At 36.0% G+C, this 57,671-nt stretch carries 59 protein-coding genes and 1 tRNA gene (1 of these 60 running past the window's edge); 37 read left to right on the top strand and 23 right to left on the bottom strand.

Annotated features, from left to right (window positions below; translation table 11 throughout):
- Both ACODR7_RS13375 and secG read left to right on the top strand, forming a co-directional pair.
- Positions 1-208, top strand: partial view of a M16 family metallopeptidase gene (locus ACODR7_RS13375; RefSeq protein WP_488839723.1) — the 3' portion only. Its footprint begins 1,838 nt before the window's first position; the window shows 208 of its 2,046 coding nt (coding positions 1,839-2,046); its start codon lies off the left edge, out of view; the stop codon is at positions 206-208.
- Positions 209-341: 133 nt separating this feature from the next.
- Positions 342-692: a preprotein translocase subunit SecG gene (secG, locus tag ACODR7_RS13370; protein WP_076596216.1), complete on the top strand. Its 351-nt coding sequence runs from the start codon at positions 342-344 to the stop codon at positions 690-692.
- A gap of 51 nt (positions 693-743) precedes the next feature.
- Here the strand turns inward: secG and ACODR7_RS13365 are convergent, their stop codons facing one another.
- Entirely contained in the window at positions 744-1,583 is an 840-nt protein-coding gene (locus ACODR7_RS13365) for a glycosyltransferase family 2 protein (protein WP_488839804.1), read from the bottom strand.
- Positions 1,579-2,190 carry a recombination mediator RecR gene (recR, locus tag ACODR7_RS13360; RefSeq protein ID WP_488839721.1) on the bottom strand — a complete coding sequence of 204 codons (612 nt, stop codon included), beginning with the start codon at positions 2,188-2,190 and terminating at the stop codon, positions 1,579-1,581. The genes ACODR7_RS13365 and recR overlap by 5 nt, the downstream gene beginning before the upstream one ends.
- A 378-nt stretch (positions 2,191-2,568) precedes the next feature.
- Here recR and ACODR7_RS13355 point away from each other — a divergent pair, with 378 nt between their 5' ends.
- The 4 genes from ACODR7_RS13355 to ACODR7_RS13340 all read left to right on the top strand — a co-directional run bounded on the left by ACODR7_RS13355 (position 2,569) and on the right by ACODR7_RS13340 (position 6,004).
- Complete coding sequence (locus ACODR7_RS13355) at positions 2,569-3,174, top strand: LURP-one-related/scramblase family protein (protein ID WP_076596213.1); 606 nt, start codon at positions 2,569-2,571, stop codon at positions 3,172-3,174.
- A gap of 22 nt (positions 3,175-3,196) precedes the next feature.
- Positions 3,197-3,685, top strand: coding sequence for a hypothetical protein (locus tag ACODR7_RS13350; RefSeq protein WP_488839719.1), 489 nt, complete (start codon positions 3,197-3,199; stop codon positions 3,683-3,685).
- 81 nt (positions 3,686-3,766) lie between these two features.
- Positions 3,767-5,209: an aminoacyl-histidine dipeptidase gene (locus tag ACODR7_RS13345; RefSeq protein ID WP_488839717.1), complete on the top strand. Its 1,443-nt coding sequence runs from the start codon at positions 3,767-3,769 to the stop codon at positions 5,207-5,209.
- A 213-nt stretch (positions 5,210-5,422) separates the two neighbouring features.
- A complete protein-coding gene (locus ACODR7_RS13340) occupies positions 5,423-6,004 on the top strand; it encodes an LOG family protein (RefSeq protein ID WP_488839715.1) in 582 nt (193 codons plus the stop codon).
- A 76-nt stretch (positions 6,005-6,080) separates the two neighbouring features.
- Here the strand turns inward: ACODR7_RS13340 and ACODR7_RS13335 are convergent, their stop codons facing one another.
- Together ACODR7_RS13335 and ACODR7_RS13330 are read right to left on the bottom strand one after the other, a co-directional pair.
- Positions 6,081-6,410, bottom strand: coding sequence for a 2Fe-2S iron-sulfur cluster-binding family protein (locus ACODR7_RS13335; RefSeq protein ID WP_136521702.1), 330 nt, complete (start codon positions 6,408-6,410; stop codon positions 6,081-6,083).
- Positions 6,411-6,422: 12 nt separating this feature from the next.
- Positions 6,423-7,478: an NAD(P)/FAD-dependent oxidoreductase gene (locus ACODR7_RS13330; protein WP_488839713.1), complete on the bottom strand. Its 1,056-nt coding sequence runs from the start codon at positions 7,476-7,478 to the stop codon at positions 6,423-6,425.
- A gap of 153 nt (positions 7,479-7,631) precedes the next feature.
- On the opposite strand from ACODR7_RS13330, the gene ACODR7_RS13325 reads away from it, so the two are divergent.
- Positions 7,632-8,402, top strand: coding sequence for a DUF3108 domain-containing protein (locus ACODR7_RS13325; protein ID WP_488839711.1), 771 nt, complete (start codon positions 7,632-7,634; stop codon positions 8,400-8,402).
- A gap of 299 nt (positions 8,403-8,701) precedes the next feature.
- Here the strand turns inward: ACODR7_RS13325 and pheS are convergent, their stop codons facing one another.
- Positions 8,702-9,712 (bottom strand): phenylalanine--tRNA ligase subunit alpha, encoded by a 1,011-nt coding sequence (gene pheS / locus ACODR7_RS13320; protein ID WP_129041812.1) that lies wholly within the window; start codon positions 9,710-9,712, stop codon positions 8,702-8,704.
- A gap of 126 nt (positions 9,713-9,838) precedes the next feature.
- Positions 9,839-10,498 carry a YceI family protein gene (locus tag ACODR7_RS13315; protein ID WP_488839709.1) on the bottom strand — a complete coding sequence of 220 codons (660 nt, stop codon included), beginning with the start codon at positions 10,496-10,498 and terminating at the stop codon, positions 9,839-9,841.
- 75 nt (positions 10,499-10,573) lie between these two features.
- Here ACODR7_RS13315 and ACODR7_RS13310 point away from each other — a divergent pair, with 75 nt between their 5' ends.
- Complete coding sequence (locus tag ACODR7_RS13310; RefSeq protein ID WP_488839707.1) at positions 10,574-11,521, top strand: ABC transporter ATP-binding protein; 948 nt, start codon at positions 10,574-10,576, stop codon at positions 11,519-11,521.
- A gap of 234 nt (positions 11,522-11,755) precedes the next feature.
- On the opposite strand, the gene ACODR7_RS13305 is transcribed toward ACODR7_RS13310, so the two are convergent.
- Entirely contained in the window at positions 11,756-12,100 is a 345-nt protein-coding gene (locus ACODR7_RS13305; RefSeq protein WP_488839705.1) for a zinc ribbon domain-containing protein YjdM, read from the bottom strand.
- A gap of 588 nt (positions 12,101-12,688) precedes the next feature.
- Here ACODR7_RS13305 and ACODR7_RS13300 point away from each other — a divergent pair.
- The 14 genes from ACODR7_RS13300 (at position 12,689) to ACODR7_RS13235 (ending at position 26,728) form a co-directional block, all read left to right on the top strand.
- Positions 12,689-13,894 carry an RsmB/NOP family class I SAM-dependent RNA methyltransferase gene (locus ACODR7_RS13300; RefSeq protein WP_488839703.1) on the top strand — a complete coding sequence of 402 codons (1,206 nt, stop codon included), beginning with the start codon at positions 12,689-12,691 and terminating at the stop codon, positions 13,892-13,894.
- A 189-nt stretch (positions 13,895-14,083) separates the two neighbouring features.
- Positions 14,084-15,751, top strand: a complete 1,668-nt coding sequence (locus ACODR7_RS13295; RefSeq protein ID WP_488839701.1) for a GLPGLI family protein — start codon at positions 14,084-14,086, stop codon at positions 15,749-15,751.
- 319 nt (positions 15,752-16,070) lie between these two features.
- Positions 16,071-17,738, top strand: coding sequence for an asparagine synthase B (asnB, locus tag ACODR7_RS13290; protein WP_488839699.1), 1,668 nt, complete (start codon positions 16,071-16,073; stop codon positions 17,736-17,738).
- A 411-nt stretch (positions 17,739-18,149) separates the two neighbouring features.
- The gene (locus ACODR7_RS13285) at positions 18,150-18,992 is read left to right on the top strand and encodes a hypothetical protein (RefSeq protein ID WP_488839697.1); all 843 of its coding nucleotides are present in this window, start codon (positions 18,150-18,152) and stop codon (positions 18,990-18,992) included.
- A gap of 139 nt (positions 18,993-19,131) precedes the next feature.
- Positions 19,132-20,535 (top strand): MFS transporter, encoded by a 1,404-nt coding sequence (locus tag ACODR7_RS13280; protein ID WP_488839695.1) that lies wholly within the window; start codon positions 19,132-19,134, stop codon positions 20,533-20,535.
- Between the two features lie 110 nt (positions 20,536-20,645).
- Positions 20,646-21,521 carry a pirin family protein gene (locus tag ACODR7_RS13275; RefSeq protein WP_488839693.1) on the top strand — a complete coding sequence of 292 codons (876 nt, stop codon included), beginning with the start codon at positions 20,646-20,648 and terminating at the stop codon, positions 21,519-21,521.
- A 155-nt stretch (positions 21,522-21,676) separates the two neighbouring features.
- Positions 21,677-21,988 carry a GNAT family N-acetyltransferase gene (locus ACODR7_RS13270; protein WP_488839691.1) on the top strand — a complete coding sequence of 104 codons (312 nt, stop codon included), beginning with the start codon at positions 21,677-21,679 and terminating at the stop codon, positions 21,986-21,988.
- Between the two features lie 63 nt (positions 21,989-22,051).
- Complete coding sequence (locus ACODR7_RS13265; RefSeq protein ID WP_488839689.1) at positions 22,052-22,951, top strand: pirin family protein; 900 nt, start codon at positions 22,052-22,054, stop codon at positions 22,949-22,951.
- Positions 22,952-22,968: 17 nt separating this feature from the next.
- Positions 22,969-23,508, top strand: a complete 540-nt coding sequence (locus tag ACODR7_RS13260; protein ID WP_488839687.1) for an NADPH-dependent FMN reductase — start codon at positions 22,969-22,971, stop codon at positions 23,506-23,508.
- Complete coding sequence (locus ACODR7_RS13255; protein WP_488839686.1) at positions 23,501-24,079, top strand: TMEM175 family protein; 579 nt, start codon at positions 23,501-23,503, stop codon at positions 24,077-24,079. The genes ACODR7_RS13260 and ACODR7_RS13255 overlap by 8 nt, the downstream gene beginning before the upstream one ends.
- 1 nt (position 24,080) lies before the next feature.
- On the top strand, positions 24,081-24,299 hold the full coding sequence (locus ACODR7_RS13250) for a (4Fe-4S)-binding protein (protein WP_488839684.1): 219 nt from the start codon (positions 24,081-24,083) through the stop codon (positions 24,297-24,299).
- Positions 24,299-24,694 carry an OsmC family protein gene (locus ACODR7_RS13245; protein WP_488839682.1) on the top strand — a complete coding sequence of 132 codons (396 nt, stop codon included), beginning with the start codon at positions 24,299-24,301 and terminating at the stop codon, positions 24,692-24,694. The genes ACODR7_RS13250 and ACODR7_RS13245 overlap by 1 nt, the downstream gene beginning before the upstream one ends.
- A gap of 1 nt (position 24,695) precedes the next feature.
- Positions 24,696-24,983, top strand: coding sequence for a GNAT family N-acetyltransferase (locus tag ACODR7_RS13240; RefSeq protein ID WP_488839680.1), 288 nt, complete (start codon positions 24,696-24,698; stop codon positions 24,981-24,983).
- A gap of 185 nt (positions 24,984-25,168) precedes the next feature.
- Positions 25,169-26,728 carry a sodium:solute symporter gene (locus ACODR7_RS13235; protein ID WP_488839678.1) on the top strand — a complete coding sequence of 520 codons (1,560 nt, stop codon included), beginning with the start codon at positions 25,169-25,171 and terminating at the stop codon, positions 26,726-26,728.
- Positions 26,729-26,803: 75 nt separating this feature from the next.
- On the opposite strand, the gene ACODR7_RS13230 is transcribed toward ACODR7_RS13235, so the two are convergent.
- A complete protein-coding gene (locus tag ACODR7_RS13230) occupies positions 26,804-29,032 on the bottom strand; it encodes a reprolysin-like metallopeptidase (RefSeq protein ID WP_488839676.1) in 2,229 nt (742 codons plus the stop codon).
- A gap of 276 nt (positions 29,033-29,308) precedes the next feature.
- Positions 29,309-31,543, bottom strand: coding sequence for a reprolysin-like metallopeptidase (locus ACODR7_RS13225; RefSeq protein ID WP_488839674.1), 2,235 nt, complete (start codon positions 31,541-31,543; stop codon positions 29,309-29,311).
- Between the two features lie 578 nt (positions 31,544-32,121).
- Here ACODR7_RS13225 and ACODR7_RS13220 point away from each other — a divergent pair.
- Both ACODR7_RS13220 and ACODR7_RS13215 read left to right on the top strand, forming a co-directional pair.
- Positions 32,122-33,006 carry a transketolase gene (locus tag ACODR7_RS13220; RefSeq protein WP_488839802.1) on the top strand — a complete coding sequence of 295 codons (885 nt, stop codon included), beginning with the start codon at positions 32,122-32,124 and terminating at the stop codon, positions 33,004-33,006.
- A 30-nt stretch (positions 33,007-33,036) separates the two neighbouring features.
- Positions 33,037-33,981, top strand: coding sequence for a transketolase family protein (locus ACODR7_RS13215; RefSeq protein WP_488839673.1), 945 nt, complete (start codon positions 33,037-33,039; stop codon positions 33,979-33,981).
- A gap of 195 nt (positions 33,982-34,176) precedes the next feature.
- Here ACODR7_RS13215 and ACODR7_RS13210 read toward each other — a convergent pair whose 3' ends face one another.
- The 7 genes from ACODR7_RS13210 to ACODR7_RS13180 form a co-directional block, all read right to left on the bottom strand.
- Positions 34,177-34,695, bottom strand: coding sequence for a hypothetical protein (locus ACODR7_RS13210; protein WP_488839671.1), 519 nt, complete (start codon positions 34,693-34,695; stop codon positions 34,177-34,179).
- Complete coding sequence (locus ACODR7_RS13205) at positions 34,673-35,152, bottom strand: hypothetical protein (RefSeq protein WP_488839669.1); 480 nt, start codon at positions 35,150-35,152, stop codon at positions 34,673-34,675. Before ACODR7_RS13205 ends, ACODR7_RS13210 begins: the two co-directional genes overlap by 23 nt.
- A 122-nt stretch (positions 35,153-35,274) precedes the next feature.
- Positions 35,275-35,808: a DUF4303 domain-containing protein gene (locus ACODR7_RS13200; RefSeq protein ID WP_488839667.1), complete on the bottom strand. Its 534-nt coding sequence runs from the start codon at positions 35,806-35,808 to the stop codon at positions 35,275-35,277.
- Positions 35,809-35,906: 98 nt separating this feature from the next.
- Complete coding sequence (locus ACODR7_RS13195; RefSeq protein ID WP_488839665.1) at positions 35,907-36,083, bottom strand: hypothetical protein; 177 nt, start codon at positions 36,081-36,083, stop codon at positions 35,907-35,909.
- A gap of 25 nt (positions 36,084-36,108) precedes the next feature.
- On the bottom strand, positions 36,109-37,062 hold the full coding sequence (locus ACODR7_RS13190; RefSeq protein ID WP_488839663.1) for a YiiG family protein: 954 nt from the start codon (positions 37,060-37,062) through the stop codon (positions 36,109-36,111).
- Positions 37,063-37,092: 30 nt separating this feature from the next.
- Positions 37,093-37,554, bottom strand: a complete 462-nt coding sequence (locus ACODR7_RS13185; RefSeq protein ID WP_488839662.1) for a hypothetical protein — start codon at positions 37,552-37,554, stop codon at positions 37,093-37,095.
- Between the two features lie 17 nt (positions 37,555-37,571).
- Positions 37,572-37,892: a magnetosome magnetite crystal formation protein family gene (locus ACODR7_RS13180; RefSeq protein WP_488839660.1), complete on the bottom strand. Its 321-nt coding sequence runs from the start codon at positions 37,890-37,892 to the stop codon at positions 37,572-37,574.
- 239 nt (positions 37,893-38,131) lie between these two features.
- Here ACODR7_RS13180 and ACODR7_RS13175 point away from each other — a divergent pair, with 239 nt between their 5' ends.
- The 6 genes from ACODR7_RS13175 (at position 38,132) to gwsS (ending at position 43,913) form a co-directional block, all read left to right on the top strand.
- Entirely contained in the window at positions 38,132-39,982 is a 1,851-nt protein-coding gene (locus tag ACODR7_RS13175) for a helix-turn-helix transcriptional regulator (RefSeq protein WP_488839658.1), read from the top strand.
- A 631-nt stretch (positions 39,983-40,613) separates the two neighbouring features.
- Entirely contained in the window at positions 40,614-40,805 is a 192-nt protein-coding gene (locus tag ACODR7_RS13170; RefSeq protein ID WP_488839657.1) for a TIGR04139 family peptide modification target, read from the top strand.
- Positions 40,806-40,901: 96 nt separating this feature from the next.
- Entirely contained in the window at positions 40,902-41,768 is an 867-nt protein-coding gene (locus ACODR7_RS13165) for a hypothetical protein (RefSeq protein ID WP_488839655.1), read from the top strand.
- Positions 41,765-42,670, top strand: a complete 906-nt coding sequence (gwsG, locus tag ACODR7_RS13160) for a grasp-with-spasm system ATP-grasp peptide maturase (RefSeq protein ID WP_488839653.1) — start codon at positions 41,765-41,767, stop codon at positions 42,668-42,670. The genes ACODR7_RS13165 and gwsG overlap by 4 nt, the downstream gene beginning before the upstream one ends.
- Complete coding sequence (locus ACODR7_RS13155) at positions 42,667-42,846, top strand: hypothetical protein (RefSeq protein ID WP_076596176.1); 180 nt, start codon at positions 42,667-42,669, stop codon at positions 42,844-42,846. Before gwsG ends, ACODR7_RS13155 begins: the two co-directional genes overlap by 4 nt.
- Positions 42,843-43,913 (top strand): grasp-with-spasm system SPASM domain peptide maturase, encoded by a 1,071-nt coding sequence (gene gwsS, locus ACODR7_RS13150; RefSeq protein ID WP_488839651.1) that lies wholly within the window; start codon positions 42,843-42,845, stop codon positions 43,911-43,913. Before ACODR7_RS13155 ends, gwsS begins: the two co-directional genes overlap by 4 nt.
- 83 nt (positions 43,914-43,996) lie before the next feature.
- Here gwsS and ACODR7_RS13145 read toward each other — a convergent pair whose 3' ends face one another.
- From ACODR7_RS13145 to ACODR7_RS13135, 3 genes are all read right to left on the bottom strand, one after another.
- The gene (locus tag ACODR7_RS13145; RefSeq protein WP_076596174.1) at positions 43,997-44,374 is read right to left on the bottom strand and encodes a hypothetical protein; all 378 of its coding nucleotides are present in this window, start codon (positions 44,372-44,374) and stop codon (positions 43,997-43,999) included.
- A 69-nt stretch (positions 44,375-44,443) separates the two neighbouring features.
- Positions 44,444-44,914: an Lrp/AsnC family transcriptional regulator gene (locus ACODR7_RS13140; protein ID WP_002984446.1), complete on the bottom strand. Its 471-nt coding sequence runs from the start codon at positions 44,912-44,914 to the stop codon at positions 44,444-44,446.
- Between the two features lie 134 nt (positions 44,915-45,048).
- Positions 45,049-49,839 carry a translocation/assembly module TamB domain-containing protein gene (locus ACODR7_RS13135; RefSeq protein WP_488839648.1) on the bottom strand — a complete coding sequence of 1,597 codons (4,791 nt, stop codon included), beginning with the start codon at positions 49,837-49,839 and terminating at the stop codon, positions 45,049-45,051.
- Positions 49,840-49,843: 4 nt separating this feature from the next.
- Between ACODR7_RS13135 and tsaD the strand changes: the two genes are divergently transcribed.
- Genes tsaD through ACODR7_RS13120 form a run of 3 tightly spaced genes read left to right on the top strand, consistent with a single transcriptional unit; the run spans position 49,844 to position 51,944 of the window.
- Positions 49,844-50,860: a tRNA (adenosine(37)-N6)-threonylcarbamoyltransferase complex transferase subunit TsaD gene (gene tsaD / locus ACODR7_RS13130; RefSeq protein WP_454511989.1), complete on the top strand. Its 1,017-nt coding sequence runs from the start codon at positions 49,844-49,846 to the stop codon at positions 50,858-50,860.
- Positions 50,857-51,252 (top strand): hypothetical protein, encoded by a 396-nt coding sequence (locus ACODR7_RS13125; RefSeq protein WP_488839646.1) that lies wholly within the window; start codon positions 50,857-50,859, stop codon positions 51,250-51,252. Before tsaD ends, ACODR7_RS13125 begins: the two co-directional genes overlap by 4 nt.
- Complete coding sequence (locus ACODR7_RS13120; protein WP_488839644.1) at positions 51,249-51,944, top strand: RsmE family RNA methyltransferase; 696 nt, start codon at positions 51,249-51,251, stop codon at positions 51,942-51,944. The genes ACODR7_RS13125 and ACODR7_RS13120 overlap by 4 nt, the downstream gene beginning before the upstream one ends.
- A 47-nt stretch (positions 51,945-51,991) precedes the next feature.
- Here the strand turns inward: ACODR7_RS13120 and ACODR7_RS13115 are convergent, their stop codons facing one another.
- On the bottom strand, positions 51,992-52,672 hold the full coding sequence (locus ACODR7_RS13115) for a TrmH family RNA methyltransferase (protein WP_488839642.1): 681 nt from the start codon (positions 52,670-52,672) through the stop codon (positions 51,992-51,994).
- Between the two features lie 161 nt (positions 52,673-52,833).
- Between ACODR7_RS13115 and ACODR7_RS13110 the strand changes: the two genes are divergently transcribed.
- From ACODR7_RS13110 to ACODR7_RS13100, 3 genes are all read left to right on the top strand, one after another.
- On the top strand, positions 52,834-53,850 hold the full coding sequence (locus tag ACODR7_RS13110) for an asparaginase (protein WP_488839640.1): 1,017 nt from the start codon (positions 52,834-52,836) through the stop codon (positions 53,848-53,850).
- 55 nt (positions 53,851-53,905) lie between these two features.
- Positions 53,906-53,992: transfer RNA gene (locus ACODR7_RS13105), tRNA-Ser, on the top strand.
- Positions 53,993-54,137: 145 nt separating this feature from the next.
- Positions 54,138-55,322, top strand: a complete 1,185-nt coding sequence (locus ACODR7_RS13100; RefSeq protein WP_488839638.1) for a phage integrase SAM-like domain-containing protein — start codon at positions 54,138-54,140, stop codon at positions 55,320-55,322.
- Here ACODR7_RS13100 and ACODR7_RS13095 read toward each other — a convergent pair.
- Entirely contained in the window at positions 55,300-55,650 is a 351-nt protein-coding gene (locus ACODR7_RS13095; protein WP_488839636.1) for a hypothetical protein, read from the bottom strand. The genes ACODR7_RS13100 and ACODR7_RS13095 overlap by 23 nt on opposite strands.
- Before the next feature lie 139 nt (positions 55,651-55,789).
- Here ACODR7_RS13095 and ACODR7_RS13090 point away from each other — a divergent pair, with 139 nt between their 5' ends.
- Positions 55,790-56,128 (top strand): helix-turn-helix domain-containing protein, encoded by a 339-nt coding sequence (locus ACODR7_RS13090; protein ID WP_488839634.1) that lies wholly within the window; start codon positions 55,790-55,792, stop codon positions 56,126-56,128.
- A gap of 284 nt (positions 56,129-56,412) precedes the next feature.
- On the opposite strand, the gene ACODR7_RS13085 is transcribed toward ACODR7_RS13090, so the two are convergent.
- Positions 56,413-56,598 carry a hypothetical protein gene (locus ACODR7_RS13085; RefSeq protein ID WP_488839632.1) on the bottom strand — a complete coding sequence of 62 codons (186 nt, stop codon included), beginning with the start codon at positions 56,596-56,598 and terminating at the stop codon, positions 56,413-56,415.
- A 3-nt stretch (positions 56,599-56,601) separates the two neighbouring features.
- Positions 56,602-57,135: a hypothetical protein gene (locus ACODR7_RS13080; protein ID WP_488839630.1), complete on the bottom strand. Its 534-nt coding sequence runs from the start codon at positions 57,133-57,135 to the stop codon at positions 56,602-56,604.
- Positions 57,136-57,671: the final 536 nt, after the last annotated feature.

The following is a 57,671-nucleotide window of genomic DNA, read 5'->3' as shown; positions in this document are numbered from 1 at the left end:
CGTTGCAACAGGATTAAAAACCGGAGAAACTAAAAAGGTAAAAGCTAAAGGTCAGGAAATGACAATTCCGACAACCTACTCTAATTATAAAGATGTTGAAGGTGTAAAAATGCCTTTTACCATCTCTGTAAGCCAGATGGGAATGGACATGACCATGACTGTAAAGTCTTATGAGATCAATAAGGCTACAGATGCTGATTTTAAATAACAACATCCTATTTTTATAGAAAAAACGGCAACAATTGTTGCCGTTTTTATTTTTATCAACATTTGGCGACATCTTTTTTTGTCATTCAGTAAAAAAAGATTAAATTTGCCCATTCAAAAAGATATCAGAATTAATGGATACTATATTTACACTATTGATGGTTCTTGTTATGGTTGCCAGTGTTTTATTGGTAATTATCGTTATGGCACAAAATCCAAAAGGAGGAGGCCTTTCCAGTACATTCGGAGGTGCATCATCTGCACAGTTCGGGGTACAAAGAACCAATGATTTCATGGAAAAAGCAACATGGACTCTAGGCGGAACTATCATTGTTCTTATCCTTTTAAGCGTTGTTATTACAGGTAAGCCGTCTCAGGCACTTCCTGCACAACAGCAGCCAGCTAAGAAAGAAGCTCCTGCAAAACAGTCAGCTCCTGCTTCTTCTACAACAACTCCGGCACAGACTCCTGCTCCGGTAAAATAAGAAGAATATCATCTTACATATAACAAAAGCAACTCCAATTGAGTTGCTTTTTTATTTTAGCTTGATCTTTTCAATCTGATGCCGGAGCTTTAATCCTGCTTTCAAAAAAGAATACTGTAAAGGCTTCGATTCCTTATAATACTTATCAATAAAGATCTGCATCGCTCCGTAAAATCTGTTGAGATATAATTCATCTTTGATTGTACTTTCTCCTTTATGATGGAGGATAGAAACTTTTCCATAATAGAAGTTCTTATATCCGTTTCTTAGAAAGGTATAGCAGAGATCGATATCTTCTCCGTACATAAAATAAGCCTCATCCAATCCTCCTATTTTCTCATAAACGTCTTTTTTAGCCAATAAAAATGCTCCGGTGAGAACTTCCACTTCTGCAACCGCATTTTCTTCTATATCATTTCTGTAATAAGATTTCGAGTTGTTCTTTTTAAAGTTGGTAAAGAGCTTTTCAAAAGAATTAAACATATCCGGAACTGAGCGCTTGCTTTCAGGAAGAAAATTCCCTTCTGCATCATGCATTCTTACGCCCAGACATCCGAATGAAGCCTGCGCATCTGCAAAATCCAGCAATTCTTTCATATAAAAGCCCTCCAATTCCGTATCAGGATTCAAAAGCAATATATATTCTCCTTTCGCCGTCTGAACAGCCTGGTTATTCGCTTTTGCAAAACCATCATTTGTTGCAGATGATATAAAATGTACTTCGGGAAACTCAGGAATAAGATCTCCCCAGGAACTATCTGTTGAAGCATTATCAATCATCATTACTTCATACTCTATATCCTGTATATACTTCCGTAGGGACAGGAGGCAGCTTCTTAGCAATTGGGTGACGTTGTAATTAACTATAATAACGGACAGCTTCATATTAATCCTTTTCGTTGTAAGGCAGCCTGTTGATAATAGATCTTCCTAAAGAAATCTCATCAGCATATTCCAGTTCATCTCCTACAGAAATTCCTCTTGCAATGCTGGAGAAATTCACATTGAAGTTTTTAAACTTCTTGTAAATATAATAAGCGGTGGTATCTCCTTCCATTGTAGCACTCAAAGCAAAAATAAATTCCTTTACCTTTCCGTTATTCAGTTTCTTTTCAATACTTGGGATATTCAGCTGGCCAGGCCCTACTCCTTCCATCGGAGAAATTTTACCGCCAAGAATCAGATATTTCCCTGTATACTTTCCTGTATTTTCTATGGCAATTACATCACGTACATCTTCAACGATACAGATCAGTTCACCATTTCTCTTTTCATTGCTGCATATTTCACAAATGTCAAAATCCGAGAAATTGTGACATTCTCTGCAGTATTTTATTTCATTAACAAGATTGATCAGGGAGTTTCCAAGGCTTACGGCTCTGGAATTGGGCTGCTTTAACAAATGTAATGCTAATCTCAAAGCCGTTTTCCTGCCAATTCCTGGCAGCCCGGAAATCTCGTCCACTGCCTTTGCCAATACTTTACTAGGGTAATCCATAGGTACAAAAATAAGGATTAAAGTTGATAATTGATAGTGAATCGTGAATCGTCAATTCGTTTCGCTTGTGAATTTTTATATAAAAAAAATAAATTTTAGCGCAGTGTTCGCTAAGGAATTTTTATAATTCTTAAAAACGATCGCAAGGGCGTTCCACTCAGCAATAGACAAATCTGATATCCTGGCTGAACGAAGTGCCTTTGCGATCGAAATAGCTAAAAATAAATATCAACCTTGCGAACATAGCGTTTATTTTTAATCAAAAGCATGTTCAATATAATGTCCCATGATGATATTTTGTATTTCTCCCATACCTGAGAACACTAAAAAAACCTTTATATTTGCGGCTTAAATTAAATATGAAAAAAATTAACTAACATGGTACTTAACAATCTAAATTATCCTCTGGATTTCAAATTCAAAATCACTACTTTAGCAAGTGACTTTAACATTACTGACAAAAATGGAAATTATGTGGCATATGTTCGTCAGAAAATGTTCAAGTTGAAAGAAGACGTTATTGTTTTTAATGATGAAAGCAAGTCTAAGGAACTTTTCAGAATCAGAGCCAATCAATGGATTGATTTCAACGCTTCATATTCTTTAAATGATCTTATTGACAATAAAAACTTTGGCAGATTAGCCAGAAAAGGAATGCGCTCTATCTGGAAAGCAAGTTATGATATTCTGGATGCACATGATCAGCCTAAGTTTAAAATTCAGGAAGACAGTGCGTGGGTAAGATTCTGGGACAGCTTTGTAGGAGAACTTCCTATCATCGGGATGTTTACAGGATATTTCCTTAATCCATCATATACGGTAACAGGGATAGACGGAAAGGCTTATTTTAAACTGAAAAAAATGCCTTCATTCTTCGGAAGAAGATTCCAGCTGGACAGACTGATTGATATTGATGACGAGGAAGAAAGCCTGGTAATCCTTTCTTTATTAATGATGACACTTCTTGAAAGAGCAAGAGGATAAACAAATAAAAAACCACAAACACATGAAATATGTAATCATTGTATTTTCCGCATTTCTGTTGGTAGCCTGTAAAAAGGAAAAAGAAACTGTTTCAGACTCCCCTACTGCTGATTCTTTGCATGTTGCCAAAGATTCAACTACAAGAGCTTCTTCAGGAAATATTCTGGTGGGGACGATTCCGTTTCCAAAAGAAATCAAAGAATGTTCCTGCTATTTTGCAGCCAGTAAATCTGATTTTGAAAATGAAAGATATATCTACGCAGATGATGCGGGAAAAACAGCGTATATGATGCTGGATGGCAAAAGGCTTGCTATGAATCTTATCTCATCCAGTGATATGGAAGTAGATGAATTGCTTACCAAAGAAATAGAAAATGATGATTACAAAATTTCTGTAAAAGGTAAAAAAATAAAGGGCGAAGAAGCTTTACTGTTTGAAGGAACTCTTACTATAGAGAAACCAGACGGAACTACATTTACTACTCCGATCTATGGAGAGTGTGGGTGTTAATAAAAGCGAAATCATACAAAAATGCTTCTGTATCTCATGGAAGCATTTTTTATTTTGTAAATTTGAGAAAAATAAATTTCAATGGAATTATCTAATATAGAACCGCAGATTATATGGAAAAATTTCTCCAAATTAAATGCTGTTCCAAGACCTTCAAAAAAGGAGGAAAAAGTAATAGCTTTTATCAAAGGATTTGGTGAAAATTTAGGACTGGAAACTACGGTAGATGAAGTAGGAAACGTTATCATTAAGAAACCTGCCACAGCAGGAATGGAAAATCGCAAATCTATCGTGCTTCAATCACACCTTGATATGGTTTGCCAGAAAAACAATGATGTTAATTTCGATTTTGAAACGGAAGGAATTAAAATGGAAATCGATGGTGACTGGGTAAAGGCTAAAGGAACTACCTTAGGAGCTGATAACGGCTTAGGAGTAGCAACCATTATGTCTATCCTTGAAAGCTCGGATATTCCACACCCTGCATTGGAAGCTCTTTTCACGATTGATGAGGAGACAGGAATGACCGGTGCTTTAGGATTAAAACCGGGACAATTGACAGGACAAATTCTATTGAATCTTGATACGGAAGAGGATGATGAAATTGATATCGGCTGTGCAGGAGGTGTAGACGTGACAATCACTCAAACCTATGCTGCAGAAGCTTCAAAAGGACAAATTGTAAGACTTGAAGTAAAAGGTCTTCAGGGTGGACACTCCGGAATGGATATCCATAAAGGTTTCGGAAATGCCAATATCATTTTGGGAAGACTTCTTTATACAGGATTGGAAAACCAGAATATTGAACTGGTATCTATCGACAGCGGAGGGTTGAGAAATGCTATCCCAAGAGAAGGAGTTGCTGTAATTTCAGTGAGAAATGCCCAGGAATTTATTGAAAATGTAACGGTTCTTAAAAAAGAGATCTTAGAAGAATTTGCTACTGTAGAACCGGGAATCCAGATCAATATTGAAAACTCTACGTCTTCCGACAAAGCTATTTCAGAAGCCGATTCTAAAAAGGTGATCCTTACTTTAAAGGCTCTTCACAACGGAGTATATAGAATGAGCCCTGATGTGGCTGATCTTGTAGAAGCGTCCAACAACGTAGCAAGAGTAGAACTGAAAGGCGGAGAACTTAAGATTTTAAACCTTACAAGATCTTCTGTAGATTCTTCCAAATATTCAGTGGCAGAACAATTGAAATCGGTAGCTGAACTGGCAGGAATGAATGTTGAATTCAGCGGATCATATCCGGGATGGAAGCCAAAACCTGGTTCAGAGATTGTACAGCTGATGGAGAAACTTTATATTGAAAAGTTCACTGAAAAACCTCATGTAGTAGCTTGTCACGCAGGTCTTGAATGTGGAATCATCGGTGCCAACTATCCTGAAATGGAAATGGTAAGCTTCGGACCTACTATCAGAGGTGCACACTCTCCTGATGAGAAGGCAAACATTCCTTCAACTCAGAAATTCTGGAGCTTCCTGAAAGATATTTTAGCGAATATTCCTCAGAAATAAAACATTAAAATAACTATATTAATATCCAAAGTCTTATGATTTTGGATATTTTTAGTTTTAATCTGAATATATTTAATTAATTGAAATAAAAGTGCTTCGACAGGCTCAGCATGACGCTGCTAAAAATTTATCTCTAAAAAGCAGTTAGTATTAGAGATGTCATGCTGAGCTTGTCGAAGCATCTCAACAATAGAAAAAAACAAATCATATACAATGAAAAGTATCACCGTATTCTGTGGCTCAAGCTTTGGTTCGCAAGATATTTACAAAGAACAGGCATTTTTATTGGGGCAAACTTTAGCCCAACAAGGCATAGAGCTTATATATGGCGGTGCTGATGTTGGTTTGATGGGAACTATAGCAGACGGAGCATTGACCGAAGGAGGCAAGGTCATTGGAGTTCTTCCCCATTTTTTACAAACTAAAGAAATAGCCCATAAAAATCTGACAGAGCTTATTATCGTGGAGACCATGCACGAAAGAAAAACCAAAATGAATGAACTTTGTGATGGTGTTATCGTTCTTCCCGGCGGCTATGGTACATTGGAAGAATTCTTCGAGATGATCACCTGGGCACAGCTCGGACTTCATAAAAAACCCATCGGAGTATTGAATATTGACGGCTTTTATGATGACCTGATTAAACTGGTTCAGACCATGGTAGATAAAGGATTTTTAAAGCAAATCAACAGAGATATGCTGCTGATCAGCGATACCATTGATGATCTGCTGGAAAAAATGAGAAATTATCAGGCTCCTACGGTTGGGAAATGGATTTCTAAGGAGGAAATTTAAACTCTAAAAATTTATAAAAAACAAAACCCGTCCGGAAAATCCGGACGGGTTTCTTATTAAGATTAAAAAATATTTTCTAAGGATAAGGAGCAATTTCCACTTCGAGCCCTTCCATGGCATCGGCAATATGCAGCTGGCAGCCCAATCTGCTGTTGTCTTTCACATGGAAAGCTTCAGCCAGCATGGCATCTTCTTCATCTCCCATTGGTTCCAGACCGGGATCATTAATTACATATACCTGGCATGAAGCACACATCGCCATTCCTCCGCATACCCCAATAGTACCTTCTTCTGCCAATTCATAGGAACGGATAATTTCCATTAGATTCATGGACATATCCGTAGGCGCTACAACTTCGTGGGTTACCCCTTCTCTGTCGGTGATTTTAATATTAACGTCTGACATAATTCTGCAAAATTAGTCAATTTTTTTCACAACTGCCTTCTCTGCTTCTTTACGGCTTCCGTCAAATCCGTCTACTCCACTTACTGTTGTATATTTTAACACGAATTTTTTACCCGGATTGAGTCTGTTATACACACTCTGACACATTAAAGTAGCTTCGTGGAAACCACAAAGGATCAGCTTCAGTTTTCCTGGATACGTGTTGATATCCCCAATAGCATAAATACCATCGATGTTGGTCTGATAATCCAAAGCGTTATTTACAACGATTGCATTTTTCTCGATATTTAATCCCCAGTTTCCGATCTCTCCCAATTTTGGTGTCAATCCGAATAAAGGAATGAAATAATCAGTTTCAATATCATAAGCATCCTGTCCTTCTACTTCTACAGTGATCGCTTCTACTTTTCCGTCCCCTTTAATACCGGTAACTTCCGCAGGCGTAATTAATTTGATTTTCCCCTGATTTTTCAGATCCTGAACTTTCTCTACAGAATCCAAAGCTCCTCTGAACTCATTTCTTCTGTGGATCAAGGTCACTTCACTGGCAACATTAGAAAGGAAAATACTCCAGTCCAGTGCCGAGTCTCCACCACCAGCAATCACCACTTTTTTATTTCTGAAGTGTTCAGGTTCTTTAACGAAATACTCAAGACCTTTTTCTTCGTAATCTGCAATATTTTCAAAAGTAGGTTTTCTCGGTTCAAAAGTACCTAAACCACCTGCAATCGCAATCGCTTTACATCTGTGAACAGTTCCTTTATTCGTGATCACTTCAAACCACTCATCATCTACTTTAGTGTAAGAAACAGCTGTCTCCCCTAAAGTAAATCCAGGCTGAAACTGCTTGATCTGCTCCATCAGATTATCCACCAATTCTCCGGCATTTACTGAAGGATAACCAGGGATATCGAAAATAGGTTTCTTAGGATAAAGTTCAGCCAACTGCCCTCCCGGCTGTGGAAGTGCATCAATAATATGACACTTCATTTTTAATAAACCAGCTTCAAAAACTGCAAAAAGTCCTGTAGGTCCCGCACCTATGATCAATATATCAGTGGTTATCATAATCTTTAAGATAATTTAATTATACATGTAACTGCAAATTTACTAATTTTAATGCGAAGCATATTTAATTGATTCTAAATAAAAACCTGAGATTTGTCAAATATCTATCAATTAAGATTTTAAATTTGGCAATGTTTTTGTAAATGTCTTGTTATGAATAAAATTTTGAACCTTTTTGCTGTATTTATATTCTTTTTAGGCTCGGCTCAGATTGATAATATCGCAGACAGCGAATCTATTACTCTTAGAATTCACTATGGTTTCCTTAACGCAGGAACTGCCAACCTTACTACAAAGCAAACTACCTACAAAGGGGTTCCTCATCTCTATGTAAAAGGAACAGGACAGACAACAGGTGCTGTAAAAGCATTCTTCAAAGTAGAAGATTTATATGAAAGTTTTATCAATACACAAACGGGATTACCAAGCTTTTATGTCAGAAATGTACGTGAAGGAAGTTATCGCCAGCATTTTGAAACCGTTTTTAATCACGATAACAATACTTTAATTTTAACAGATAAAAAGACACCGGCCAATGGTTCTAAAGTTCTAAAATCTGTGAAAGGTGTTCAGGATATGCTTTCCTGTTTTTATTATTTAAGAAGTAAAAGTCCGGATGAACTGAAAGTGGGAACGGTTATCAATATGAATGTCTGGATTGATGATGAGATGTTTCCTTTTCAGCTGAAAGTAACAGGAACAGAAAATTTAAAGACAAAATTCGGAACCATCAACTGTTTGAAGATTATTCCATCGGTAAAAAGCGGAAGAGTATTTAAAGATAAAGAAGGGGTTACCATGTGGGTTACCAATGATGCCAACCATCTTCCTATGCTATTGAAAGCAGAGCTTGCAGTAGGAGCACTAAAAGCAAGTATTGATGATTATAAGAATGTAAAATATCCTTTAAAATTCAGCAAATAATAATTACTTATTTCAATACAAAGAGGCTGTCTTAAAAGTCAAATAATTTGATTTTTGAGACAGGCTTTTTTATGTTCAATGTAATAAAAAGTTAACACAGATTGTCTTTATAATAGAGGCAGGCAAAGAACTGCAGCATGTCAATACTTCTTTGAGGTAACAAGCAGATCCGAAACTAAGTATGGGCATAAGAAACAGACACGTGTAAATTTTTCAATAAGATCAGTTTTTAATTACGTTTTGTTTCTTAGGTCAGTAATTAAAAACAAAAACCTCCGGAGCTCCGGAGGTTTGATTTTTTATAGCGTTTTGAACTGTTCAAGTGTTCTGATGTCGTTTTCAAAGAACATTCTGATGTCACTCATCTGGTAAAGAAGCATCGTGATTCTTTCAATTCCCATTCCGAATGCATATCCTGAATATTTCTCAGAATCGATATTCACATTTTTCAATACGGCAGGGTCTACCATTCCGCATCCCATAATCTCCAGCCATCCTGTCCCTTTTGTAATTCTGTAATCTGTTTCAGAGTTTAATCCCCAATACACATCAATTTCAGCACTAGGTTCTGTGAACGGAAAGAAAGAAGGTCTCATTCTGATTTTGGATTTTCCGAAAAGCTCAGTGGTAAAGAACTGAATCGTTTGCTTTAGATCAGCAAAGCTTACATTTTCGTCAATATATAATCCTTCAATCTGATGGAAAATACAGTGAGAACGTGAAGAAATTGCTTCATTTCTGAACACTCTTCCCGGAGATAAAATTCTGATCGGCGGCTGGTTTTCTTCCATATAACGCGTTTGTACGGAAGAAGTATGCGTTCTTAAAAGAATATCAGGATTCTGCTCAATAAAGAATGTATCCTGCATATCTCTTGCCGGGTGATACTCCGGAAGGTTAAGCGCCGTAAAGTTATGCCAGTCATCTTCAATCTCAGGTCCGTCTGCTACAGCAAAGCCAATCGATTTGAAGATTTCAATAATTCTGTTTTTTACCAGATTGATCGGATGTCTGGAACCCAATTCCAATGGAAAAGCGGGTCTTGTAAGATCTTCCTTTTCAACCACAACAGAAGATGCTGAAGCATTTTTCAAATCCTCCAGTTTTACAGCAACTGCCTGCTTCAAAGTATTGATCTTCTGTCCGAATTCTTTCTTTTGGTCGTTAGGAACTTCTTTAAATTTTTCAAAAAAATCATTCAGAACTCCTTTTTTACCATTGTACTTGATTCGGAAGTTTTCGATATCTTCCTTAGAGGTAGCATTGAAGCCATTTACTTCGACCAGTAATTCTTCTATCTTTTCTATCATTATTTTACCCTTTCAAAATGTTTTGCAAAAATACGATTTTAAGTTGAATAATAAGTCCGTCAAAAAAAAATCTGCCTCTTTTTCGGGAGGCAGACTTCAATCACTTATTTCACTTAAATAAAAAAATTATTTCTTTTCTAAAGCTTTAACGCTGATCTGAAGAGTTACCTCGTCTTTGATCACACCGTTTGCAGCAGGAGCCTGGAACTTCACCCCAAACTCTTCTCTCTTGATATCTTTCGGTTCAGTAGCTACACTCACCTCTCCATTTTTCACAGAAACATTAGCCTTAAACTGAACAGGTTTTGTAATTCCTTTAATGGTTAAATTACCATCCAAAATAGTATTATAATCACCTTCTGTAGCTGGGGTAACCTTTGTAATCTCATAAGAAGCTGTCGGGAATTTTTCAACTTCGAAGAAATCACCGCTCTTCAGGTGGCCATTTAATTTTCCTAAATCCTCCGGGCTGTCTTTCAAATCCACAGAAGTTAAAGAATTCATATCAGCAACGAATTTTCCGCTTTCCAGTTTTCCGTCTTTCACCGTTACATCTCCACTTTCAAACTTTATGGTTCCAAAATGGCTCGTATTTTCAGATTTAAATACTTTATATCCCTTCCATTCAACCTTACTGTTTAGCGTATCCAAAGTGAACTGGCTACCTTCTTTGGTAGTTGTCACTTCATTACTCTCACTGGTAAGTGGTTTGTCTTTTTTACAAGAAACCATTACAGCAGCAATAAATAATGCAGGAATAGCTAACGAAAACAGTTTTTTTCTCATTTTTGATTTATTTTTATTAGTTCCGCTAATATAATAAAAAAAATTATGTTTTCATAAAAACCTTACATTTGTAATATGCTATTAGAAATAAACAATTTATTTTTCTCTCACAACAAAGAAAATCCCCTGTTTCAGAACCTTAATCTAAGGTTTGAAGAAAACAGAATTATAGCTCTTGCCGGTGAAAGCGGATGTGGAAAATCTACTCTTCTCAACCTTATTTATGGTCTTTTGGATTGGAAAGGCGGAGAGATTATTTTTAACGGAACAAAGCTTTTGGGACCGAAAGGAAATCTTGTTCCCGGAGAGCCTGAAATGAAGTTCGTAGCACAGAATTTTGACCTGATGCCTTATGCTACAGTGGCTGAAAACGCAGGAAAATTTATTTCAAATATCAATTTAAAACAAAAAAAAGAAACCGTAGCAGAACTTCTTGAGGTAGTGGGTCTTCAGGACTTTGCCAATGTACTTCCAAAATATTTAAGCGGCGGACAGCAGCAGAGAGTGGCTATTGCCAGAGCATTATCCGTACTTCCCAAGCTTCTTATTTTAGACGAACCATTCAGTAATCTGGATTTCCCAAGAAAAATTGAACTCAGAGAAAGACTTTTCAGATATGTAAAACAACATGGCGTTTCTCTCATTATTTCTACTCATGAGCTTCAGGATATTATGCCATGGCTGGACCAGATTGTTATTCTGCAGGACGGAAGACTGATTCAGAATGACAGTCCGGAAGAAACCTACAGAAATCCTTACAATTCTTATGTGGCAAAATTATTCGGGGAAGTGAATATTTTCAGTGAAAGAGAAGCTGAAGATTTCCAGCTTACCAAACTCTCTTATTATCCCAAGGAAATCAAAATTACAGAAAAAGGTCTTGAAGCCGAAGTCCTTGAAAGCCGTTTTGCAGGAAATTATTATTGGAATAAATTAAGGGCAAAAGGAAAGGAACTTGTTGTTTATACGGATGAAAAAATATCGGGAACGATCTCTGTTTCATTTATTCAGACAAAAGGTTAACTACCCGTAACTCATACATTCACTTACACTTAACAATAAAAAAAATACAAACATAAGAAGCTGTTGTCAAACTTTTTCTTACATTTGTACTTCCAAAGTATAAGGAAATTTTTGGTTAATTCTCTTTCTGCCTTCCAGACGGACATTAGCAATCTTGCAATTAAGTCTGTTGAAAGATTACACTGTCCAATTTTTTCCTTTTCTTTTTCTAGGACATAGAAAAACAAAGTTTTCTTATGCTTTCTTTACAAATTCTGACTTAAGAGCCATAGCTCCGAAACCATCAATTTTGCAGTCAATATTGTGATCACTTCCCGGTCTCAGACGGATATTTTTCACTTTAGTTCCGGCTTTTACCGGTTTTGGTGCTCCCTTTACAGGTAGATCTTTTATTACCACTACAGAATCTCCATCCTGAAGTTCATTTCCGTTGGAATCCAGGATTTTTCCTTCATTTGCGGCTTCGGCAGCGGCTTCTGTCGGATCCCATTCGTAGAAACACTGGGAACATACCATCATATTATCGCTCGGGTAGGTAAACTCAGAGCTGCATTTTGGACAAATTACTGTGTCACTCATATTTTTATTTTTTGCAAAGGTAGAACTTTTTAGAGGTTGAAGTCAATAGATAAAGCTCAGTATAGTAGATCATAAGCGCCTGTTAATTTTACACATACAGGTGAATTAATACAAATTAAATAAACTTGCTGCAAAGAAAATAAAGTATAGTAATGAACAGTGTATATTTTGTTAACAAATATTTTTCATTAAGCAAAAAATACAGGTTTATTCGTCTCATAGTAAAAGGCTATCTTCAACAAATAAAAAATACAAATAATCGGAAAATCTTTACAAATTCAGCACTACAATTTATTTCTACTATGCAAAAAATTAATAAACACACAGACCATTCACTACTGAATCTCAGATTGTCAATAGTCAATTTTTGCTTTGCAAAGTGAATCGTGAATGCGCAACCTTCCATTAGAAAACAGATCTGTACAATATATAATTACTCATAGCCTCGCAACCGGAAACCCGAAAATTAACAAGCGAAGCGGATTCACCATTCACCCTTCACCTCTCCTATTCTCAATCTCTCCACCCAAATTCCAAACTCTCAATTAAAAGTCGTATTTTTGCAGATTCAAACAGCGAAGCAAATTTATGGAACTTATTCACAGAAACTTGGCAATCGGAATTCACGATGCCTTACAGGAGACATTTTTTGAAAAAAACAAATATGCCGATAAAGTTATTGAAAGACTTTTGAAAGCAAACAGAAAATGGGGAAGCCAGGACAGAGCCGTTGTTTCTGAAATTTTTTACAATATTATCCGTTGGAAAAAACGCCTTGAATACTATATGGGTGAAGGCGTGAAACCCAATAATATCTACAAACTGATTATTGCATATTTACTTTGGAGTAAAACCAATTATAAAAAATTCGAAGAATTTGACGGAATCAAAATCGCCGATATTCTTACTAAACTTAAAAAGAACACTGTTCCTACAAAAGCAATAGAATACTCTATTCCTGAATGGCTGGCTGAAACACTTGAAAAAGAACTGGGTGCCAACTGGGAAAAAGAAATGGCTGCTTTAAATGAGCAGGCTCCTACCGTGTTAAGAGCAAACTCTTTAAGAACTACAACCAAAGAACTTATTTCCGATCTTTCAGACGAGGGTGTTGTTTCTTTTCCTATTAAAAATTATCCTGATGCTGTTCAGCTGGAAGAAAAGAAAAACGTTTTCCTTACTACAGCTTTCAAAGAAGGATTATTTGAAGTTCAGGATGCTTCTTCTCAGAAAATCGGGTATTTCCTTGATGTAAAAGAAGGACAAAGAGTGGTAGATGCGTGTGCAGGTGCAGGAGGAAAAACATTGCATTTAGCCGCATTAATGAAAAACAAAGGTCAGATCGTAGCATTAGACATCTTCGAATGGAAGCTTGCCGAACTGAAGCGTCGTGCCAAAAGAGCCGGAGCCCACAATATTGAAACCCGTATGATTTCTGACAACAAGGTGATCAAGCGTCTTCATGAAAAAGCTGACAGACTTCTGATTGATGCACCGTGTTCAGGTCTTGGAGTTTTGAAAAGAAATCCGGACAGTAAGTGGAAAATTGATCAGGATTTTATTGACAGAATTAAAAAGGAGCAGCAGCAGATCCTTCAGGACTATTCTAAAATGCTTAAAAAAGGAGGAAAAATGGTATACGCTACCTGTTCCATCCTTCCATCTGAAAACAATCTTCAGGTAGAAGAATTTGTCAAAAACAATCCTGGATTCAAAATGATTAAAGATGAAAAAGTAATGCCTAGCGAAGGCTATGACGGATTCTATATGGCTTTGATTGAGAGAGTTTCTTAATCCAAATCCAACAAACAATACATTAAACTACTCTATTTTCCGGAGTAGTTTTTTTGTTTCAGGAACTTTCTGAAAAAATTGTAACAATTTTTGTAACATTTCAACCCCATTGTCTACTAACTGTATAGATTAAAACCGGTTTGACGCTGTAAGAAGTTTAGAATACCTTTGCAGAAAACTCATTTATTTATGCATACAAGAATCGTTTTCAATTTTGTGGCTGTTTTTTTATACTGTCTGTTTTCTGCACAGACCTATGAAATTCATTATACCAGCTCTTATAACGGAAAAGCAATAACAGATCAGCCTTCTACCATCGTTTGGGTTAATGAGAAAGAAAATTTCATTCTCAACAGCACAATCAAAGAACAAAAAAGCAGCTATCCTTATGAGATAACAAAAGTAGAAAAGCCTTCCAACACAATTGTATCTTACGCATTTTTAAAACCGGGATCAACTATTTCATCATCAGACACTGAATCTGTAGGAAAACAGAATTTTGAACTGACCAATGAAACCAAAAAAATATTGGGCTACCAATGTAAAAAAGCAGTGACAAAAGTCAATTCAAATACTATTGAAGTCTGGTACACGAATGATCTAAAGCTGAAAGGCGGTCCCTCTGTTTTAGGGCAAAATTTAGGATTGGTTCTGGAAGTGGAGAGAAATAAAAATTCTTTAATTACAACCAGTTCAATCAAGAAGGTCAAGACTACCGGAATTGAAAATATTCTCAAAGGAAATATACAAACAACAGATCAACTGGGATATAAAGACCTTCTCTGGAAAAGCAGATTTACTACATTGAGTGTTTTCGAAAATGAAACCATTAATTTCTCTGATGCCTCAAAGTCTGACGACAAGATTAAAAGATATGCCAACGGAACCATTATTCTCAAAAAAGTAAAATTTCCTGCGATTACAGAAGGAGAGACTATTTTTGTAGAACTGAAACAGCAATCCAACGGAGATGCTTATGACAGAACCGGAACTGTATTTTTCATTCCGCAGGATAAAGAAAAGTCTTTTTTTGACGGTTTGGAAAAAGGGGCAAAAACACTTCCTGTTTATGAAAATGGAAACGGAAAACAATACTACGGAGTAACGGCGGCCAACAACTACAGCCCTGCTATGGAAATGATGCGTTTCTTCACCGCCTTTGGTATTCAGAAGTTCAATCATATTCAGCTTAAGGGCAAAGATTGGCAGACCATCAGCCCTTACCGGCAGGATATTACTGAATTAAAGCCTGCTATATCCGGAAAAGAACTGTGGATAGGAACTTTTATCGGAAATTATGATAAAGGAGGACACAAAGTAAGTCTTGATATTACGATACATAAAAGTGATCAAACTGTTAATAAAAATAATACAGCCATCCCTTTATTCAACACCTTAAACATTATGGAAATGGCCGGACAGGACTATTCTACCATGTTCAATAAGGACAAAGGCCTTCTTGTTGATTTCACTTTAAACAAAGATCTGAAAAATGCTCAGCTAAGATATACCACAACAGGACACGGCGGTTGGGAAAATGGTGATGAATTTGTTCCTAAAGCAAATTCTATATTCGTGGATGGAAATGCTGTATTTTCATTTGTACCTTGGAGAACAGATTGTGGTTCGTACCGATTATACAATCCGGCTTCCGGAAATTTTCAGGACGGTCTTTCGTCATCAGACCTCAGCAGATCAAACTGGTGCCCGGGAACGGTTACCAATCCTGACTTCATTCCTCTTGGAGATCTGAAAGCAGGAAAACATACGATTCAGGTAAAAATTCCACAAGGTCCTACCGAAGGAACAAGCTTCAGCTCATGGAATGTTTCGGGAGTATTACTGGGGGTTCAATAAAAACAAAACCTTCTTGCATGAGAATTGCAAGAAGGTAAAAACACAAATGATGAAAAAAAATTATTTCGAGCCACAAAGTAAAGGGTAAAATTCATATAATTAATTACCATAGATTAATAAATATTTCATTTTTATTTCGTATAGAGTTGGATGAATTTTAGCTCGGTGAAAAAAATCAATCAAATCCATATTAATTTCAAGAATTAGTTAATATTTTTAATTTTAAAATACTAATTGATTAAAAAAATTCACATTTAAACATTTTCCATTGTTATTTATAAACATCACTTCTACTTTTGTTCCATAAATAATAAAAATTATGTGTGGAATTGTATGTTTATTTGACGCCAAACAAAAAACCGAAGTATTAAGACCTCAGGTATTGGAGATGTCAAAAAAAATCCGTCACAGAGGACCGGATTGGAGTGGCGTTTTTCAGGACGAAAAAGTAATTTTTTCCCATGAACGACTTGCCATTGTAGATCCTACCTCCGGAAAGCAGCCTTTATTTACAAAAGACGGAAAAGTAGTATTAGCCGTAAATGGTGAAATCTACAACCATAGAGAACTCAAAGAAGAATTTCCGGATTATGAGTTTCAGACCCAGTCGGACTGTGAAGTGATTCTAGCCCTTTACAGAAAATACGGAAAAGATTTCGTAGAAAAACTCAACGGAATTTTTGCCTTCGCTTTATATGATACTGAAAATGATATTTATCTTATTGCCCGCGATCATATGGGAATCTGTCCGCTTTATCAGGGCTGGGACAAAAACGGAAACTATTACGTTGCTTCAGAATTAAAAGCACTTGAAGGCATCTGTAAAAAAATAGAAACATTCCTGCCTGGCCATTTTGTTTACAGCAAAGACGGTGCTGAGCTTCAGCAATGGTATGCAAGAGACTGGGACAGCTTTGATCATGTAAAAGACAATGAGACCGATATCTCAAAACTGAGAAAAGGTCTTGAAGATGCCGTTCACAGACAGCTGATGAGTGATGTTCCTTATGGAGTGCTTCTTTCAGGAGGTTTAGATTCATCTGTCATTTCTGCCATCACAGCGAAATTTGCCCGTCAGAGAATAGAAAGCGGCGATACACAGGAAGCCTGGTATCCGAGACTTCACAGTTTTGCAGTAGGATTGGTTGGCTCTCCGGATCTTGCGGCGGCTCAAAAAGCTGCAGAACACATCGGATCTGTTCACCATGAGGTTAACTTTACCGTTCAGGAAGGTCTGGATGCCGTACGTGATGTAATCTATCACCTCGAAACTTATGATGTAACCACCATCAGAGCATCCACCCCGATGTATCTTTTAGCAAGAGTCATCAAATCTATGGGAATTAAAATGGTTCTTTCAGGAGAAGGTTCAGATGAATTGTTCGGAGGTTATCTATATTTCCATAAAGCTCCTAATGCAAAAGAATTCCACGATGAAACAGTGAGAAAACTGGGCAAACTTCACCTTTATGATTGCTTAAGAGCTAACAAAGCGTTGATGAGCTGGGGAATTGAAGGAAGAGTACCTTTCCTTGACAAAGAGTTTATGGATATTGCGATGACCATTAACCCTCAGGATAAAATGATCAATACCGCTGAAGGAAAAATTGAAAAATGGGTATTAAGAAAGGCTTTTGAAGATGTTCTTCCGGATTCTATTGTATGGAGACAGAAAGAACAGTTCTCTGATGGTGTAGGATATTCATGGATCGACACTTTAAAAGAAGTAGCCGAAAAAGAAGTAACGGATGAAATGATGGCGAATGCAAGATTCAGATTCCCGCTGAACACTCCTCAGAATAAAGAAGAATACCGATACAGAACTATTTTTGAAGAACATTTTCCAAGTGAAACTGCTGCCGCCACGGTTCCGTCTGTTCCATCTGTGGCATGCTCCACACCTATTGCTTTGGAATGGGACGAAGCCTTCAAAAAAATGAACGATCCAAGCGGAAGAGCTGTGAAAGTGCATGAAACGTCTTATTAGGAATTAGATTTGTGAGTTATGAGTTGGCTTCGTTTGTTAATTTTTGTTTCGGGTTACGAGATTCGGGATATTTTAACGCGAAGTACGCTAAGCCATTTCCTTATATTTAAGAACGATCGCAAAGGGGCGTTGCACTCAGCAACAGACAATCTGATATCCTAGCTGAACGAAGTGCCATTACGAACGAAATATACAAAATGAAATATAAACCTTGCGACCATAGCGCTTATTTCAACTATTCAATAGTATTAGTTCATTATTGAAATGTATATTCTTCACATTAAAACCTATAACTCCCTCAGTTATAATTTATCAATCCTGTAGCAATACAGGATTTTTTCTTGAATTAACAATAACAATATGGCATAATTTAACTCACAATCCAAAATAATATCTAATAAATAATTATATTTGGAAAACGAAAATATCAATTATAAAAAAATGAGAAGAAACCTTACTGTTTTATTTGCCTTATTAGCCATAAGTTTTGCTTTTGGACAGGGAAAATATGGCAAATATCTGAATTCAAAGAAGCTTGCTTTGGCTTATAAGAGTGTGAAAGACCAAGATAAGGATGACTACTATCAACAATTCTACTGGCTGGTTAAAGCAGAGCAACTGAAAACTTATCCTCATCTTAAAGACATAAAGCCTGTCGTTTTATATGAATTTGTAAAATATGTAAACCCTCAGAATCCGACAAAAAAACTGGATGCCAGAGGAAAAGAACTGAGAGCAACTGCCGAATTATCATTAAATCAATATTTTAAAAATAAAAAATTTGAAAATAATTCTGTTTTAATGTATAACCTTGAAACATATGTAGATCCCTCAAAAGGTCAGTATTATACCAAGGTTGATCCCGAAAAAATCAAGGAACTTGTACCGAAGGAATTATTTGCTTTCAATTCATTCAACAGAAATATGGGAGAAGAAAAAACATATTACCTTTGGATTGATAAGAAAAAAGATGATCTGAATATTGTAGATATCATCCCTAGCGAAAAAGAAGACAAAGCTTTCTACACAAGATTGAAACAATATCTTCCAAGCTATAAATTTTCAAAATTCGTTCCTTCTGTAAAAAAAGGAAACAAGTCTGATAAAACAGATATCGAATATTACTATATCATGCCATTTGAGCAAAATACCGATAACATCGAATATAAAACGAAGGATTTCAAAACTTTTACCTTAAGCCAGTATAGAAAAGCCGGTGATGAATGGAAAGGAGTAGAAAAACCTAGAAAATAAATCAAAAAGTCCTGTGAAATCTCGCAGGACTTTTTTAATTTTATATGGATTTCATGATCTAAGGATCAGACCGCTTAAAGCAAGCAAGTTCTTCAAATAAAAATAAGCCTGGATATTTTCAATGTTCAGCCTATACAAAATGACAGAAACAAGCACACAACAGACATCCATAAAAAAAATACTTCCCCTGATTCTGGCCACTGCTATTTTTATGCAAATGCTGGATTCAACTATTCTGAACACTTCTCTGCCTGCTATTGCAAAAGACCTGAAAGAGTCTCCGCTTAATATGCAGAACGCCATCATCAGCTATGTTCTGACATTAGCTGTTTTTATGCCCGCCAGTGGATTTCTGGCAGACCGGTTTGGAACAAAAAAAGTATTTATCTTTTCATTAATCCTCTTCAGTTTAGGCTCACTATTTTGTTCCCTTTCTCAAAATCTCACCCATTTGGTTATTTCAAGAGTTGTTCAGGGAGTTGGAGGAAGCCTGATGACTCCTGTAGGAAAACTGGCATTGATCAAAACATTTGACAAAAATGAACTGCTCAAAGCTATGAATTTCGCCATCATTCCGGCACTTATCGGACCTGTACTCGGTCCATTAGTAGGAGGTTATATGGTAGATTATCTTTCCTGGCACTGGATCTTTCTGATCAATATTCCAATTGGTTTTTTAGGAATTATTTTAGGATTAAAATTCATGCCCAATTACAAATCCGATGATGTTGATTTTGATTTAAAAGGTTTCCTGATTTTTGCAGCTGCTTCTCTCCTGCTTTCTGTTTCATTGGAACTCTTTGGAGACATTCAGAATATTACACCGGTCTTACTGGTGTTTATCATGGGATTCCTGTTTCTGTACTATTATTACAAACATGCAAAAAGAGGAGGAAATCCTATTTTCCCATTAAATCTTTTTCAGGTAAGAACTTTCCGTGTGGGTATTGTAGGAAACCTGGCCACCCGATTAGGAATCAGCTCTGTTCCGTTATTGCTTCCGCTGATGATTCAGATTGCCTATAAACAGTCTGCAGTAACTTCGGGCTGGATCATTGCTCCCATGGCTTTAACGGCCATCTTCGGAAAATCCTCTGTTATAAAAATTTTAGATAAATACGGCTACCGTCAGACTTTAATGGTGAATACATTTATCATCGGAACATTAATATGTCTTCTCGCCATTCCGGACATTCACACTTCCCTATACTGGTTTGTTCCCATTATTGCGGTGTTAGGCTTTTTCAACTCGATACAGTTCACCTCCATGAACACCATTTCTATTGCTGATCTTCGAAATTTCCAGACCAGCAGCGGAAACTCATTAATCTCCGTCAATCAGCAATTAGCCATCGGTTTTGGAATTGCCTTTGGACTGATTGTTTTAAAACTATTTGAAAATACAGATCTGATTAAAGGAGAAATTCACAACGCATTCCGGTTAACCTTTCTCACGGTAGGAATACTGACAATTTTATCCGGATTTGTTTTCAGGAGACTGCATATTTCGGATGGAAAGAATATGAAATCGAAGGAAGAATAGTCCCAATCCGACCCTTTACTTTTCACATTTTACTCCCCTACGAACTTAACACAGATCAATGCTTTTCACATATAACAATGGTAATTTTGTTTACATAAATCAACAATGTGATGGCAACTAAAAAAATAGAAATCGTAGTATCTCCAAGACCTGCACACTTTGTAGGCGATGGATTCAGGGTTCATAATTTCATTCCGGGAATACCTGGATTGGATATGAAAAGAATGGATCCGTTTATTATGCTGGATTACAATTCAAAATTTCATTTCAACGGATCAGACCGACCGAGAGGTGTCGGAGTGCATCCTCACAGAGGTTTTGAAACGGTAACCATAGCCTATAGCGGAAAAGTAGAACACCATGACAGCGCTGGCGGCGGCGGTATTATCGGTGAAGGTGATGTTCAATGGATGACAGCAGCCAAAGGAGTTCTTCACAAAGAATACCATGAAACAGAATGGGCAAAAGAAGGAGGAATCTTTCAGATGGTTCAGCTTTGGGTGAATCTTCCGGCAAAGGATAAAATGAGCTGCCCAAAATACCAGGCTATAGAAAACGCTGCAATGGAAAAAGTTGATCTGGGTGAAAATGGCTACGTAGAGGTAATTGCAGGAGAATATAATGGTCATAAAGGTCCTGCAAGCACTTTTACTCCGCTTCACATGATGAATGCAAAGCTTAAGGCAGGAGGAAAAGCGGAATTTAATTTTCCTGCCCATTTCAATACTGCAGCTTTGGTGATTGAAGGAAGTATTATCATTAACGGAGAAGAAACCATTAAATCCGACCATTTTGCCTTGTTTAAAAATGAAGGTGAAACGTTTACTATCGAAGCAAAAGAAGATGCTGTTGTTTTAATCATCAGCGGAGAGCCTATCAATGAACCTATTTATCCTCATGGTCCTTTTGTGATGAATTCCAGAGAAGAAATCATGCAGGCTTTCGAGGATTTTAATACCGGGAAATTCGGATATCTGGAAGATTAAAAAGAATTAAATTTATCTTAATCTTTGCTTATTCCTTTTTTTATTAACTTTATATAATGGCAAACCTTATAGGTTTTATGAACCTATGAGGTTTAATTGTCTTAATACGCAATTTCCTTCTATATAGGAAACGTAGCATTTTTAGTACAAATATTATGAAACCAGAATTTGAAAATATACCTCTTGTAAAAGCCGAAAAAAGATTTGAAATAGAATTCAACGGGCATTATGCATTTATTGATTACCGTGAAACCATGCACCAGATTTCTTTAATACATACAGAAGCAGAACCGGAACTGGCCGGAACAGGTGCAGCAGCTGCGGTAGTAGAGAAAACATTGAATTATATTGAAGAAAACGGAAAAAAACTTCTTCCATTCTGTCCTTATGTTTTCGCTTTTATAAAAAAACATCCTGAATGGAAACGTATCGTGGATGAAAGATTTGAAGGCTATGATAAACTTTAAATCTTCATCAGAACTGATCAATTGATTAAAAAAAAACAATATCTTAAAAAGTATCACATCATCATGTCAAATATTGGACTTATTATTGAAGAAAAAGCAGCAGATATCGGAAATTTCCTGGTAGGAAGACTTCTTCCTTTCCGTGAGAAAAGAGCGGTTGGCCCTTTCGTGTTTATAGACCACATGGGCCCTTCAGAATTGAAAGATTATCAGAATCTTGATGTTCCGCCACATCCGCATATCGGATTATCTACATTAACTTACCTGCTGGAAGGTTCCATCTTTCACAGAGACAGTATCGGAAGTGCTATAGAAATAAAACCGGGCGCTGTGAATTGGATGACTGCCGGAAAAGGAGTTGTACATTCAGAAAGAACGCCTGAATATTTAAGACACAGTGATAAAAGACTTCACGGTTTTCAGATCTGGGTAGGTCTCCCGAAGCATCTTGAGCAGTCTGAACCTACTTTTCATCATATTGAAGCGGATGAAATTCCGGTTTGGGAAGAAGATGGTATTCAGTATAAATTAATTGCCGGCGAAGCGTTTGGAAGAACGTCTGCGGTTCCGGTGCACAGCAAATTATTTTTCCTTGAAATCAAGACAAAAGAGGCGAAGAAAATAAGCATCGGGAAAGATCTTTACGGAGAAGCAGCCATGTATGTTCTGGATGGAACCGTAACTACTGATGGAAATTCTTATGGTTCAAAACAGCTGATGATCGCCAAAGATACCAAACTTTGCGAATTTGAGATGAGTGAAAACGGAACGGTATATCTTTTCGGTGGTGAACCATTTGATGAAGAGCGTTTTATATTCTGGAATTTTGTTAACTCTGATAAAGAATTAATTGAAAGGGCAAAAGTAAACTGGAATGACCAGAATCACGAAGCATTTCCTTTGGTTCCGGGTGATGAAAACGAATATGTTCCGCTTCCAAAGGCTATTTTAAACAGAAAATAATTTCAGCTCAGATTAACATGAAAATATTAGCATTTGCCGGAAGTACGTCTTCCACTTCTATCAACAGGGAACTGGTAAAATTTGTTCTGAAAGATTTTCAGGATGAGGAAATCAATCTGATCGACCTCAACGATTTCACCATGCCAGTATTCTCTGTAGACCTTGAAAAGAAAGGTTTTCCGGAGGAAGCCCACCAGTTTTTAAAAGCTATTGAGGAATGTGATGTGATCATCTGCTCACTTGCGGAACACAACCGTTCTTACAGCGCCGCTTTTAAAAATGTCTTTGACTGGTCTTCGAGGATTAATGTAAAAGTATTCCAGAACAAGCCCATGCTGCTGATGAGCACCTCTCCCGGGGGGTATGGTGGCGGAAATGTAATGAATACGGCCAAAACATTTTTCCCTCAGTTTGCAGCAGACATCAAGGATACTTTTTCTCTACCAAAGTTTTATGAAAATTTCGATTTGGAAAGCGGTGTGATCAACCCCGACATGCTGAATGATCTGAAAAGTAAAATACAAAATTTTAAAAATCAAGTTAAAAAGAATGACTAAAGGAAGACTTGAGGCTTTCAGTGACGGTGTTCTTGCTATTATCATCACTATTATGGTACTTGAACTTAAAGTACCGGAAGGAAACAGCTGGGCAGACCTCAAACCTCTCCTTCCTAAGTTTCTGGCCTATATTTTCAGTTTTATTTATGTAGGAATCTACTGGAACAATCATCATCACCTGTTTCAGACGGTAAAGAAAGTAAATGGAGCCGTCCTTTGGGCTAATCTTCACCTTCTGTTCTGGCTTTCTCTGATGCCTGTTGCTACGGAATGGATCGGGGCTACCGGTTTTGCAAAAAATCCTGTTGCGGTCTATGGTATCGGCCTTATTATGTCGGCTATTGCTTATACTATCCTGGAACATAGCATCATCCGGTTTGAAGGTGAAGAATCAAAGCTGAAAGAAGCTATTCATTCGAAATATAAAGAGTATATCTCCATTGTATTTTATGTCCTTGGAATCGCAACTTCATTTTTTTATCCTTATATTGCCATAGGTTTTTATTATATCGTGGCTCTTATATGGCTGATTCCGGACCGAAGAATCGAAAAAACATTAAAAGAAAATTGATATGGAAACACACGAATATCCTAACGGTAACATTACCGTCATCTGGCAGCCTAAGAAATGTATTCACTCTGCCATATGTGTAAAAACACTTCCGAAAGTCTACAATCCTAAAGAAAGACCCTGGATAAAAGCAGAAAACGCCAATCCCGAAGAACTAAAAAATCAGATCGACTTATGCCCTTCCGGTGCATTAAGTTATAAATTCAATACAGAAAAATAATGGCGGTAACCGTAAAAGCAAGTCTGGGAAAAACAAAATATTATACAGAAGTAACAGCCGGCGAAAATACAATCATTACGGATGAACCGATTGATAAAGGCGGACAGAACAAAGGTCTTAATCCTATGGAAATTCTGGCTACATCACTGGCAAGCTGTACAGCAGCTACCTTGAGAATGTATATTGAAAGAAAAGAATGGGACGTGGAAAACATTCATGTTGAAGTAGAACTTGAAAATTTTCCATTAACAAAAAGAGCCGTCTTCAAAAGAGATGTCAGTTTTGAAGGTGTTCTGGATGATGAGCAGCTGAAAAGACTGCACACTATTGCGGATGCATGCCCTGTTCATAAAATATTAACCAACGACATAGAAATACTAACTAAATTCTCATAACATGATCGAAGTAAAACAAAACAACGACGAAAAACACGGAAGTTTTGAAGCTTTCACAGAGGGAAGACGCGCAGGAATGATGACGTATACCTGGGCCGGAGAAGAAAGATTTATTATAGACCACACCGAGGTGGAAGAAGCCTACAACGGAAAAGGTATAGGCAAGGAAATGCTTCTGGCTGCGGTAGATTTTGCCAGAAAAAATAATAAGAAGATTATTCCCCTCTGCCCTTTCGCTAAAGCAAGTTTTCAGAAAAGTGAGGAACTTCAGGATGTTTTAGTGAATTAGTCACTGTATTACACCCTTACAATACAACCCTTTCAGAACAGTCTCTGGAAGGGTTTTATTTTTAATAAAAAACATTGACTGAAAGCAAATTAACAATTGTAATCCGTTATGAAATGAACAGGATTTTAAATTCATGAGCCACGACTGATCTTTTTTATATATTTGCTAAAATTTAAAAATCAAGAATGAATCCAGGAACTATCCTTTTGTTATTTGTTTTCGTCTATTTTATCGGTCTTTTGGTGATTTCTTATTTCACCAGCCGGAATTCGGACAACCAGTCTTTTTTTATCGGTAACAAAAAGAGCAAATGGTGGCTCGTAGCATTCGGTATGATAGGAACCAGCTTAAGCGGGGTTACTTTTATTTCCGTTCCGGGAACAGTCGGAAAAATGACCGGCTCAGAATATATCTATGGAGGTTTTGAGTACTATATGATGGTGATCGGTTTCTTCATCGGATATTTTATTGTTGCAGCAATATTGCTTCCACTCTATTATAAGATGAATCTGACGTCTATTTACACGTATCTGGGAAAAAGATTCAATGTGGAGGCGCATAAAATAGGTTCTATCTTTTTTATTATTTCAAGAGCCATTGGAGCTACCGCAAGATTATACCTGGTAGTGAATGTTTTACAGATATTCTTACTTGAAGGATTGGGAGTTCCGTTCTGGGTAACTTCTCTTGTACTTCTGTTAATGGTACTTCTGTACACTTTTGAAGGAGGTGTAAAGACCATCGTTATTACAGATACACTGCAGACTTCTTTTATGATCATCAGTCTTGTAGCATGTATTGTTTATATTTTATCCAGTCTGAATCTATCTTTTGGGGAAGCGTATACCATTCTGGAACAGAAAAATTACACTCATTTCATCAATTTTGATCCTAATTCCAAAACCTTTTTCCTGAAAACAATTCTGGGCGGAATTTTCATTACCATTGCTATGACAGGATTAGATCAGGAAATGATGCAGAAAAATATCTCTGTGGATAATCTAAAAAATTCAAAGAAAAACATGCTGACCTTTGCGGGGACGCTTCTTATTGTGAATCTTGCATTCTTATTCCTGGGAGGATTATTATACCTTTTTGCACTGCAGCATGGCGCAGAATATGGAACTATAAACGGTGAAACAATCACGAATATTTTCGGATTTAAAGATACTGCCGGAAACATTAAAAACGTAATGGGAGACGATCTTTTCCCGGCTTTATCACTTCAGGGGTACTTCCCTATGGCTATTTCTGTTATTTTCATTATTGGATTAATTTCTGCTTTATTTCCGTCTGCAGACGGAGCTTTAACTGCTGTAACAAGCTCATATTGTGTAGATCTATTAAACCTTAATGAGGATAAAACCAAAACTGAAAAAGAGAAGAAACGTCTCCGTATGAAAGTACATTTAACGTTCACTGTCGTTTTCTTCATCCTGATCATGGTTTTCAAAGCATTGAATGATAAATCTATTGTGTATCTGATCATGGAAATTGCAGGATATACCTATGGACCGCTTTTAGGACTTTTCGCCTTTGGAATTTTCACAAAGTTCCAGATTTCAAGAAAATATTCAATTCTTGCGGTGACTATTTTAGCCCCTATCCTGACGTATTTAATCAATCTTGCTGTTACCACATATACAGATTACAAAATTGGTGTAGAATTGATTGTTCTTAACGGACTGCTGACCTTCATTGGTCTGTGGCTGGTAAAAAACAAACAACATTTAAGAGTCGTTTAATACTTTATAAAGCATAAAAAAGGCTGTTTTCAATGAAGACAGCCTTTTTCTTTTGATTGGAATCAATAAAACAGATTATTCTTTAATCCACTTAATTGTTTTCTCCAAATTCTTAGATTTAACCTTGATCAGATAGTCACCTTTAACCAAATGAGACAAGTCAAAAGTACCTTTTTTATCATGATTCAATTTATTATTTGCCTGAGTGAACACTAATTTGCCGCTTACGTCGTATACTGTAATATCATATACTTCATTTGAATTGGTGAATTTCACATTCAGTAATCCTTTACTTGGATTAGGATATACTACAAACACATCTTTATTGGCAGCAGTCTCGTTCACACCCAATGTCTGAGTGATGGTGAAGTTAACAGGATTAATATTATAGAAGACGTTCGTTTCTGCCGCTACCATAATTCTGGCCTGTGTAGTATTTACGTTTGGAATAGTGATTGTCTCAGAACCATCATTTGGAGTGGAAGCCAGGATCAGGGTAGGATACGTAAGACCACCGTCTGTGGAAAGGTAAATATTAACAGTAGCAGCATTCACCGGAGATGCAGTTGTATTGGCTACATTCCATGTTACTGTCTGAGTAGAATTACCTATCCAGTTTACCGCTGTAGCAGGTGCAGTTACGTTAAAAGGTCCGGAATTTCCATCAACGGTAATAATAGCATCATCATTGGCTACCCCAGCACAACCCGCGTTATTATCTCTTACAGTCAGCCTGAATTCCATCGTTCTTGCATAAGATGGTCTAACTTCTCCTTTAGAAACAGTACCATTGATTACATCGGTAAGTTTCGGGAAATATCTGTAAGAAACGGTTACAGGCATAAATGATCTGAATATGGCAGCATTTCCTGATGGTGTATTCCAGTCACCTTCCGGCCCTGCATCATTCTGCTCCCAGCAATAGGTAAGTGGATTATTTTCAGTATCTGTTGCAGAACCTGTTAACTTAAATGGGGTTCCTTTTGGGATTGTATAGTCATTTCCTGCATTAACAGTAGGCGCCGTATTAGCCACTGCTGTTGTCACTTGACATGTGAGAGACTGAACTTCTGAAGTAATGGATTCAAACGAGTTCGTATGAAAAATAGGAATACTATTAGAGGCTAAATCATTGGTACTTCCACAAATCCCGGCATACGCCATAATGGTAATCCCACTTCCGGGTTCTACAGCATGGGAATCCTCACGATTTCCTCCACAGCTTTCTGTTGTTGCATTGAAAGTATGCGGAGCCCCAAACTGGTGTCCCATTTCATGGGCCACATAATCAATATCGTAAGGGTCTCCAACAGGATTAGAGGAACCGGTAATTCCGTTGGCTTTGTATGAAGAATCACATATACCCGAACCGGCTAATCCACCTCCTCCGGTACTAAAGGTATGTCCTATGTCATAATTAGCTGTTCCTATTATTGAATCAATTACCGTTTGACTTTCATCAATTAATATATCTGCATCATCATTTCCTGTGAAAGGATCATTCGTATTACTTACAAATATAATATTGTTTTCAGTAGGAATGAGGATCAGTCTTACGGCAACCTCTTGTTCGTATACTCCATTTACCCTGTTTACAGTAGTTACAATAGCAGACAAAGTTTGTGCAACAGTAGGAGTAGCGGATCCTGTTGCTGCTTCTGCATATTCGTGCGTACAGGCTACCGCTAACCGAAAAATTCTAATTTGCGTTCCTACACTTGGAGCTACTGTTTTTTGGACGTTTTTTTTTCCTGATTTAAAATTCTCATCTTTTGATCCACAGCCTCTCTGCTTTTTATCAATTAAATCACCTTTTTTGTAAATGATATAATTATTGATATCCTGTTTTGCGTAAGGATCAATATAAGTATCTTCTGATACTATTGATTTTATTTGAGCGTGGAATCCTAATTCTGTAAAATCGAGTTTTATAGTAGCATATTGATCATCTACACCCTGCCCTGTCAACGTGATAATTTGGGGAAACTTACCGGCTAACTCGGGAGCCATTACTGAGGATTTCCAGATTCTGAATTTAGCTTTAGTTCCATCAGACATTGGCAAAACAATAATTGGGGCATTATCTTTACGTTCATTATCTCTCAGCTCCGGAATTGAAGCCAAATAGTTTTTCAAGCCAGCTACATCCAACTTATAGGTAAGAAATTTTTCGGGCTGTACCGTTCTGCTTTTAAATGCTGTTTTAAGTGTACGTTCACTGATTTCAGTAAAGAAATCCTGAGCTTTTCCCAGAGAAATTGATAAAATGAATATCCCTAAATAAAATAATTTTTCAATTTTCATATGATGATGTTTTAAGAAATTTAAATATAAGAATAAAAATCACAACACAATGAATAACAGTAAATTACAAGTAAAAATCTTCATGATCAAAATAAAATATAGCAAATACTGCGATTCGAAAAATAATTATCTATTAATTCACATTAATCATTAAAATCTTTTAAACTTCTATTTTCTGCCCCCAAAAAAACCAGATTTCCCCATGGGTTTCAATTCAAATAAAAAAGACTGCTTTCAATTGAAGGCAGTCTTTTTTACTTTGATCAATGAAATAGATTATTCTTTAATCCATTTGATTGTTTTCTCAAGATTCCTAGATTTAACTTTAATCAGATAATCTCCCTGAACAAGGTGCGACAAGTCAAAAGTACCTGTCTTATCATGATTCAATTTATTATCAGCCTGAGTGAACACTAATTTGCCGCTTACGTCGTATACTGTAATATCATACACTTCATTTGAATTGGTGAATTTCACATTCAGTAATCCTTTACTTGGATTAGGATATATTACAAACACATCTTTATTGGCAGCAGTCTCGTTCACACCCAATGTCTGAGTGATGGTAAAGTTAACAGGATTAATATTATAGAAGACGTTCGTTTCTGCCGCCACCATAATTCTGGCCTGTGTAGTATTTACGTTAGGAATAGTAACAGCTTCAGAACCATCATTGGGAGTAGAAGCCAGGATCAGGGTAGGATACGTAAGACCTCCATCTGTTGAAAGATAAATATTGACAGTAGCAGCATTCACAGGAAATGCAGTTGTATTGGCTACGTCCCAGGTTACTGTTTGCGTTGAATTACCCGCCCAGTTTACTGCCGTTGCAGGTGCAGTTACGTTAAAAGGTCCGGAATTTCCATCAACGGTAATAATTGCATCATCATTGGCTACCCCAGCACAACCCGCGTTATTATCTCTTACAGTCAGCCTGAATTCCATCGTTCTTGCATAAGATGGTCTAACTTCTCCTTTAGAAACAGTACCATTGATTACATCTGTAAGTTTCGGGAAATATCTGTAAGGAACGGTTACAGGTACATATGATCTGAAAAGAGGTGCATTTAATGTTGGTGCATTCCAGTCACCCGCAGGTCCTACATCATTCTGTTCCCAGCTGTAAGTAAGAGGATTGTTATCTAAATCTGTAGCAGATCCTTCCAATCTGAACGGTGTACTTTTAGGAATGGTATAATCTCCTCCGGCATTGACTGTAGGAGCGAAATTGTTGCTGGGAAGTGTTACCTGACATGTTGTTGACTGAACTTTTGTCGTAATAGATTGGTATGATTTGGTATGGAACGTAGGAATACTGTTAGGGGCTAAATTATTTGTACTTCCACAGATTCCTGCATACGCCATAATGGTAATTCCACTTCCGGGTTCTACTGCATTGGCTGCGCTACGGTTTCCATTACAACTGCCTGTAACAGCATTAAAAGTATGAGGACCTCCAAACTGATGTCCCACCTCATGAGCAACATAATCAATATCATATGGATCTCCCACTGGATTAGGAGAACCGGTAATTCCTCTTCCTTTATTAGTACTACTACAAATTGCTCCTAACCAAGCAAGTCCGCCACCTCCGGTACTGAAAGTATGTCCGATATCATAATTGGCATTTCCTATCAGTAAATCAATCTGAGTCTGGCTTTCATCAATCAGCGTACCGGCATCGTTATTTCCGGTAAATGGATCTGAAGTCGCATTTGTAAAGACTACATTGGCTTCATTAGCTACCAATACCAATCTTGACGCTACTTCCTGCTCATAGACTCCATTTACTCTGTTTACTGATGTTACAATTGCGGAAAGGGTCTGCGCAACAGTAGGAGTAGCAGAACCAGTTGCTGCCACAGCATATTCACCTGTACATGCTACAGCAAGTCTGAAAACTCTAATTTGAGTTCCTACGCTTGGAGCTACGGTTTTTTGTTCGCTTTTTTTTTCTAGTGGAGCATCCTGATCATCTTTCAGCCCACATGTTCTTGGATTTTTATCAATTAAATCACTTTTTTTGTAAATGATGTAATTATTGATATCCTGTTTTGCATAAGGATCTATATAAGAATCGCCTGCGACTATAGATTTTATCTGCGCATGAAATCCTAACTCTGTAAAATCAAGTTTTAGGGTTGCATACCTGTCATCAATTCCCTGTCCGGTAAAAGTGACAATCTGAGGAAACTTGCTGGCTAATTCCGGAGCCATCACGGAAGATTTCCAGATTCTGAATTTGGCTTTCGTACCATCTGGCATTGGAAGAACAATAATCGGAGCATTTTCTTTGCGGTCACTGTCTTTCAGTTCCGGAACAGAATTAAAATAACTTTTCATTCCGGCCACATCCAAGGTATAGGTAAGTGACTTTTCCGGTTGTACAGTTCTGTTTTTCGGATCTGCTTTGATGGACCTCTCACTGATTACTGTAAAAAAGTCCTGTGCTTTCCCGGAGGAAACGGATATAATGAATATCCCCAGATAAAATAATTGTTTAATTTTCATATATAATGGTATGTAATTTTTATTAATTTAATCATTAGAGCCAAAAGCTAAAGAATAATTAGGTAAAGGTTTATAATTCAAATATTATTGAATTATAAAATTAGTTAAATTTATCAAATATTATATATTAAAATTCAAAAAAAAATGATATTCCGTAGCAAAAAATCAACAATCGAGCTACCACAAAGCATTCAGCTCAATACGTAACTTTTCTTTATTAAAATAACCGGTTTTATAGACTTTTGTATTGTAGTTATCTTTGATCCGAATGATATAAACACAATCAAAAAATAAAGAAAAAGAAATTAAAAAACCATTGAAAAAAATATCTCACTCTTCATTCACATTTACAGACATCAATGCTCAGGAAAATTTTGAAGTATCAACATTATGAATAGAACCGTTTAAAGTCTTTATGCCAAAGATTAAAACTGAAAAAACTGCTGAATAAAACTTACGAACTCTGGTAGAGAGAAGAAAAACAGGGTAAAGGCTGTTAAAGGCAGAAAAATTATCAAATCATATTCAATCCGGGTTTTTACCATCCGGATTTTTGTATTTCCGTAAGCCGGCAAAAAATTGTAAATTCGCATGCAAATAAATCAGATATAATGAGTAAAAGTATTGAAGAGTTAAAAACTCTTACTACGCAGATCAGAAGAGACATTTTAAGAATGGTTCATGCTGTAAATTCAGGACACCCTGGTGGAAGCTTAGGTTGTACAGAATTCTTCACAGCCCTTTATGGTAAAGTGATGAACTATAAACTTCCTTTCACAATGGAAGGCAAAAATGAAGATCATTTTTATCTATCAAACGGACACATTTCTCCGGTATTCTACTCTACTTTAGCAAGATTTGGTTTCTTCCCTGTGGAAGAACTGAGCACTTTCAGAAAATTAGATTCAAGATTACAAGGGCATCCAACTACTCATGAAGGACTTCCGGGAATCAGAATCGCATCAGGTTCTCTTGGACAAGGACTTTCTGTAGCTCTGGGAGTGGCTGATGGTAAAAAACTGGATGGTGATCAATCTCTTGTTTACTCTCTTCACGGAGACGGTGAGCTTCAGGAAGGTCAGATCTGGGAAGCATTGATGTATGCTGCTGCCAAAAAGGTGGATAATATCATTTCTACTATTGACTACAACGGTCGCCAGATTGATGGTGATACAGATGATGTATTAAGCTTAGGAAATCTTCATGCTAAACTGGAAGCATTCGGATGGATTGTTTTGGAAGAAAAGAACGGTAATGATCTTGAAGCTGTGATTGCAATCCTTGAGAAAGCAAAAACAGAAACCGGAAAAGGAAAGCCTGTAGCCATTCTTCTTCATACAGAAATGGGTTACGGAGTTGATTATATGATGGGATCTCATGCATGGCATGGTAAAGCTCCTAATGACGAGCAGTTGGAAACAGCATTCAAGCAATTATACCTAGAAGCTCCGGCTGATTACTAATATCTTAACCTCTCTATTAATAAAATAAAAATGAAATATACATATACAGAAAAAAAGGATACTCGTTCAGGATTCGGGGCAGGATTAGCTGAACTGGCTGACAAAAATCCTAATGTAGTAGCACTTTGCGCAGACCTTATCGGTTCTTTGAAGATGGAGAAATTCATTGAGAAGGCTCCTGAAAGATTCTTTCAGATTGGTATTGCAGAAGCAAACATGATGGGAATTGCGGCTGGTCTTAGTATCACAGGAAAAATTCCTTTTACAGGAACTTTCGCTAACTTCTCTACTTCAAGAGTATATGACCAGATCCGTCAGTCTATCGCTTATTCTAATAAAAATGTAAAAATCTGTGCATCTCACGCAGGTCTTACTTTGGGAGAGGATGGAGCTACTCACCAGGTTCTTGAAGATATCGGTATGATGAAAATGCTTCCTGGAATGACAGTAATCAATACTTGTGACTACAACCAGACTAAAGCTGCGACTCTTGCGATTGCAGATTTTGAAGGTCCTGTATATTTAAGATTCGGAAGACCGGTAGTTCCTGTTTTCATTCCGGAAGATATGCCTTTCGAAATTGGAAAAGGAATTATGCTTCAGGAAGGTACTGATGTAACGATTGTTGCAACAGGACACCTTGTATGGGAATCTCTAGTAGCTGCTGATGAGCTTGAAAAAGAAGGTATTTCTTGTGAGGTTATCAACATTCACACGATCAAGCCTCTTGATGAAGAGATCATTTTAAAATCTGTTGAAAAAACGGGTAAAATTGTAACAGCTGAAGAGCATAACTACCTTGGTGGTTTAGGAGAATCTGTTGCGGGTATGCTTGCAAGAAAAAGACCTACAAGACAGGAGTTTGTAGCCGTAAATGATACTTTCGGAGAGTCTGCCACACCAGCAGAATTGATGAAGAAGTATAAAATTGATGCTACTGCAGTAAAAGAAGCTGTAAAGAGAATTTTAGCTTAATATAAGCCATTTTATATAAAAAAATCCGGCGGTTTCTTCGAAACCGCCGGATTTTTTGTTGGCAGATTTGGGAAAATCTGTTTTTTGTGAGATATAAACCAATCCGTCAAAAATTCTTTAAATTTTCGCCATCCCTCCAAAAGAGAGGAATGGTTATACCTCTATTTTTTATAGTATTAGTTTTTACCCTGCTTATTATTTTTCTTCCTGATTCAGAGGGATTCCTACAGCAATCAGTATGGGACACAATATTTCTCTGATGTATTCATTTTCTCTTCTTTCAGAAGCTTTTGAACCTGAAAAGTAATTACTTATCCTGTAGCTTTTCACAAACTGATTTCTCTTTTTCCCGATGGAATAATAATATCCACCTCTTTCATCATTCACAAAATAAGTCATTTCATCAAAATTCATAAGTTTTTTGGAGAGAAACAGTTTTCTGTAAATACATTTTTCGGATTTATCAAAAATATATTTCACCGGAATTCTGAAAAAGAGATCAAAAAGAAAATAGGCCATATAAACAGTCCATAATCCTATAGCAATTTTGAACTGGTCTCCGGACATTTTATCCATAAAATAGTAGAACATCACAGGAAGAGCAATCACTCCCAATGCCAACCCCCAGATCAAGGTTTGCAGGAAGCTATAATTGGGCATAAAGCTTATTTCACTTCCGTTTTCTTCAAAGTTATAACAGTCTCTGATGTCCATTGTAAGGATTATTAATATTCATAATATCCTCTGTTTCATTGACCATTTTCTGTATTCCTTTCTGGGTAATCGTCTGGCCTATTGTGAGCCGTTTCTCTTTACCATCAACTTCAAAATAAACAGATAGTATTACATTTGTGGTAATAAAGCCCATATATTTAGTGGCCAGCATATGGAAATTCCTAAAATTTTCTATCGGATATGTTCTGGCAGGAACAAAAATCGTATGTTTTCCTGTAATGATCTTTTGGTCCATATCAATAATGAATTTCTTGGTAAAAAAATTGATCATAATAAGTGCTACAACAGCAATAATAATATAGCTAACAGTTCTTGCACTATTAAAGATCAGCCCTGCGACAATGAGAAAAATAATACACAGTACGGTTATAAAGACTGGCTGGTTTTTAAAAATATATTGGTTTCCTTCTTGTTTATAAAATTGATAGTGGTTCATAAGTAATGTAATTGTTCTTTATATATTGGATGAGATTATATTATATAAGAGGCTTCTGAGACAATTATTTTATCGGGCTTCATATGTATATATTTAAAGTGTTTTTTTAATTCTTCATATTTTTAATTGCCCCAGGTAGCCATCCAGTTCAGATATTCACTTTTGTATTTATTATCATTAAGTCTGATGATAAGATCTTTAAGATCCTTTTTCTCAAATTCATAATCTGAAACCGTGAAAATCAGGAAAATATCTTTGCCTGTGATCCCGGTAAAAAAGTTCTCATTCTTAAGCTTTTCAAGCACTTCAATGCAGGTAGAATATAACTTAGCCTGAAAACCATCAAACCACAGATCATCGTCATCGTGTTTCTTAAGTTCTTCTCTCAGTTGAGTGCAGATCAGATCAAATTCTCTATTGGCTCCTACCATTTCGTAAGTCCATTCTGCCGGTTCATATTTATAATAAAGAGCATCGTCTTCATCCGCATTCTCCATTACTTTCAATGTATTGGCAGCAGTACAAACCGTCATTGCTCCCTCATCGCTGTACAGAGCAAAACTGTAAACTCCCTCTGCCCCATGTTTTTCATACACTTCTAAAAAAGCTTTCCTGGCTGCATATTCAATCTGTTGTCTCACAATTTCAAAATTCATACTTCTTTTCTTTTTTAAAATGGGTGGTAAAATTACCTTTATCCTGTTGAATCAGCACATTATATTCTTATAAAGGCTGTTCAATTTCATGATTATAGCTATCTGTTTTTATTATACATGATTAATCCGGGGATTAAAATAGCTGCCCCAATGAGGATAGGAATCAATTCCCCATATATAAACAACCAGGAAGTTTCTCTGGATGGTCCAATTTTAATCACCACTACCAGGCAAAAACCTATAATAATCAGAATAATTCCTATTATTTTTTTCATAATATCAAGTTTAATTGTTGGTACATCAGTCTACAAAACTGTTATAACGATCAAGGATGTAACCTGCATCTCTTTCCAGATCATCAAGATCATTGTTGAGCTCCTGATTATTTTCATTCAGACTTCGTTGTACAATTCTCATTTTACCAAGAAAATCATTTACTGAGTTGTTGAATGCCTGGTAACTGCTTTCTTTCTGCTTTTCTGAGTAAGGAATTTTTTCATTGATATTTCGTTTGTACAATTTTTCCATCTGCTGATACTGTTGGGAAATTTTTTTCTTATACACATTCATATCCTTTACATCATAGGAATCATCGATTATTTTCTGAGCCATTTCCATAGTTTCTCTGGATTGGATAATCTGTATTTTAAGCGGATGATCTTTGAGGGTTTCTATTTCTGCCTTATCTGCCCTGGGAGAAAGTTTTGCAAACAAATCAGTGGCAGCAGTACGGTTTTCTTCAATAAGTTTTTTTGCTTTTTCACTTATTTCTGCCACCTTTTTACCTTTATCATCTTTCCAGTCTTCTGCTTCTTTATATGTTTCCAGATCTTTCTTTAAAGCTTCCAGTTGGGTCATAGTATCCTTCATTATATCAACAGATTTCTGAAAGTCTTTCCCCAACACATCAGGAGCCTTCAGTGTCTGATGAGCATGCATCATAATTGTAGGAGTAAAAATCGGTGAGATTCCGGAAAACTGAGTATTGGCAGCTTTATTTTTTACAAAGTCTTCCATCTGAACCAATGAATTCCGGAAGTTTTTGATAAAGTCTGAATGCGCATCATCCATTTTTACCACTTTATTATTAAAAGAAATAATATCTCTGTTGGCATCTCCGGAATTTATACTGAAAGGATTTACCTGTTGAGTCTTATTTTGTGAAAGTTTTTCTTTCATCTTTTCCAGCTTGTCACATGATATGCCGGAAAAACTCAGGAAAAATACTCCTGCGACGATTAATGATTTTTTCATAATTCTATATTAAAATTTGAGTAGGTGTTTTTATTTGACTTTTATATTAACATCTTCCAGTTCGTTTACAATTTCCTGCATCTTTTTTTTACTGAAAGACTGTGATATTAAAGGACGTTTAAGTTTTGATACATTATTAAAATCAGCATACAAATAACATCCTAAAGGAAGAAAGCCCATCCTGAATGTCTGCAGTTCAAAGCCCTCAAAATCATCCATATTGTAAATAAATTTCTTCCGGTTCAAACCACTGTTTGTTATTGTAAGCAGCTGATTTGTTGAATCAAACATTATCTTTGGCGGAATAAAAGAAACGATGGTGAGCAATAATGAAAATATGAGCAAAACAATTCCTGTTTTCAAGTAGCCGGTATTAGTGATAAGCAGTATCGAAATACATACCCAGGCTAGTCCTATAAGATGCTGAAGTCCCATATATTGCTTCACCAGATAATTCGGACCTTCTTTTTTTACATGTTTAAAACCTTCCATATCCAAGAATTCAGATATTATCCGATGAAAGAGAATTTATCCTCGAACATTTTCCCGATCAGAGGTAAAGGTTTTTCAACATCATTAGCTGCATTAATGATTCCGATGATCATTAATATCAAAGGAATAAAACCCAATACTCCAATCATTCCAATTTGGGTTACCACCAATATAATATTGAGAATGATTGATAATATGATTGAAAAAATAATGAGTCCCAGTGACTGCTTCAGATGATATCTTAAAAGATTGTTCGATTTCTCTTTTCCCATAATGAAGGAAATCAGCCATCCGAACAGCGTGATGTAAGAAACAATTGATAATGTTTTGTTATCCATACTTGTAAAATTTTAAATTAATATTATTTGATTTTCCTTGGTTCAAAATTGCATCAGAAAAATATCCCTGTCATCATTTCAGCACCTACAAAACATCTTCAAATCAGATTACACATGACTACAAAACGTCTACAAAAACAAACAATCAATTGATTTACAACAAAATAAATACAAAAAATGATTTTTGTATTTTTATATAGGAAATTGACAGATCTCTGCATTTTTTGTACTTTCACCCTATGAAACTAAAGTACTCACTTTTATATTGTATACTTTTTATCTGCACCTTATACTCCGCACAGAATACATTTATTGATGATCTCAAAAACCAATTGGGCGGAGATGATACTTCAACCGCTGAAAAGTTCAGAATTTACAATGAGCTTAGTGAATATTACAGAGTAAGTGATCAATATACCACTGCTGAAAAATATGTACAGCAACAACTGGAGCTAGCCAGAAAGGAGAAAAATTATGCTGAAGAAGTAAAAGCCCTTGCCCAAAAAGGAATTATTAAGCTTAACCAGTCTGAGTATGATAAAATTTCCCCTATCATTGATGATGTCAATGAAATTGTTCAGAAAAGTAATAATAAAACAGCAGCATTATATGCCAGTTATCTGAATATCTACTACAGGAATGCTCTTGGTGAATCTGAAAATACAATCAAACTGATTCAGAAAGCACTTTCTATGGTTGAAAAACAGCCTTCAGAAATCATACTGAATGCAAAACTCAATTATCTTCTCTATGGGATCTATACAGAATGGAATGATGCAGAAAATGCTACCAGATATGCAAAAAAAGCCATAGAACTTGCTGAAAAATCAGAAAATAAAAATTTATTGAGTTCGTCCTATTCTGCCCTGGCAGTATCTTACTCTTTCCGATATGAAAAAACAAAAGATTTAAAAGACCTGAAACCTGTCATAAAGATGTGTAAAAAGGCGGCTGCCTTATACCATCAGTTTCCGGGGCATGTTTCTGCTCATGTACAAGCTATGGCTTTACTGAATCTTATCAACTATTATTTGAATTACCCCGTTATAAGTCCGGAAATACGTGAGGAAATTCAGAGTAATGCCAACGAAATATTAGCCCTTACCAAACATACAACTCTTAACCAGGGAATTCAGGCGGGAGCACTTGGTGTTTTGAGCAATCTCGCTTCCCGGGATCAAAATGATGCTTTATCAGAGCAATACCTTCTAAAGGCTGAAAAGATTCTTCTTACACAACAGCCGGTTTACTACCATGTTATGATCAATATAGTGAAAGATCTTGCCCAATTGTATGCAAAGCAAAAAAATTATCAGAAAGCTTATGGATATGAGACAAAAGTAACAGAATACAGTAATCTTCTTTTTGATGAAGGTCAGGCTGAAACCGCCAAAAGACTGGAAGCTCAATATCAGTCTCAAAAAAAAGAATCTGAACTCAAATCTCTTACTGAAAAAACTGCCGGTTTAAAAAAGGAAAAACTGCTCTATATTGGTTTGGGAATTATTGGATTGATGGGGGCATTCTTTATGTTCCGTTCTTATCATTTTAAGCTGCGGTATTCCATAGAAAGGGAAAAGAAACTTGATACGGAAAAGCATGAAGCAGAAATACAGATCAAACTTCAGGAGGAAGAACAGGCCAGATTAAAGGCTGAACAGGAACTTCTTACCCTTCAGCAGCAAAAACTTCAAAGTGAGGTATTAGCCAGTCAGCTCCATATTCAGCATAAGAATGAAGTTCTACAACAGCTTCAGACACAGCTTTCTGATACCGATATCAATATTCATCAGGTTGTAAAGGGAGAAAACCGTGTTGATAATGATTTTGAAAAAATCAGATTCACCATTCAGGAACTGCATCCGGATTTCTTTAAAAACATCAGTGAAAAAACCAAACAAAAACTTACTGCACTGGATTTGAAATACTGCGCCTATATTTACCTGGGGATGGATACAAAACAGATTGCCAATCTCCTTAATGTAGAACCTAAAAGTGTAAGAATGACCAAATACCGTCTGAAAAAGAAGTTTGGACTGGATGAAAACATGGCTTTAGAATCTTTTTTTCAGGGAATATTTTCAGAATAAACGACAAATATTTTTTATTCCATATGAAACTAAAAAACTTTTAATCTTGGGTTGAAAATTTTCCTTTTTATATCTCCAGTTTATATCTCCAGTTCATTTGTCCATATCTGTAATTTTAAAATCTAAGGGTTTCTGTTAAAAATTGACAAAAGGCCTACCTTATTTTGGATTAAAATTTGACTTTTCTACAAAAACAAATCACCAGAAGTATACAAATTGTCTTCAAAACAAGGCAGCCAACCTCTTATTTTCAAGCTAAAACTATTCATTTTCCCATATTGTACAAAAGAAAATATTACCATACAATCTTCTATTAAAGCCGGCAGTTTTCTTTAGATGATCATTATGTAATTTATACTTTTTTAAATTTCAAATATTTCACCAAAATGCAGTTATCATTCTAAGTAAAATTTGCATTTGTGTATAGAGTAAAATACAAATCATTTGCACATTTTATCCCTTTTAAGTGATGTAAATATTTATAGTTTTATCCCATCAACGTTGATGAAATACATTCTACAAATTTAAAGTGCATGTGTACAGTGCATGATAAATAGATAGAATTATTAACCTGAGGTCAGGGTTTATTTGACACAAATGATTTATATAAAAACAATTAAAAATTACACACATGAAAAAATTAAATGGAATGAAGAGAGATTTCTCTTCTTTGGAAAACAAAAAGTTAAATGATTTAAAGATAATCAAAGGAGGTTTAATGGAATCCTCGGCTGTCAATTATGTTCCTACAAATAGCGGAGACTGCTATGATAAAGAAACGTGGGTTGATCATGTACATAAAACAACTTTATACGTCTGTTAAGATCAATAAAGTGTTAATACATTGTCTAGGGGAGGGAAATAATTCCTCCCTTTTACAAGTAAGAGTATTGCTAATCCAATAAATACTGATTATCCAATGAAACGAAATTCAATTTTAATATGCCTCCTTATTATTATTTTCATCATTCTTTCCTGCAAAAGCAATGATTATATTGCTTACTATAACAGAGTGAATGAAATTGATAGTATTTACCGGATTGCAAACCAACCCGAGAAAGCTATAAAGCAGTACAGAAAACTGTTTAAAAAATACATCCCAAAAAATCAAGATCGTATCAAAGAATATGAGACTTATATTAAGCTGGCTGATCAAAATCAAAAGAATTTCGGTGGAAAGAAAAGTCTATACAAGCTTATTCCTCTAATAGCTCCCTATGAAGGTTCGGAAAAAAGTTATTTCGGCCTGTTTCAAAAATACGGTATTGACAGTACTGAGGTGAGACGAAGAATTGCAAGCTGGAAAAAAGGGTTGAATAGACGGCTGGTAGATTCCTTCAGTGTGGCCTTTGTCCGTGATCAGGCTGAAAATAGGGGAAACTTTCAGCTTATGGAAAGAAATGACAGAATAAATGCACAACTGTTGAAATGGACCTTTGAAAACTATGGATATCCTTCAGTACAAAAAATAGGTCTCTTAGGAAATGGCGGAGTTTTTATGCCCATGCATCCCTTATTCAGCCATATGGTAGATGAAAAAGAATATCCGTACTTCAAAGCAAAAATGCAGGAATATATAAAATCCGGAGACTGCATCCCAAAAGACTATGCTAATATGGTAGACCGCCACAATCTGCAAATCAGTAAGAAAGGAACCCTATATGGTATTTACCTAAGTTATGATGCTATTGTGGATACCATAAAAGCCAATCAGGAAAGAAAAAAAATAGGTCTACCTAGTATTAAACATTCTGCTAAAATCACAAAAGATTACTTTAAAAAATGATTCTTATTATTTCCAACAACAATGAAAGAACCACTAATAAAATTATAGAATGGCTCACTCAAAAGAAAAAAAAATTTATCCGTATACATGAAGATGAAGTTTTTGAAATTAAAACTGAGAATAAAAAGATCTTTTTAAAAAGTGACAGAACTACTTTCTTCCTGGACGAGATTAGCAGTGTATGGTACAGAAGAGGGAGATTAAAAATCAAACGCCTAAATTATGAAAATCCTTCTGTGAATGCCCATATGAATGAAGTACAGCATTGGTTGGAAGATTATGTAAGAAAAAACCTGGAGTCCAAAAAACATATCAACAAAGAAAGTAATAGTGATGTTAATAAGCTTTTGGTATTGGAAGAGGCTAAAAAAATAGGTTTAGAAATTCCTGAATATTTCCTGACAGACAATACAGATCAGGTCTCTTTGGAAAAAACAATAGTAAAAACAATTGGAGGAAATCCCATCTTAGATAATATCGATAAAGATTTAAATGGTATTATGTATACCTCAACGGTACAAAAAAGAGAAAAAGCAAAATTCTTCATTACGTTCTTTCAGGATAAGATTGATAAGGAATTTGAAATCAGAACATTTTATCTCAACGGGAAATGTCACTCGATGGCAATATTTTCTCAAAATGATGAACAAACAAAAACTGATTTCAGAAAGTATAATTTAGAAAAGCCTAATAGGAATGTTCCTTACAAACTATCCTCTGACATTGAAGAAAAAATTAAGCTTCTGATGAATGTCTTAGATCTTAATTGTGGGTCATTGGATTTTATCAAAGGAAAAGACGGTAAATTTTATTTTTTAGAAGTCAATACCATTGGGCAGTTTCTGGGATTATCTTATAGCTGTAACTATTCGTTGGATAAAGAAATAGCAGATTACCTATGAAAATTAAAGTTAAAGAAAAAAACAAGCTTCCACTTACCTTCAAACATATAGAGCCGTTCAATGATCAGAAACTTAAAAAGCCTAATGATGTCGTCTATGTTTTAGAGTGCAAAAAATATCAGACCAATTATTATATCAGAGAAAGACCTACAAAATCATTGAACCGGCTATTATGAAATACTTTAATTTATTCTCAAACATTCTCATCACCAAAGGCTCCACAAGAATTCTCATTTCGGATTTACAGAGAAATGTATCAGAACTGTATCCGCTGGAGTTGTATGAAATTATAGAAGAACTGAAAACCCGTTCTATTGAAAACATACTGAAGGATTATGATGAAGAATCCAGAACAATTGCTGAGGAATACATTTATCTTCTGCTTGAAAAAGAATATGGATTTATTACCGAAAATGATTGGGATAAAAACTTCCCTCCTCTTTCATACGAATATCATGAACCCAATACAATAACAAACCTTTTTATTGAATTAGATGATATTAAGATCCTGAAAAAAATATATCCATCAGTGGAAAACCTCGGAATCAGGCATTTGGTCATTTACAGTCTGAAACCATTAAAAGTAAAGGAATTCATAGAAATTGACAAAACTTTTAAAACCTCAGTTTTATCAGGAATAGAAATTTTCTCACCGTTTCACCAGGAAGTCAACCTATCTTTTATACAGGCTCTTCAACAAAATACAGTCAGAATATACAGTCTCATTTTTTTCAATTGTTCAAAACCTCCTTTCAAAGCTAAAGATGAATATAGATTCTCATTACATTTTGTGAAAGATGATCTGAAGATATCTGCATGTGGAAAAGTGGAACTGAAGTACTTCAATACCAATATTACTAAAGTGATAGAAGCAGTTAACCATAATTCCTGCCTGTATAAAAAGATAGGTATTGATAAAAAGGGCAATATCAAAAACTGTCCTCTCATGAATGAAAGCTTTGGAAATATCCATCAACAAAACCTTGAAGAAACCATCAGTCACCCTGATTTCAGAAAATACTGGAACCTCACCAAAGACCATATTAACATATGCAGAGACTGTGAATTCCGTTATGTCTGCACAGACTGCCGGGCATACACTGAAAACTCTCTAAAAAACAAAGAAGGACTGAATATATCAAAACCTCTGAAATGTGGCTACAATCCTTATACAGGCGTTTGGGATGAATGGTCAAAAAGTCCTTTAAAACAAAAAATATTTCATTCTCAGGAACAGAGATGATTTTTCATTGTTCTTTTATAATTGAAAACCGCTTCTAAATTAATTTAAAAGCGGTTTGCTATCTTATTGTAATGAATTAATCTTTATTTAAAAAACTTCCATTTCGGGATAATGGCAAGCATTCCGAAGCCTGTAAACAGGAAAAGATTGGTAACATCCGTATACAAAAATGTAGACAGGTAGTAATTGTGCATAAAGAAATGCAGCACCAGTAAAGCCGGAAACATAAAAATTCCTGCCTTTCTATAGAAGAACATCAGCACCAGCCCTATCATCATCAGTACATCAATGGAAAAAATCACATAGAAGTACCACCTCGGAATCTGAAGGTATTCATGCTGCAGATATTCATCCACATCTATTCCAAGTCCCATTATAGTAAACAACATTAAGGCTGCAAACGCCAGTATAAATCCCCATCCTTTCTTCGGATCTTCGTCAAAATAGCTGTATTCTTCCATACCTACAAAAATAAAGAACTTATGAGAGATTTCATAAGTTCTTTTATAATTATTCGTTTAAAATTTGACTTACACAGAGATTGCGTTGATCAGTCTGTTTTTATCACTTAAGAATTCCTCCATAGAGATCATACTTTCAGTTCTCATTACATCCTGAATATCGTCGATCTGGTAAATAATTCTTTTAGCATCATCAGTATTCTTAGCTCTTACTTTACAGAAAATATTATATTTTCCGGAAATAACGCTAGCCTCGATTACGTTAGGAATAGTTGACAATTCTTTCAATACTTCCTGAGTACGGTTGGATTTTGTCAAAAGGATACCTATGAAAGCTGTAAAGTGATAATCCAGCTTACCATAATCAATGTTAAGAGATGATCCCAAAATAATACCTGCATCTTCCATCTTTTTCACTCTTACGTGAATTGTTCCAGCAGAAACATCCATCTGCTTTGCAATTTCGGTAAAAGGCATTCTTGTGTTTTCTACTAAGAAATCAAGAATTTTCTTGTCTATTTCGTCCAGTTGATAGTTCATATTAGTTAAATTACAATTTCTTTAAAAAATCTATGTATTTTTTGCAAATTTACGAAAAATAATTTAACTAAAAAATATATATCAAATATTAACAATAATTAACACAGATGATAAAAATCATTAAAATATTCTAATTATTTACCATCCGATTTTATTGAATCTGTTTTTATTTCACCTTTTGCATCTGAAGTTTTTTTGTCTTTTTTCTTCTTTTTAAACAAAGAATTGAAGCTTTTACTCCACACTACCCCACCGCCATAAGCTTGATTAGCAGAACCGTTTGTACTCACCATTCCGATGTTTGTAGGCTTGGAATAGGCACGTATTACCAAAGAACCGTCATTCTTTTTAGACAAATCATATTCTACAGATCCCTCCGTGGAAAGATAATTATTCTGTGCACCATCTGTTTTCGATAATGGAATACCCAAACCAGTCTTGATATTGACTCTTGGCGAAAGCGCTACACTCACACCGGCATTGGCTCTGTCTCCAAAATTCGAGTTCTGATCTCCTTTTACATAGTTAAGGTCTATCTGGAATTCGTTACTCATTGTATTAAGAACAGATCCCAGCTGTTTCAAAAGCATATTATATCCGGAAGATTCTGCTACATTTCCCACATTTACATCAAATCCACCTGTATTGGATACATTAAAGGTACTCAATAGCAATACAGATCCGAACTGGAGAACCTTCTCTCCTTCCTGGCTCATTTTTGCGGCCAGTGTTTCTCTCACCTGGCTGGATACATCCATTGCCGTTACATTAAGATCAATCTGAGGGTCTACCAGCGATTGGGTAATATGAGCCTGCAGCAAGATACTGATAGGCTGTAATTTCCCCATACTTAAATATTCTCCTGCATTGGAAACCATTCTGACATAGTTGGCATTAATATCCAGCATAGGCTTCATTGCATCACCATCCCATCTGATACTACTGTTTCTTTCAATCTGGAATGTCTTATTAAGAATAGCCTTAGAAACAAATGTTCCGTTATCTACTTTATAAGTACCGTTCATGGCTATATTGCCCTGTCTGTTCATATGGAACCTCAACGGATCAGCAGATCCTTTTACCGTAATATTCCCTACATCATCTCCTACCAGTACATTTACAGTAGTTCCTTTATCAACAGCCAGATTGAAGTCAATGTTCATATTGGCTCCCGTTTTTTTCTTTTCCTCCAGGGTAATCAGCCCATCTTTTCCTTCTTTCAGGAACCTCAGCATTTTAAATTCTTCTACATTGGAAGTAGAACTGGAATTAAAGGTAAAGGTACTTCCGTTAAGCGCCTTCATATTAGGAGTTGTTATACTTAATCCCGAAACAGGTCCGTCCACGTACAGATCTCCCTGCCCGTACACTCTTCCCCAGAAGAGGTCAAAATCTTTTTGTGTGGTATTCAGCATCAGCAGATTGTCTGCTCTCATTACGAGAGACACCCCCATTGAAGAAAGGGTTTCAAACTGAATCGCCCCGGAGATATTCCCTTTGGAATTGGTTCTTCCGTCGTGTACTTCAATATTATTGAGGATCGCAAGTCCTTTGGTAAGCTGAATCACAGTATCATCAAATGAATAATCTACTCCGGTAAACAAAAGTTTTAATCCAAAATCTTTTAAAGCAATATCTCCGCTATAATCAAGGTTGTTAAGCTTTCCATTGATTTTAAGATCTCCTGTTGCTTTTCCACGAAGGTTGCCAAAAATAGTCTGCACAAACTGCTGTGTAAATGCCAGGTCAAAATCACGCATTTCTGCAGTTAGATCAATAATCGGCGAAGAGGTATTATTATTAACCGTTCCTGTCAGATTAAGGCTGTTGTTTCCAAGTACTCTGGCAGAGTGAACTTTCACATCAATATCATACACGTTCAGCGAGAATCCATTGGTGGCAGAAATAGAGATATCCCCCATATCATTGCCATTCATCTTAATTTCATCAATATTAAGATCTACCAGTGGCTGCAACGTGCTTTTATCCATTTTAATCTTAACACTTCCGTTGGCAAGACCTTTAATATCCATTGTATTTCCTCCGGATTGCATGTCCAGAAGTTTTTCCACTGCAAAATCATTAATATCTGCATCTATGTAAAAGTCTTTTGCTGATTTAAACTGTGCTTCTTTAATAAATAGAGCACTTTTATCAGAATAAACCCTCAGATTCCTGATATCAAAATCACCGGTTTTCTTTCTGTAGGTAATGGAGTGATTAAGTTCAGGACTTGTATCTATCGCCCAGGTAACTTCATTGAATTTTACCTCCGTAGGTTCAAACCTGAATACATAATCACCAGCGGCATCCGTAGACTGATCTACATTGATGGCATATTCCTTAAGCTTTTCATTAATCTCATCATCAGGACTTCCATGCTTAAATACAGTAGCTAAATGAAGGGTATTTCCGTTTTCATTATTTCCTTTAAGCTCAAAATCTTTGATCACATTTTTATTATAAATGACTCTATTGATCTTAGCGTACAATTGCTGATTAAGGTCTGCTGTGTTAATTCTAATTTTAACACTATCTACCATCGCACTATCTCTGCTTACATTCTTACGGTCATTAATTTTATAATCAGGATTGGAAGATGCCAATGCCTGATCAGCATCTGTAATTTCTTCCTCCTTAGTCATAATATATTTTAAAGACGCCGCATCGAGATTCAGAACCAGATTATTTGAGTTCCCGTCATATTCTCCTTCTACAAGAGCTCCTTGAGGCAGTCTCAATTCAGGTAAGAAATAATTAACCAATCCCTGCTGGACATCAAACTTCAACGCAAAGTTCTGCCCGCGGTACAATTTTCTTGGCGGTGGCCCTACTAATATTTTTCCTACTCCATTTTCTACCATTCCTGCAAGATCTGCAAGATTGTATTTTCCAGAGATCTTACCTGTAGCTGCTCCCGGAGCATCTACATCAATCACGCGGCCGCCCGCTTCTACAAATGTTTTTAACTTAGCATTCGGAATATTGTATTTTTGGGTGGCTGTAGCAAAGTGAAGGTTATTGGCATTCACATCCAACGTAAGATCGTTGATAGAAGACATCGCCATTTTACCTTCTACCTGGCCACTTACCGCCTGAGTACCAGGTTTGTTGGTGAAGTAACTCATGTTCAGATAGCTGACATCTGCATTCACATCCATAGCGATTCTCGAAGTACTGAAATCTATCAATCCTTTCACTGTAGCTTTTGCCTGTTCATCATTAACAGTGATGAGTCCGTTATATTTTTTATGATCCAATAAACCATCCAGATACAGATTATTGATCGTTTTATCCATGATTTCAATGCTTGTAATCTGTGATTTTGTCGTCAGACGCATGGTATTAACATCAAAGCTTTGTCCGTTAAGGTCAAATTTACCGGAAATTAAACCTACTGCTTTATTTTTTGTAATGACAGAGGTATTAAGATCTTTAACATCAAGATAACCGGAATATTTTGGCATTGCAGTACTGTAGCCTGTTAGGGTAAGTTTGGAAATTTTCGCCTGCCCGATTCCCGTCATCAGATTTCCATTGTCTACGTAAATCTGATCCGGATTTACTTTTGCCGTTCCATTATATTTCAGTTTTCCGAAATCATCTGCAAAGTTCTTCATCTTTGTGGAGATGAATGAAGGCATCATAGCTTTTAAATCCTTATACGTAAAATCTGTGGAAAGATCTTTTGTTTCAATAGCAAAATTTCCTTTCAGCAGATTGTCTACCTTCATCGTTTTGGTAGCAATATTAACGTCAGGATTTCTGATCAGAAAGTTTTCCAGATGGAATTTATTCAAAGGACCAGTCATAACCCCGGAAAGATTGAAGGGTTTGATATTATCCCAGTTGGTTACAAAATAACTGATATCATAGCCGCTTAACTGACTTCCCTGTTTGATATTCATATCCCAGCGCACTTTGTCTGCAAAATCGGCCCAGGATCCGTCATGAAGATTAAATTTAATATCTCCCTGAAGTAAGGTATGATCTGTATTCAGCGTAAGGTCTTTTAACGACAAAAACTGCTTCGTTAGAGACAGTTCTGTTGAAAAAGTATCTACAAAATGAGATTTTCCCCACCTTGAAGTTACAAATGACATATTATTAATTAATGCCGAAACATTCGGTCCGTTAACTTTTACGTTGGGTGCTTTTAGGTTGAATTTTGTTGCAGTAAGCCATTTTCCCTGCTCTCCGGGAGAGTTTTCATTAATGATGGAAACTTTGGAATCAATGATCTGAATTCTGGAATTCAGTTGAAAAGGAGGTTTCTTAGGGTCTCTTTTCTTTCCGTCGTCGAAGAGGTCAACAAATCTGACAAAATTGGATATACTGTCCCCTTTATAAGTAATCACCTTTACATCGGCATTCACAAGAGCCAAAGAATTAAAACTTAAAGAATTGCTGTTTCCTGAAATGGCATTCACCGCCAGAGACATCCAGTCTGAATCAGCACGAAACTCACGGGCTGTAATAAAATTAAATCCTTTATAATCTTTTACTTTTAACCCTTTTATCGTGACATTACCGAAGTAATTTACCTCTACACTTTCTGTAGAAAAATCAGATTTAAAATCATTGTTAACAAGCTTAAGAGCCTGATCAGCTGCCCATTTTTTCGTTACCGGCAGATTGATGGCAACAAGTATTCCACCTACAAGGAAAATACCCAGCCAAAAGAGAATCAAGAGAAGTTTCGCCCACCATGTGTAGCTGGTAACATCTTTTACAGCCTGTTTCCCAAACTCTTCAGCTGTTTCTACAGGATGATGTATGGCATCTGAAGCCAGCTCAGATGCTTCTTTTATTGTTTCCCGTACTTTTCCCTCTACATTTTCAACAGTTTTCTGTACCTGATCCCCTAGGTTTTCAGCTACTGATTTTTTATTCTCATTCTCGTTATTATTCTCTAACTTTGCCATTATTATGAGCGACTCTATAATTTTAGGTATTGAATCGTCCTGTGACGACACCTCAGCAGCTATCATCAAGGGAAATTCTATTCTTTCAAACATTGCCGCGAACCAGGCCATCCACAAAGAATATGGCGGCGTTGTCCCTGAATTGGCTTCACGAGCCCATCAGCAAAATATTATCCCCGTTGTTGAAAAATCTTTTTCTAAAGCAAATATACAACAAAATGCGATCTCTGCTATAGGATTTACTCGCGGACCGGGACTTTTAGGATCTCTTCTTGTAGGAACATCATTTGCTAAGTCTTTGGCTATGAGCCTGAATGTACCTTTAATTGAGGTAAATCACCTTCAAGCCCACATTCTGGCCCATTTCATCGAGGATGCAAATCCTGTGCCGCCTACCTTTCCTTTTTTATGCCTTACTGTAAGTGGCGGACATACCATGATTGTATTGGTAAAAGATTATTTTGATATGGAAATTATCGGAAAAACCATTGATGATGCCGCAGGAGAAGCTTTTGATAAAATCGGAAAGATTTTTGACCTTGATTATCCTGCAGGACCTATTATCGACAGGCTTGCCAAAGAAGGGAATCCCGATGCTTTTAAGTTCAACAAACCAAAGCTGGAAAACTACGATTATTCTTTCAGCGGTATTAAAACTTCCGTTCTGTATTTCATTCAGAAAGAAGTAAGAAAAAATCCTGATTTCATCAAGGAAAATCTTAATGATCTTTGTGCTTCTGTACAGAAATCTATTATTGAAATTCTGATGAATAAGCTTGAAAAAGCAGCCAAAGATCTCAATGTAAATCAGGTGGCTATTGCAGGTGGTGTATCTGCCAATTCTGCGCTTAGAAAAGCAATGGAAGACAATAAAGAAAGACTGGGATGGAGTATTTATATTCCAAAATTTGAATATACAACAGACAATGCAGCCATGATTGCCATGGTGGCAAAACTGAAGTTTGAGCGGGGAGAATTTACAGATTTAAGAACTTCCGCAACAGCAAAATACGATTTATGAAAATACTCTTAGAAGAAAAAGTACTGGGAACGCAGTCTAAAAAGAATTCAAAATATTACTGGGTATTAGAAACGATCACAGGAAGACATGATGGATCAGAAACTTTTTCAGATTTTACCGGAGAAAGTTCTGAAACAGGATATATTCAGGATATCAAAGATGAAGTTTTACAATTAATCAATTCTGAACATCTTTTTAGTTTCCCTTATACTCCAAAGGAAGGAGATTATTTATCAATCAAAAATAATTTGAGAAAACAGGAATACTTAAATCTGATATTTATTAATAATACCTGGATAGAAGAAATATACATGTGTTCTTACAGGGAGTGTGATACGGACATCTACACAACCATCAAAACAGGAGTTGCATTTATAAGTCAGGATATATGAAATTATTTTACGGAGAAATAGCAGATCAAAAAGTTATCATCAACAATGAGGAACAACAGCATATTGTAAAAGTTCTTCGCATGAGAGACGGAGAAGATATTCATGTGACGGATGGGAAAGGAAAACTGGCTTCCGGAAAACTTATTATAGAAGGTAAGAAAGCTGGTATTGAAGTTTCTGAAATCAAAGAAAATCTGCCGGAATTCAATCCGAAACTTCATATCGCGATTGCTCCCACCAAAAATATAGACAGAATCGAATTCTTTGTGGAAAAGGCTGTGGAAATGGGTATCTCGGAAATAAGCATTATTGTCACTGAGAAAACGGAACGGAAAAACATCAATATCGATAAAATCAGGAAACAAGCGATTGCAGCATCCAAGCAAAGCCTGAGATTTCATTTTCCGGTCATCAATGACGCAGTAAAGCTGCCGGATTTTCTGAAAAATATTGATCCGGAACACACATTTGTAGCACACTGTCATGAGAATCTGGAAAGAATTGATCTTAAAAATATCCCTCAACTGCAACAGGTTACATTTCTAATAGGCCCTGAAGGTGATTTTTCAGAAAAGGAAATTGCATTTCTGGCAGAACATAAAGTAAGAGCAGTATCTCTGGGAAATCAAAGGCTCAGAACAGAGACAGCCGGTGTCTTTGTAGCGGCATGGAATTATTATAATATGATATAAACAAGAAAGAGAAGGCTTATCAACCTTCTCTTCTTTATTTTCTGACATTATTTCCAGTCAATATTATTTTCTCGCAGGTATTTTTCAAAAATCTGCTGTCCGCTTCTCATGGAATTCACAGCCCAAAGGATTTTCATCCTCAAAAGCTTTTCCTCATTTAATTTATACTCAATATCAGACCTGATCAGTTTTTGCTTCAATTCATACATGCAAATTGATGCGGCTACAGAAACGTTGAAGCTTCTGGTAAAGCCATACATCGGAATAGCCAGTGTTTCATCAGCAAAATCTAAAATTTCCTGGGAAACTCCTTCCATTTCAGTTCCAAAAACCAGAGCAATAGGTTCTGTAATTTCATACTCAGGCAACATTTTAGCATTTTTTTCCAGTGAAACAGCCACTATTTTATATCCTCTGTCTTTAATATTCCGGAAGGATTCCATATTCCGGGGAAGTTTTTCCACCTCAACCCAGGTGTCTGCGCCTTTTGTTACCCGAAGATTGGGTTCAAAACTGTACTCTTCCTGCAAAGCCACTACTTTATGAAAACCGCAGGCCTCTACAGAACGTACAATTGCAGCTGCATTTCTGAACTGATAGACATCTTCTACTACCGGAAGTACAAAGTCTGAACTCTCCTGAGAAAAATGTTCAATTTTAGCGAGTCTTTCTTCGGTTAAAAACTGTTTTAAATATTCATAAGTTTGCGTTAAGTCTTTCATCCGCATTTAGTTATTTTTTCAATAGCCCTGTGAAACGCCAGCAAATCTCATCATATTTTCACAAAATTTTACGATAAGCGTTTCATTCATTTTCAAATCTTTGCAAATTAACGTAATTTTGACCTATGAACCCTAATTGGGCTCCAATTCTTAATTAAAATTAGTACATGAAGCGAAAAGTCCTGCTCATCTATACCGGTGGAACCATCGGAATGGAAAAAGATTACGAAACCGGAAGTCTCCGTGCCTTTGATTTTGGAAATATATTTGAAAAAATGCCTGAAATGAGGCTCATGGAATGTGAGGTTTTTGTTCATCCTTTTGCCAAGCCATTAGATTCCTCGGATATGGGACCTGAAGAATGGAGAGTGATCGCCAATTATATTCAAAAAAATTATGATGACTACGATGGTTTCCTGATCCTTCACGGAACAGATACGATGTCTTATACCGCATCAGCATTAAGTTTCATGCTAAAAGGATTAAGAAAACCTGTCATCATGACCGGTTCTCAGCTTCCGATTGGTGACCTGAGAACAGACGCGAAGGAAAATCTTCTTACCAGCCTTTATTATGCCAGCCTTTATGAAAATAACGAAGCAGTGATTCAGGAGGTTGCCATTTACTTTGAGTACAAATTATTAAGAGGAAACAGAACGTTGAAATATTCTGCTGAGTATTTTGATGCCTATTCAAGCCCGAATTACCCTATTCTTGGACAGTCCGGAGTTCATCTGAATATTATTAAAGATAACCTTTTCCGTTGTGATCCGAAGGTTGAATTTCACGTGGATGAACATATTTCCGAAGATATTTTATTCTGGAGAATTTTTCCGGGAATGCACCTGAGTCATTTCAGAGAAATTCCTAAAATGAAGGTTCTTATTCTTCAGGTTTTCGGTTCGGGAACCATTTTCAGCAGCGCCAAAACGCAGGAAACCCTTCAGGAAATCCGGGATAACGGAACCGAAATTGTGGTGGTAAGTCAGTGTATTTCAGGAGGTATCTCATTCGGAAAGTATGAAAACAGTAATATTTTCTCCAGGATCGGAGCGATCAGCGGAAGAGACATGACTGCAGAAACGGCTATTACCAAAGCCATGCACTTAATTGATAATCCAAGTTACTCCGGAAGCTTTGCTGATAATTTCACCAGAAGCCTTTGTGGAGAAATTACAGATTAATTTGTAAGAATAATTTGGATATTCCAGAAAATACACTATTTTTGCAATCTCAAAAAGAGAGGTGTCCGAGTGGTTGAAGGAGCTACCCTGGAAAGGTAGTATACGGGTAACTGTATCGAGGGTTCGAATCCCTTCCTCTCTGCAAATAAAACCGCTGATTATCAGTGGTTTTTGTTTTTAATACACTCTTCTGTTTTATTTTTCTGATTAATTTTATTAGTTTTATTGGGTATAAAATACGTATAATCCGATACTTTTTTACACAATTTTTACACAATAGAATTATCATGAAAATAAGATTTTACTTAGATACTAAGACTAACTTAAAAAGCGGTGAACATCCATTAAGACTTTATATATATAATTCTTCTAAAGATAGAAAATACCCTTTTACACAATATTCTTCATTGGCAAAAGACTGGGATTTCAAAAAAGAAATGCCAAAGAAAAGCCACCCTCTGTATATTGCAATCTCAGACTTCCTTTTAGAAAAAGATAGGAAAATTCTTAAACTTATCAATTCTAGAGAAAAAAAAACAGCTACTGAAATAGAAAGTATAATTCTTGGTAAAGAAATATCAGATAGTGTTTATGACTTCTGGAATGTAAGGATTAAAGAGTTAGAAATCCACAGAGATAACAATTCTAAAACAGATATTAACACCGGGGGAACTGCAAAAAAATATCAAGACAATCTAAATGTTTTTAAATCTTACAAAAAGAATTTGAAATTTTCAGAAATTGATTATAACTTTTTACATAAATTTAGTTTAGATAAGTCAAAAAAATGTAATGATGGGGGAATAAAAGCTTATATAGCAAATCTTAGGGCTGTATATAACCAAGCCGTTAAAAGAGGAATATATAAACCTGAAACTTCTGTCAGCCCTTTTAATGGAATTAAAACTTCAAGTAAAAATACTAAAGACAAATATCTGTCTTTAAATGAAATGAAAATTATTGCTGCAAATCCTGTTGATCATAATTATTACAGATACTTTATGCTTTGTTTTTACCTTGGAGGACTTGATTTTATAGATATAGCATCTATTAAAAAGGAGCATATTAAAGATAATCGTGTTAAATTCATTAGATTTAAAGGTAATACGCAGGAAGTTATTGATAATTACATTTTTGATGAAGCTCAGGAAATTATTGATTATTTCAATGAGCCTGGATCTGATTTTATAACTCCAATTCATAAATACGTTTATAAGCCATATCGTCAAAAATACATTGATGGTTTTAGAAAAATCGCAGAAGATCTTAAAATTAAAACAGAGACTTATTCTAAGTCACCCAGGTACTCATTTATTAATATTGGAGGAAAGGAACTTTATTTAAACAGAGACATAATAAAGGAAATAACTGGACATTCTCAGAATGACACGCATTCGATATATGAAGGAAAATTTCCTGATCATATTAAAGACAAAGTACATAAAGAAATCATTGATTCAATAAAGGCGTAGCATTATATTTTGGCGTTCTGCTGTCTTTCCTAATCCACTCTACACCTACAATGGGATGATCTTTTGTAAGTATTAAATCTGGCATTATAGGCTTCTTTAAAACTATTATAGTTTCCTGCTTTTTCCCAACGGAAATGCCTCTTAAAACGATCTCAAAAGTAACCTGCTCACCTACATTTAGAAATCCGGCTCTAAAAGATAGTTTATTGTAGCAGTATATGTCAAGTACCTGGTTTCTTTCAAACGAGTTTATCCGGATGATTCTTTCAACAAAACCATCTTTTCCTGATTCCTCGAAAATTTTTAAAACAACACCAGATATTTGCATAATTAAATTTACAATTTTACGGCAAAGCAAAATAATTAATGCGACAGAACTTGACGCATTAAAAATTTATTCATAAAAATATTATGGAAAGCCGTAACCTGGTAAATAATATTTTTCTCACATTTGCAAAAACACAAGCATGAAAAAAGAAAAACTTCAATCGTTAAGAAAGCTTAAGGGCTTTACACAGCAACAAATTGCAAATATTATTGCTACAGATGTCTCCAATTACAGTAGAAAAGAAAGTGGTGACGTGAAAATTTATCACGATGAATGGCAAAAGATGGCCAAATTCCTTGATGTGCCATTAGAAGATATATACGAAGGAGACCACATAAAAAATGTTTCAAAAATAGATCGTGAGATTTTATACATATCAATGATTAAAGATCTTCAAGATTACATAGAATTGTTAAAAGAAGAAATCGAAAGGTTAAAAAAAGCAAAATCCCCGGATCTCTCCGAGGATAAAAACTAATAACCATGAAAACTCAAATTAATGAGTTGTGAGAAAGACAGGATTCGAACCTGTAACGCCTAGTCTATCCAGTCGTTTCGGTATTAATTAGTCGCCTTCAAAGCCTTTAACCGAATATATACTTTGGGGTTTACTGTTGTATGTTTCGAACCAATTCACAGCAAGTGGCACTACAAGTGTGCTCCAAACTAATTAATCAATGAGGTATCGAACCTCGCCTAAGTCATTCTGCCTATGCAGACGCGTCTACCAATTCCGCCACTTTCTCTTATATTTTGTGGAGACTACTCCGTGGGGTTAATATTCAACTCTTTTTCTAACTGTAAAACTCTTTCTTCTAACTCCGGTAGCTTATCTCTCCATTGCCACGCACATTCGTAGTAAAATTCATTATTCCATTTTCGATTTGGATATTTTATTTCTGAACATTTTTGAAGCCGATCAATTAATGCATATAATTTTTCCTGCATACTCTACTCTTTTATTCCTATAGCCTCTAAAGCGGAAGGGGTTAATTCTAAATCATACTGACATAAATCTTCCACTATTAAGTTTTTTTTGCCATCAAAATACTGTTTATCTATTTCTCCGGTCCAGTATTGAAGTTCAGTGTAAATCCTCATGAACTTTTCACCAGATAATAAATCTACAATATGTCTTTTAGTAGACTTATATGGAGTTTTATTAGACTTTATTACACCTTTAAACAAAACCTTTTCTTTGGCTTCGTAGTAATCATCTATATCCTCCTGTGAACTGATATTTACAGGCATTCCCATGCATCCACAATCTGATCCAGTACAGCAGAATTGCAATGGTTCTAAAATGACTCCGTGTTTATCCATGGGCAAAAACATTCCAATCGTCAATGGCTGTTTTAAAAATTTAGTGTAGCTGCTGATCAACTTTAAATTATTCAGCAGTTTAGCGACGTCGCTACTTTGATTATCTGATACTACTGGATCTGTGTATTTTTCTACAAAGTCCGAAAGAGGCATTAGTTCCATAGTTAGTAATTTAAAGATTGATGAATTATTGTGAAAATCAATAAACCAAACCATAACAGCGTTAAAATAATTAGAGTAATATCTACTTTTCGAATTTTCATGACTATTTTGTTTATGTTTCTTTTACAAAAGTACATAATTTTATGTACATATACATATTTATATGTACTTATTTTGAAAAATATTTTACCTTTGCTTTATGACAGTGGAGGAGTACCTTAAAACAAACAAGGCGATTAACATATCTGAGGTTGCAAAAATTATGTTTCCGAATAATAAAACGGCTGCTTTATATCTGACAAATAAGCTTAATAAAACAGCTGGACGGACGTTTACTAAGAAAGACTCGGTCGGAGCATTAAAAGCTCTTAAACAGCTTTATGGAGGTATTGATAATTTGACTTTAGAATAAAGAAAAAATCCTCCACAAGGGAGGACACTTAAAAAAACTTGACTTGTTCTTGTCTCTTTAAAAAACTCCGTAAATATACGGATAGACTGCAAGCATACCCTACGGGAAACCGTAATCATTGATT

It is taken from the genome of Chryseobacterium sp. FG46, assembly GCF_057809135.1.
The sequence above is the reverse complement of the archived record's forward strand: the minus strand, read 5'-3'. Positions and strand labels throughout refer to the sequence as shown.

Coding starts and splice junctions, on each gene's coding strand:
- secG (WP_076596216.1), top strand. CDS start 342: ATGGATACTATATTTACACTATTGATGGTTCTTGTTATGGTTGCCAGT.
- recR (WP_488839721.1), bottom strand. CDS start 2,190: ATGGATTACCCTAGTAAAGTATTGGCAAAGGCAGTGGACGAGATTTCC.
- ACODR7_RS13355 (WP_076596213.1), top strand. CDS start 2,569: ATGGTACTTAACAATCTAAATTATCCTCTGGATTTCAAATTCAAAATC.
- ACODR7_RS13350 (WP_488839719.1), top strand. CDS start 3,197: ATGAAATATGTAATCATTGTATTTTCCGCATTTCTGTTGGTAGCCTGT.
- ACODR7_RS13345 (WP_488839717.1), top strand. CDS start 3,767: ATGGAATTATCTAATATAGAACCGCAGATTATATGGAAAAATTTCTCC.
- ACODR7_RS13340 (WP_488839715.1), top strand. CDS start 5,423: ATGAAAAGTATCACCGTATTCTGTGGCTCAAGCTTTGGTTCGCAAGAT.
- ACODR7_RS13335 (WP_136521702.1), bottom strand. CDS start 6,410: ATGTCAGACGTTAATATTAAAATCACCGACAGAGAAGGGGTAACCCAC.
- ACODR7_RS13330 (WP_488839713.1), bottom strand. CDS start 7,478: ATGATAACCACTGATATATTGATCATAGGTGCGGGACCTACAGGACTT.
- ACODR7_RS13325 (WP_488839711.1), top strand. CDS start 7,632: ATGAATAAAATTTTGAACCTTTTTGCTGTATTTATATTCTTTTTAGGC.
- pheS (WP_129041812.1), bottom strand. CDS start 9,712: ATGATAGAAAAGATAGAAGAATTACTGGTCGAAGTAAATGGCTTCAAT.
- ACODR7_RS13315 (WP_488839709.1), bottom strand. CDS start 10,498: ATGAGAAAAAAACTGTTTTCGTTAGCTATTCCTGCATTATTTATTGCT.
- ACODR7_RS13310 (WP_488839707.1), top strand. CDS start 10,574: ATGCTATTAGAAATAAACAATTTATTTTTCTCTCACAACAAAGAAAAT.
- ACODR7_RS13305 (WP_488839705.1), bottom strand. CDS start 12,100: ATGAGTGACACAGTAATTTGTCCAAAATGCAGCTCTGAGTTTACCTAC.
- ACODR7_RS13300 (WP_488839703.1), top strand. CDS start 12,689: ATGGAACTTATTCACAGAAACTTGGCAATCGGAATTCACGATGCCTTA.
- ACODR7_RS13295 (WP_488839701.1), top strand. CDS start 14,084: ATGCATACAAGAATCGTTTTCAATTTTGTGGCTGTTTTTTTATACTGT.
- asnB (WP_488839699.1), top strand. CDS start 16,071: ATGTGTGGAATTGTATGTTTATTTGACGCCAAACAAAAAACCGAAGTA.
- ACODR7_RS13280 (WP_488839695.1), top strand. CDS start 19,132: ATGACAGAAACAAGCACACAACAGACATCCATAAAAAAAATACTTCCC.
- ACODR7_RS13275 (WP_488839693.1), top strand. CDS start 20,646: ATGGCAACTAAAAAAATAGAAATCGTAGTATCTCCAAGACCTGCACAC.
- ACODR7_RS13270 (WP_488839691.1), top strand. CDS start 21,677: ATGAAACCAGAATTTGAAAATATACCTCTTGTAAAAGCCGAAAAAAGA.
- ACODR7_RS13265 (WP_488839689.1), top strand. CDS start 22,052: ATGTCAAATATTGGACTTATTATTGAAGAAAAAGCAGCAGATATCGGA.
- ACODR7_RS13260 (WP_488839687.1), top strand. CDS start 22,969: ATGAAAATATTAGCATTTGCCGGAAGTACGTCTTCCACTTCTATCAAC.
- ACODR7_RS13255 (WP_488839686.1), top strand. CDS start 23,501: ATGACTAAAGGAAGACTTGAGGCTTTCAGTGACGGTGTTCTTGCTATT.
- ACODR7_RS13250 (WP_488839684.1), top strand. CDS start 24,081: ATGGAAACACACGAATATCCTAACGGTAACATTACCGTCATCTGGCAG.
- ACODR7_RS13245 (WP_488839682.1), top strand. CDS start 24,299: ATGGCGGTAACCGTAAAAGCAAGTCTGGGAAAAACAAAATATTATACA.
- ACODR7_RS13240 (WP_488839680.1), top strand. CDS start 24,696: ATGATCGAAGTAAAACAAAACAACGACGAAAAACACGGAAGTTTTGAA.
- ACODR7_RS13235 (WP_488839678.1), top strand. CDS start 25,169: ATGAATCCAGGAACTATCCTTTTGTTATTTGTTTTCGTCTATTTTATC.
- ACODR7_RS13230 (WP_488839676.1), bottom strand. CDS start 29,032: ATGAAAATTGAAAAATTATTTTATTTAGGGATATTCATTTTATCAATT.
- ACODR7_RS13225 (WP_488839674.1), bottom strand. CDS start 31,543: ATGAAAATTAAACAATTATTTTATCTGGGGATATTCATTATATCCGTT.
- ACODR7_RS13215 (WP_488839673.1), top strand. CDS start 33,037: ATGAAATATACATATACAGAAAAAAAGGATACTCGTTCAGGATTCGGG.
- ACODR7_RS13210 (WP_488839671.1), bottom strand. CDS start 34,695: ATGGACATCAGAGACTGTTATAACTTTGAAGAAAACGGAAGTGAAATA.
- ACODR7_RS13205 (WP_488839669.1), bottom strand. CDS start 35,152: ATGAACCACTATCAATTTTATAAACAAGAAGGAAACCAATATATTTTT.
- ACODR7_RS13200 (WP_488839667.1), bottom strand. CDS start 35,808: ATGAATTTTGAAATTGTGAGACAACAGATTGAATATGCAGCCAGGAAA.
- ACODR7_RS13195 (WP_488839665.1), bottom strand. CDS start 36,083: ATGAAAAAAATAATAGGAATTATTCTGATTATTATAGGTTTTTGCCTG.
- ACODR7_RS13190 (WP_488839663.1), bottom strand. CDS start 37,062: ATGAAAAAATCATTAATCGTCGCAGGAGTATTTTTCCTGAGTTTTTCC.
- ACODR7_RS13185 (WP_488839662.1), bottom strand. CDS start 37,554: ATGGAAGGTTTTAAACATGTAAAAAAAGAAGGTCCGAATTATCTGGTG.
- ACODR7_RS13180 (WP_488839660.1), bottom strand. CDS start 37,892: ATGGATAACAAAACATTATCAATTGTTTCTTACATCACGCTGTTCGGA.
- ACODR7_RS13175 (WP_488839658.1), top strand. CDS start 38,132: ATGAAACTAAAGTACTCACTTTTATATTGTATACTTTTTATCTGCACC.
- ACODR7_RS13170 (WP_488839657.1), top strand. CDS start 40,614: ATGAAAAAATTAAATGGAATGAAGAGAGATTTCTCTTCTTTGGAAAAC.
- ACODR7_RS13165 (WP_488839655.1), top strand. CDS start 40,902: ATGAAACGAAATTCAATTTTAATATGCCTCCTTATTATTATTTTCATC.
- gwsG (WP_488839653.1), top strand. CDS start 41,765: ATGATTCTTATTATTTCCAACAACAATGAAAGAACCACTAATAAAATT.
- ACODR7_RS13155 (WP_076596176.1), top strand. CDS start 42,667: ATGAAAATTAAAGTTAAAGAAAAAAACAAGCTTCCACTTACCTTCAAA.
- gwsS (WP_488839651.1), top strand. CDS start 42,843: ATGAAATACTTTAATTTATTCTCAAACATTCTCATCACCAAAGGCTCC.
- ACODR7_RS13145 (WP_076596174.1), bottom strand. CDS start 44,374: ATGGAAGAATACAGCTATTTTGACGAAGATCCGAAGAAAGGATGGGGA.
- ACODR7_RS13140 (WP_002984446.1), bottom strand. CDS start 44,914: ATGAACTATCAACTGGACGAAATAGACAAGAAAATTCTTGATTTCTTA.
- ACODR7_RS13135 (WP_488839648.1), bottom strand. CDS start 49,839: ATGGCAAAGTTAGAGAATAATAACGAGAATGAGAATAAAAAATCAGTA.
- tsaD (WP_454511989.1), top strand. CDS start 49,844: ATGAGCGACTCTATAATTTTAGGTATTGAATCGTCCTGTGACGACACC.
- ACODR7_RS13125 (WP_488839646.1), top strand. CDS start 50,857: ATGAAAATACTCTTAGAAGAAAAAGTACTGGGAACGCAGTCTAAAAAG.
- ACODR7_RS13120 (WP_488839644.1), top strand. CDS start 51,249: ATGAAATTATTTTACGGAGAAATAGCAGATCAAAAAGTTATCATCAAC.
- ACODR7_RS13115 (WP_488839642.1), bottom strand. CDS start 52,672: ATGCGGATGAAAGACTTAACGCAAACTTATGAATATTTAAAACAGTTT.
- ACODR7_RS13110 (WP_488839640.1), top strand. CDS start 52,834: ATGAAGCGAAAAGTCCTGCTCATCTATACCGGTGGAACCATCGGAATG.
- ACODR7_RS13100 (WP_488839638.1), top strand. CDS start 54,138: ATGAAAATAAGATTTTACTTAGATACTAAGACTAACTTAAAAAGCGGT.
- ACODR7_RS13095 (WP_488839636.1), bottom strand. CDS start 55,650: ATGCAAATATCTGGTGTTGTTTTAAAAATTTTCGAGGAATCAGGAAAA.
- ACODR7_RS13090 (WP_488839634.1), top strand. CDS start 55,790: ATGAAAAAAGAAAAACTTCAATCGTTAAGAAAGCTTAAGGGCTTTACA.
- ACODR7_RS13085 (WP_488839632.1), bottom strand. CDS start 56,598: ATGCAGGAAAAATTATATGCATTAATTGATCGGCTTCAAAAATGTTCA.
- ACODR7_RS13080 (WP_488839630.1), bottom strand. CDS start 57,135: ATGGAACTAATGCCTCTTTCGGACTTTGTAGAAAAATACACAGATCCA.